Source organism: Bacteroides sp. HF-4919 (assembly GCF_018860125.1).
The window spans coordinates 1-57,671 of record NZ_JAHKNF010000003.1 but is presented as its reverse complement, the minus strand read 5'-3'; the positions used below and the strand labels follow the sequence as shown (position 1 = coordinate 57,671).

Annotated in this window: 46 protein-coding genes, 1 rRNA gene and 1 pseudogene (1 of these 48 running past the window's edge); 15 read left to right on the top strand and 33 right to left on the bottom strand. The window is 46.6% G+C overall.

Annotated features, from left to right (window positions below; translation table 11 throughout):
* From KO473_RS06335 to KO473_RS06325, 3 genes are all read right to left on the bottom strand, one after another.
* On the bottom strand, nucleotides 1–1,426 hold the 5' portion of the coding sequence (locus KO473_RS06335) for an aspartate:alanine exchanger family transporter (RefSeq protein ID WP_005778385.1). 173 nt of this gene lie to the left of the window's left edge; only the first 1,426 of its 1,599 coding nucleotides appear in the window; its start codon is at nucleotides 1,424–1,426; its stop codon lies off the left edge, out of view.
* Between the two features lie 677 nt (nucleotides 1,427–2,103).
* Entirely contained in the window at nucleotides 2,104–3,012 is a 909-nt protein-coding gene (locus KO473_RS06330; protein WP_122130433.1) for a cation diffusion facilitator family transporter, read from the bottom strand.
* A 47-nt stretch (nucleotides 3,013–3,059) separates the two neighbouring features.
* Nucleotides 3,060–3,404: a DUF6686 family protein gene (locus KO473_RS06325; RefSeq protein WP_181996037.1), complete on the bottom strand. Its 345-nt coding sequence runs from the start codon at nucleotides 3,402–3,404 to the stop codon at nucleotides 3,060–3,062.
* Between the two features lie 567 nt (nucleotides 3,405–3,971).
* On the opposite strand from KO473_RS06325, the gene KO473_RS06320 reads away from it, so the two are divergent.
* The 9 genes from KO473_RS06320 (at nucleotide 3,972) to KO473_RS06280 (ending at nucleotide 15,682) form a co-directional block, all read left to right on the top strand.
* The gene (locus tag KO473_RS06320) at nucleotides 3,972–4,814 is read left to right on the top strand and encodes a calycin-like domain-containing protein (RefSeq protein ID WP_233484246.1); all 843 of its coding nucleotides are present in this window, start codon (nucleotides 3,972–3,974) and stop codon (nucleotides 4,812–4,814) included.
* A 4-nt stretch (nucleotides 4,815–4,818) separates the two neighbouring features.
* Nucleotides 4,819–5,490, top strand: a complete 672-nt coding sequence (locus KO473_RS06315) for an HmuY family protein (protein WP_122130430.1) — start codon at nucleotides 4,819–4,821, stop codon at nucleotides 5,488–5,490.
* 37 nt (nucleotides 5,491–5,527) lie between these two features.
* On the top strand, nucleotides 5,528–7,672 hold the full coding sequence (locus KO473_RS06310) for a TonB-dependent receptor (RefSeq protein ID WP_122130429.1): 2,145 nt from the start codon (nucleotides 5,528–5,530) through the stop codon (nucleotides 7,670–7,672).
* 84 nt (nucleotides 7,673–7,756) lie between these two features.
* Nucleotides 7,757–12,022: a cobaltochelatase subunit CobN gene (locus KO473_RS06305; protein WP_122130428.1), complete on the top strand. Its 4,266-nt coding sequence runs from the start codon at nucleotides 7,757–7,759 to the stop codon at nucleotides 12,020–12,022.
* 8 nt (nucleotides 12,023–12,030) lie between these two features.
* Complete coding sequence (locus KO473_RS06300; RefSeq protein WP_005820627.1) at nucleotides 12,031–12,720, top strand: hypothetical protein; 690 nt, start codon at nucleotides 12,031–12,033, stop codon at nucleotides 12,718–12,720.
* Nucleotides 12,721–12,758: 38 nt separating this feature from the next.
* A complete protein-coding gene (locus tag KO473_RS06295; RefSeq protein ID WP_005820629.1) occupies nucleotides 12,759–13,361 on the top strand; it encodes a MotA/TolQ/ExbB proton channel family protein in 603 nt (200 codons plus the stop codon).
* On the top strand, nucleotides 13,358–13,684 hold the full coding sequence (locus KO473_RS06290; RefSeq protein WP_005778408.1) for a DUF2149 domain-containing protein: 327 nt from the start codon (nucleotides 13,358–13,360) through the stop codon (nucleotides 13,682–13,684). The genes KO473_RS06295 and KO473_RS06290 overlap by 4 nt, the downstream gene beginning before the upstream one ends.
* Nucleotides 13,685–14,387: 703 nt before the next feature.
* Nucleotides 14,388–15,161, top strand: coding sequence for a threonine/serine exporter family protein (locus KO473_RS06285; RefSeq protein ID WP_216035092.1), 774 nt, complete (start codon nucleotides 14,388–14,390; stop codon nucleotides 15,159–15,161).
* Nucleotides 15,158–15,682, top strand: coding sequence for a threonine/serine exporter family protein (locus tag KO473_RS06280; protein WP_005806704.1), 525 nt, complete (start codon nucleotides 15,158–15,160; stop codon nucleotides 15,680–15,682). The genes KO473_RS06285 and KO473_RS06280 overlap by 4 nt, the downstream gene beginning before the upstream one ends.
* Nucleotides 15,683–15,807: 125 nt before the next feature.
* On the opposite strand, the gene KO473_RS06275 is transcribed toward KO473_RS06280, so the two are convergent.
* Both KO473_RS06275 and KO473_RS06270 read right to left on the bottom strand, forming a co-directional pair.
* The gene (locus KO473_RS06275) at nucleotides 15,808–16,476 is read right to left on the bottom strand and encodes a bifunctional 4-hydroxy-2-oxoglutarate aldolase/2-dehydro-3-deoxy-phosphogluconate aldolase (protein ID WP_005778416.1); all 669 of its coding nucleotides are present in this window, start codon (nucleotides 16,474–16,476) and stop codon (nucleotides 15,808–15,810) included.
* Nucleotides 16,477–16,498: 22 nt separating this feature from the next.
* Nucleotides 16,499–17,524 (bottom strand): sugar kinase, encoded by a 1,026-nt coding sequence (locus tag KO473_RS06270; RefSeq protein ID WP_005806707.1) that lies wholly within the window; start codon nucleotides 17,522–17,524, stop codon nucleotides 16,499–16,501.
* Between the two features lie 280 nt (nucleotides 17,525–17,804).
* Here KO473_RS06270 and KO473_RS06265 point away from each other — a divergent pair, with 280 nt between their 5' ends.
* Entirely contained in the window at nucleotides 17,805–18,878 is a 1,074-nt protein-coding gene (locus KO473_RS06265) for a substrate-binding domain-containing protein (RefSeq protein ID WP_005820635.1), read from the top strand.
* Here KO473_RS06265 and KO473_RS06260 read toward each other — a convergent pair.
* Together KO473_RS06260 and KO473_RS06255 are read right to left on the bottom strand one after the other, a co-directional pair.
* Nucleotides 18,854–19,303 carry an N-acetyltransferase gene (locus KO473_RS06260; RefSeq protein ID WP_005806711.1) on the bottom strand — a complete coding sequence of 150 codons (450 nt, stop codon included), beginning with the start codon at nucleotides 19,301–19,303 and terminating at the stop codon, nucleotides 18,854–18,856. The two genes, KO473_RS06265 and KO473_RS06260, sit on opposite strands and share 25 nt — an antisense overlap.
* Entirely contained in the window at nucleotides 19,300–19,653 is a 354-nt protein-coding gene (locus KO473_RS06255; RefSeq protein ID WP_005778426.1) for a helix-turn-helix domain-containing protein, read from the bottom strand. The genes KO473_RS06260 and KO473_RS06255 overlap by 4 nt, the downstream gene beginning before the upstream one ends.
* A gap of 166 nt (nucleotides 19,654–19,819) precedes the next feature.
* Here KO473_RS06255 and KO473_RS06250 point away from each other — a divergent pair, with 166 nt between their 5' ends.
* Nucleotides 19,820–20,350, top strand: coding sequence for a DJ-1/PfpI family protein (locus KO473_RS06250; protein WP_005778427.1), 531 nt, complete (start codon nucleotides 19,820–19,822; stop codon nucleotides 20,348–20,350).
* Nucleotides 20,351–20,681: 331 nt separating this feature from the next.
* Entirely contained in the window at nucleotides 20,682–23,726 is a 3,045-nt protein-coding gene (locus KO473_RS06245; protein WP_250716542.1) for an ATP-binding protein, read from the top strand.
* Between the two features lie 37 nt (nucleotides 23,727–23,763).
* Here KO473_RS06245 and mgtA read toward each other — a convergent pair whose 3' ends face one another.
* The 7 genes from mgtA to KO473_RS06205 all read right to left on the bottom strand — a co-directional run bounded on the left by mgtA (nucleotide 23,764) and on the right by KO473_RS06205 (nucleotide 32,868).
* Nucleotides 23,764–26,418 (bottom strand): magnesium-translocating P-type ATPase, encoded by a 2,655-nt coding sequence (gene mgtA, locus KO473_RS06240; RefSeq protein WP_122130455.1) that lies wholly within the window; start codon nucleotides 26,416–26,418, stop codon nucleotides 23,764–23,766.
* Between the two features lie 151 nt (nucleotides 26,419–26,569).
* Nucleotides 26,570–27,937: a HAMP domain-containing sensor histidine kinase gene (locus tag KO473_RS06235; RefSeq protein ID WP_032537024.1), complete on the bottom strand. Its 1,368-nt coding sequence runs from the start codon at nucleotides 27,935–27,937 to the stop codon at nucleotides 26,570–26,572.
* Entirely contained in the window at nucleotides 27,934–28,623 is a 690-nt protein-coding gene (locus KO473_RS06230; RefSeq protein ID WP_122130426.1) for a response regulator transcription factor, read from the bottom strand. The genes KO473_RS06235 and KO473_RS06230 overlap by 4 nt, the downstream gene beginning before the upstream one ends.
* A 371-nt stretch (nucleotides 28,624–28,994) precedes the next feature.
* Nucleotides 28,995–30,110, bottom strand: a complete 1,116-nt coding sequence (locus tag KO473_RS06220; RefSeq protein ID WP_122130425.1) for an AAA family ATPase — start codon at nucleotides 30,108–30,110, stop codon at nucleotides 28,995–28,997.
* A complete protein-coding gene (locus KO473_RS06215; protein WP_122130424.1) occupies nucleotides 30,107–30,820 on the bottom strand; it encodes an RNA ligase family protein in 714 nt (237 codons plus the stop codon). Before KO473_RS06215 ends, KO473_RS06220 begins: the two co-directional genes overlap by 4 nt.
* A gap of 25 nt (nucleotides 30,821–30,845) precedes the next feature.
* Nucleotides 30,846–31,466: a peptide chain release factor H gene (gene prfH, locus KO473_RS06210; protein ID WP_005820657.1), complete on the bottom strand. Its 621-nt coding sequence runs from the start codon at nucleotides 31,464–31,466 to the stop codon at nucleotides 30,846–30,848.
* Between the two features lie 4 nt (nucleotides 31,467–31,470).
* Nucleotides 31,471–32,868, bottom strand: a complete 1,398-nt coding sequence (locus KO473_RS06205; RefSeq protein WP_005820660.1) for an RtcB family protein — start codon at nucleotides 32,866–32,868, stop codon at nucleotides 31,471–31,473.
* Nucleotides 32,869–33,458: 590 nt separating this feature from the next.
* On the opposite strand from KO473_RS06205, the gene KO473_RS06200 reads away from it, so the two are divergent.
* Nucleotides 33,459–34,760 carry a Na+/H+ antiporter NhaC family protein gene (locus tag KO473_RS06200; RefSeq protein WP_005806735.1) on the top strand — a complete coding sequence of 434 codons (1,302 nt, stop codon included), beginning with the start codon at nucleotides 33,459–33,461 and terminating at the stop codon, nucleotides 34,758–34,760.
* A gap of 12 nt (nucleotides 34,761–34,772) precedes the next feature.
* On the opposite strand, the pseudogene KO473_RS06195 reads toward KO473_RS06200, so the two are convergent.
* Nucleotides 34,773–35,012, bottom strand: a pseudogene (locus KO473_RS06195) (helix-turn-helix transcriptional regulator); the annotation flags it as partial.
* A 136-nt stretch (nucleotides 35,013–35,148) separates the two neighbouring features.
* On the opposite strand from KO473_RS06195, the gene KO473_RS06190 reads away from it, so the two are divergent.
* Nucleotides 35,149–35,694 (top strand): 30S ribosomal protein S16, encoded by a 546-nt coding sequence (locus tag KO473_RS06190; protein WP_005778447.1) that lies wholly within the window; start codon nucleotides 35,149–35,151, stop codon nucleotides 35,692–35,694.
* 249 nt (nucleotides 35,695–35,943) lie between these two features.
* Here KO473_RS06190 and KO473_RS06185 read toward each other — a convergent pair whose 3' ends face one another.
* The 7 genes from KO473_RS06185 to potA form a co-directional block, all read right to left on the bottom strand.
* Nucleotides 35,944–36,348: a DUF4891 domain-containing protein gene (locus KO473_RS06185; protein WP_005820664.1), complete on the bottom strand. Its 405-nt coding sequence runs from the start codon at nucleotides 36,346–36,348 to the stop codon at nucleotides 35,944–35,946.
* Nucleotides 36,348–37,574 (bottom strand): 6-bladed beta-propeller, encoded by a 1,227-nt coding sequence (locus tag KO473_RS06180; protein WP_005820665.1) that lies wholly within the window; start codon nucleotides 37,572–37,574, stop codon nucleotides 36,348–36,350. Before KO473_RS06180 ends, KO473_RS06185 begins: the two co-directional genes overlap by 1 nt.
* A gap of 309 nt (nucleotides 37,575–37,883) precedes the next feature.
* Nucleotides 37,884–38,252 carry an RNA-binding protein gene (locus KO473_RS06175; RefSeq protein ID WP_005778451.1) on the bottom strand — a complete coding sequence of 123 codons (369 nt, stop codon included), beginning with the start codon at nucleotides 38,250–38,252 and terminating at the stop codon, nucleotides 37,884–37,886.
* A gap of 216 nt (nucleotides 38,253–38,468) precedes the next feature.
* A complete protein-coding gene (locus KO473_RS06170) occupies nucleotides 38,469–39,803 on the bottom strand; it encodes an ABC transporter substrate-binding protein (protein WP_005820666.1) in 1,335 nt (444 codons plus the stop codon).
* A gap of 67 nt (nucleotides 39,804–39,870) precedes the next feature.
* Complete coding sequence (locus KO473_RS06165; protein WP_005778454.1) at nucleotides 39,871–40,659, bottom strand: ABC transporter permease; 789 nt, start codon at nucleotides 40,657–40,659, stop codon at nucleotides 39,871–39,873.
* Nucleotides 40,653–41,450, bottom strand: a complete 798-nt coding sequence (locus KO473_RS06160) for an ABC transporter permease (protein WP_005778456.1) — start codon at nucleotides 41,448–41,450, stop codon at nucleotides 40,653–40,655. The genes KO473_RS06165 and KO473_RS06160 overlap by 7 nt, the downstream gene beginning before the upstream one ends.
* A gap of 17 nt (nucleotides 41,451–41,467) precedes the next feature.
* Entirely contained in the window at nucleotides 41,468–42,853 is a 1,386-nt protein-coding gene (gene potA / locus KO473_RS06155; RefSeq protein WP_005778457.1) for a polyamine ABC transporter ATP-binding protein, read from the bottom strand.
* Nucleotides 42,854–42,990: 137 nt separating this feature from the next.
* On the opposite strand from potA, the gene KO473_RS06150 reads away from it, so the two are divergent.
* The gene (locus tag KO473_RS06150; protein ID WP_005778459.1) at nucleotides 42,991–44,094 is read left to right on the top strand and encodes a TlpA disulfide reductase family protein; all 1,104 of its coding nucleotides are present in this window, start codon (nucleotides 42,991–42,993) and stop codon (nucleotides 44,092–44,094) included.
* A gap of 171 nt (nucleotides 44,095–44,265) precedes the next feature.
* On the opposite strand, the gene KO473_RS06145 is transcribed toward KO473_RS06150, so the two are convergent.
* The 11 genes from KO473_RS06145 to rrf all read right to left on the bottom strand — a co-directional run bounded on the left by KO473_RS06145 (nucleotide 44,266) and on the right by rrf (nucleotide 57,537).
* A complete protein-coding gene (locus tag KO473_RS06145; RefSeq protein ID WP_022011607.1) occupies nucleotides 44,266–44,916 on the bottom strand; it encodes a hypothetical protein in 651 nt (216 codons plus the stop codon).
* Nucleotides 44,917–45,017: 101 nt separating this feature from the next.
* Nucleotides 45,018–47,582, bottom strand: coding sequence for a glycosyltransferase family 1 protein (locus KO473_RS06140; RefSeq protein WP_005806753.1), 2,565 nt, complete (start codon nucleotides 47,580–47,582; stop codon nucleotides 45,018–45,020).
* Between the two features lie 33 nt (nucleotides 47,583–47,615).
* Complete coding sequence (locus KO473_RS06135) at nucleotides 47,616–49,277, bottom strand: glycosyltransferase (protein WP_005778464.1); 1,662 nt, start codon at nucleotides 49,275–49,277, stop codon at nucleotides 47,616–47,618.
* A gap of 235 nt (nucleotides 49,278–49,512) precedes the next feature.
* Entirely contained in the window at nucleotides 49,513–49,974 is a 462-nt protein-coding gene (locus KO473_RS06130) for a V-type ATP synthase subunit K (RefSeq protein WP_002562679.1), read from the bottom strand.
* A gap of 53 nt (nucleotides 49,975–50,027) precedes the next feature.
* A complete protein-coding gene (locus KO473_RS06125) occupies nucleotides 50,028–51,845 on the bottom strand; it encodes a V-type ATP synthase subunit I (protein WP_122130422.1) in 1,818 nt (605 codons plus the stop codon).
* Entirely contained in the window at nucleotides 51,842–52,447 is a 606-nt protein-coding gene (locus KO473_RS06120; RefSeq protein ID WP_005778470.1) for a V-type ATP synthase subunit D, read from the bottom strand. Before KO473_RS06120 ends, KO473_RS06125 begins: the two co-directional genes overlap by 4 nt.
* Before the next feature lie 12 nt (nucleotides 52,448–52,459).
* Entirely contained in the window at nucleotides 52,460–53,779 is a 1,320-nt protein-coding gene (locus tag KO473_RS06115) for a V-type ATP synthase subunit B (protein ID WP_005778472.1), read from the bottom strand.
* A gap of 29 nt (nucleotides 53,780–53,808) precedes the next feature.
* Nucleotides 53,809–55,566, bottom strand: coding sequence for a V-type ATP synthase subunit A (locus tag KO473_RS06110; RefSeq protein ID WP_005778474.1), 1,758 nt, complete (start codon nucleotides 55,564–55,566; stop codon nucleotides 53,809–53,811).
* A gap of 36 nt (nucleotides 55,567–55,602) precedes the next feature.
* The gene (locus tag KO473_RS06105) at nucleotides 55,603–56,442 is read right to left on the bottom strand and encodes a DUF2764 domain-containing protein (protein WP_005778475.1); all 840 of its coding nucleotides are present in this window, start codon (nucleotides 56,440–56,442) and stop codon (nucleotides 55,603–55,605) included.
* Between the two features lie 11 nt (nucleotides 56,443–56,453).
* Nucleotides 56,454–57,044 (bottom strand): V-type ATP synthase subunit E family protein, encoded by a 591-nt coding sequence (locus tag KO473_RS06100; protein ID WP_005778476.1) that lies wholly within the window; start codon nucleotides 57,042–57,044, stop codon nucleotides 56,454–56,456.
* A 382-nt stretch (nucleotides 57,045–57,426) separates the two neighbouring features.
* Nucleotides 57,427–57,537: ribosomal RNA gene (rrf, locus tag KO473_RS06095) — 5S ribosomal RNA — on the bottom strand.
* Nucleotides 57,538–57,671: the final 134 nt, after the last annotated feature.

The window sequence follows — 57,671 nt, the reverse complement described above, 5'->3', positions numbered from 1 at the left end:
GACTGATTTTAAACACCAGACGCCCAACGAACGCAGCGATCAACATCGGTACGAGGGTGATGGCCGCACCTACTCCGAACAGCAATAAACCGCTCTCCTGGAAAGTAGCAACCAGATTCTTACCGGCCGATGTGCCTACTTCGGCCAGGAAAAGCAACAATCCCAACTGACGGAGCAACTGGTTGGCAGGGCCTGACATAGACCAGAGAATAGGACCTGTTTTACCCACCGCGCTCAGCAGCAAAGCCACCATCAGCACACCACCAGTCAATCCCGGTGAGAAAGATAATCCTCCCGGGAACGAGATATTAAGCTTACCGAAAATAACTCCCAGCACAATACCCATGGCAATAGGGAAGAAATCGGTGTCGGACAGCTTCTTGGCATTGTTTCCCAGTAAACGGGCTACTCCTTTGATACCTTCCTTCTCGCCCACCACCATCAGTTTATCACCAAACTTCAGTGCCAGATCGGGTGACGGTGAAAGGTCGATACCGCTTCGGCGAACACGGGTCACGGTACAGCCGAAATTCTTCATCAGGTTCAAGTCGCCCAGCTGTTTATTTATCATGTCCTTTTTGGTCAACAGCAACGATTCTATCTCCTGCGTGTTTTCCAATGGAAGTTCACCTTCTTCACGTTCACCCACCAGTACGGCCAGTTGGGTCAATGCTTCCTCGCTACCCACTGCCTGGATGTAGTCTCCTTCACGAAGCACTGTATGGGCTGTCGGGATGGATATCTGTTCCTGATGTTTCAGACGTGAAATAACGGCTCCTGTCATGGCACGTGCATTGATCTGCATCAGGCTGCGGCCAAATACGCTCGGATTCGTGATGCGGTAGATACAGGTCCCCAACTCCGGGAATTGTCCCCGGCGTTCTATCTCGAGGCGACGGGCCTCCTTGTCAAGATCAATACGCATAATCTTAGGCAACAGCTTCACGAACAGGATGACGCCAATCACACCGAACGGATAGGCAATACCATAAGCGATAGACGCCAATGGAGAATTGGTGCTGTCGATGGCAACAGCCAGACCCGGCGTACTGGTCAGCGCTCCGGCAACCAGACCTACCACACTGGGAGTATCTATATCGAAAGCATACTTCAGACCGATAGCCGTAAAGCAGGCCGAAGCAATGATAAGAAGTGTAATGATGATCAGCGTCTTCCCTTTACTACGGAAAGAATCGAAAAATCCCGGACCTGCCTGGATACCGATCGTAAAAATGAAAAGTACCAATCCGAAATTACCCAGTTCCTTTGGGATAATTACACCAAAATGCCCAAAAAGAAGGGCAATGAAGATGACCGCCGACACATCGAGCGATAGCCCCTTGATCTTGATTCTTCCCAACATGAAGCCTAACGCTACGATAAGGAAGAGCGAGAAATAAGAGGAGTGCAATAAGTCAGTAAACATAAATAAAAAGGTTAATTTTAGTTGTTAGTGGTGCAAAGGTACGTAAAAAACTGTTTTCGGTTATAGTAAAAGAAGAAGTAATTTCCACTATCCGGTCAGCAGTCCATTACATAATAACAGGGGAAAAGCTATATTACAATCAAAAAGAAAGGAATATGAAGATTTTGCTGATTCATTATCCATTCAGAAATAAGCAAATAGAACTGACGGGAGTTTAAACAAGTGATGCTACCCACTCCAGAAGCATAGAAAACAAGGTACCACTTCCCCTTTTTTACAAGAAACAACAAGGGATGGATAAAAAAGGGAGTAACCATCCGCCTCATATGCCGTAACTCTCCTCCCCCAATGAAGTAACCTTTCGATGAAAAAGATATAGCCTTACCGAAAAGGAGCTTGGAAAGAGACTGATATTCCCTACTTCACACACATTCCGGAAAGGCTATTAACTGTCAGAAAGAAACAATAATAACGAGTAAGACATCCATATCAATCACGTTACACACAGATCACTACCAGATAGCAATCAATAAAGTGCTTTTGACATCCGGATGGAGATTTACCAACGGTATTTCTCTACGTTTTTTCCAATAAGTTCCGACAAGGGAGACAAATACGAGATTCTAAGAAGTTCTAAATATCAATTTGACAAATTGATATTATCTCTAAAATGACTTTTAAGAGATGCAATTTTCCCCATTGCAGCAAGCTCCTTTATATTCAAATTCTAAAGTAGCATGATGTATCCCGACATGCTCCAGTTGATGCTTTACCGCATGCTTCACCTCCTCCATACAACGGAGGTTTTCAATCACAATGTGAGCAGTCAGTGCTGTTTCCGTGGTACTTAACGCCCAGATATGCAAATGATGAAAACTTTCAACCCCGGATTGTGCCAAAATTATCTGCCCGACCTTCTCACTGTCTATTCCTACCGGAACTCCATCAAGCGAAAGGCGAAGGCTATCATGCAGGAGTCCCCAGGTAGAAATTACAATAATTACGGCAATCACTAATCCGATGATCGGATCGACAAGGGTCCATCCGGTATACATAATAATAATACCGGAAATGACTACTCCCACGGAAACCAATGTATCGGCCGCCATATGCAAATAAGCACCTTTCACGTTCAGGTCTTTCTCCTTGTCTTTCATAAAGAGCCAGGCCGTAACTGCATTGACAATCACACCGACCCCTGCAGTCCAGGCAATGGCAGCACCTTCCACAGGAACCGGATGGAGCAATTTATCAATACTTTCAGCAATAATAATACCTACGGCAACCAATAAAATAACTGCATTGAGCAACGAGACAAGTACCGTACTTTTTTTGTATCCATATGTATAGCGACTGTTAGGATGTACTTTGGCTAAGCGAAAAGCAAGCATAGCAAGCACAAGGCTCGCAACATCTCCCAAATTGTGTCCGGCATCGGAGAGCAGACCTAAAGAATCATAATAAAAACCGATGCCGAACTCAACGAGGACAAACAAAATGTTCAGCGTAATGCCAATTATAAAAGATTTGTTGAGTGACGTCAACTCATGGACGTGCTCGTGATGATATTCGTGGGAATGTGCCATTATTTCAATGATGTTTATCTACTTCCAAAAACAACTCCCGGTATAAATTAGTTCAACGAAATATCGTGCATAAACACGACTTCACTATTATCTCCTTCCACTGCAGGTATTTGTAGCAAGACCAATGCTTTCAACTCCTCCAGTTCGGCTCTGTATACACAGAAATAAACATTCTCTGCCGGTAGTTTAAGAAATATCTTCCGGTTAGCAGTCATCTTTCCGTTCGATCTCTCACAATAGGGACCGTTAATGGATACAATGTAATTCCGCAAGCATTCGAAGCCTGCTTCGGAAAGACGAAAAAACAGATTGCCGAATTCAAGATGATATACTCTGCAATGGGCACAATAAGTGATCATTCCATTACGAGTCTTACTGATAAGTTCCATCATAACTTTTAAGTTTTGGTGACGGTACAAAGGTACAGGAATCAATACGAGAGAGCAATACCTATTAATATCTATTATCAAACAATGAATAATCACATTTAGGGAGCAAAGCTCGTATTGCACTACCGCATAATAAGACAATACTCCTAAAGAATCAGCAGTCCAAAACCACTTCGATACCAACAAATCTCAAGCCGTTCAACATCCCGTCAATCTCTGCCGTAACCTCTTCTCACAGAATGGTATCTGAAATACTCCCCTTATTCAAGGCACTTTGACGGTATGGATCAAGTACCTCCTCGACGGTATATTCCCTCTTGAAAGAGATTTCTGCAAATACGACAGTTCCATGAAATCGTCCTGATAGAGCTTACTTATTATGAATATAGATAAAAAGGAATTATTACATTAATCATTTATAGGTATCCGCCAAGTTCTTTTTCATCTTATTTAGGTATTGTAAATCCTTTTTATTGGGCATAGCTTTGCAACCGAATTCAAAAGTAATTCAACGCCATATATTAAAGTATACACATTTATCTAAATACTAATTATTAAATAAGAAAACAAATGAGAATTAAGAATTTACTGACTATGATGTTTGTGTTGTGCGCCTGCGCAGCTTGCAATGACGACAAGAATGAAGAAACACCCCTCAACCAAGTGTTGGCCGGAAAATACGAAGGTTACTCAATAGGTAATTGTGCAATGTTTACTGACTACGTAATGGGAGAAAAGTCAGTAGTAACAATTGCGCCTAATGAGGATGGTACTATTAATGTAAACTATGATTCCGGATCGGGTGAGTTTAAATTGAATAATATCAAAGTTACTTCCAAAACATTCGAGGGATCAGGCCAGGTAGAACTTTCTATGAACGATAAGCCTGCTGGCACAAAGGATTTTACACTCACGGGAAGTGTAGATGATCAGAAAAAGCTAACCCTCAAAGTTAATGTACCAAGTGTGATGGGAGGGCTTGCCATTGAGTTTATCCAGGGAACACTACCTTTGTCATATCATGTTTCGGGCACTTACAGCAAAGAAGCCAATTTATCAGTCAGCGTCGGATCGACTACGTATCCGGATATTACAGACTGTAAAGTCAGCATGAAACGTTCATCTGACAATACTGTAGAGGTCACTCTTAAGGGACTCTCCAATTTGAATAAATCTGAAACAGGCAAAGGTATGAATTTAGGAGACTTCACTGTAACAGATGTTAAAGTTACCAGTGCAGACAATAGCACTTTCAAAATAGAGGGAAGCATTAGCGCTACTGATACCAACAACACCAAAATTACCGGAACTATTTCGGGTACGGTGACCAATAGTGAAGCTAACATTACTTTCACCTTCAAACCAGGTGCCATGCCAATTGATATTACTGCACAATTTAAAGGGAAGAAATAAAAAGATGAAAAAGGCGACTTTGTTTTGTTTAGCCATTACTCTGCTGGGAACGATACTCATATCGTTCTCAGCTTGTAATGGGATATTGAGTAACATCTATGACGAACCGGAAACTGCAAAGGATTTCGGTTTCATTGCAATAGACCGTGCCAATCACAGCGGTACAGTCCGGGTGGACGCAACCCAATATACAAAGTGGAACTATATCAACCTGCACAGCCTGCAGATTGACTCGGCCAAGGTTACCATAGAAGGTGCGGATGATCCGGTCGCATGGGATCTTGCCATTCATCGATATGATGTAAAGACCAATGGCGGTGAAGTGCTTGAAACCGAATACCAAAGCCTGAATGCACTGAAAAACGCAGGCAGCATGCCTCAAGGTGCCTTTGTCGCCGACGAATGGACAACGAACAAAATAGCTGTCGATGTTTCACACATGATGGAAGATGACGGATACCTGATCTACGCCCCGTCGGACTACAATCCGGAGCTCTCAAAATGGCTCGATGTAGACACCCGAGAGATGCCTCCCATTTACACTCCGTCCAATAAGGTATATCTGCTCAGGATGGAGGACGGCACCATGGCTGCCATTCGTCTGACGAGTTATATGAACGCCAAAGGAGCCAAAGGGTACACGACTTTTGATTACCTGTATCCATACGAACCGTAATCCCCCTCTGATAAAGATAAAAACAAATAAAATAAATATGCAAAGACTACTTAAACAGGCATGTTGCCTCTTCGCAAGCCTCTTGCTGACAAGTGTAGCTGCCGCACAACATAAAATATCCGGTAAAGTGATCGATACCGACAAAGAAGCACTGGTCGGCGCTACCATCACTTTGAAAGAAAAGCCATCCGTCGGTACCACCACCGACACGGAAGGGCACTACACCCTGACACTTCCGGACCAGAAGGAGTACACCATTCAGGTCTCATTCGTCGGCTATGTAACGACCTCAAAGAAAACAACGGCTGCTCGGCAAGGCCGTCTCAATTTCGTCCTGAAAGAAGACCTGATGGATCTGGGTACAATAGTCGTCACCGGAACACGTACCCCGAAGCTGCTGAAAGATGCTCCCATCATCACCCGGGTAATCACAGCGGGCGATCTGAAAAAGGTGGATGCCACGAATATCGGACAATTGCTTCAGGTAGAACTACCAGGCATCGAATTCTCTTACTCGATGGACCAACAGGTGCAACTCAACATGCAAGGATTCGGCGGTAACGCCGTCCTCTTCCTGGTAGACGGCGAACGCCTGGCGGGAGAGACACTGAACAATGTAGATTATAACCGCCTCAACCTGGACAACGTGGAGCGGGTGGAGATCGTGAAAGGGGCAGCTTCTACACTGTATGGCTCGAATGCCATCGGCGGCGTAATCAATATTATCACCAAGGCTTCGGATGATCCGTGGAACCTGAACCTCAATACCCGTTTTGGAGTACACAACGACCAGCGACATGGCGGTACGGTGGGGTTCAATGCCGGTAAGTTCTACAGCCAAACCAACGTGCAATATACCAACATAGACTCCTACGACGTGAAACAGGGAGACTATACAACCATCAATGGCAACAAGACCTGGAATGTGAAGGAACGACTGATGTTCACCCCGAACGAACAGCTACGGCTGACGGCACGTGCCGGTTATTATTTCCGTGAACGGGATGCATCACCGGAGACCAAGAACCGCTATCGCGGATTCAGCGGCGGACTGAAAGGGAACTATGACTTAAATACCCAAAGCAACCTGGAAGTTGCCTATACATTCGACCAGTACGACAAGAGTGACTATCTGGTATCGTACAAGAATGACATCCGCGACTACAGCAACGTGCAACACAGCGTACGCGCCCTTTACAACTACACGTTCGACGATAAAAACACGTTGACCGTCGGAGCGGATTACTTGAGAGATTACCTGATGTCGTACCAATTTAAAGATAACGGTGATTACACGATGCACTCTGCCGACGCTTTCGGACAATTCGACTGGAACCCAACGGAACACTTCAACGTGATTGCCGGATTGCGGTTCGATTACTTCTCCGAATCGAACGTGCGCCACTTCTCACCCCATCTGGGATTGATGTACAAGATAGGAAACTGCTCCCTGAGAGGATCATATGCGCAAGGATTCCGTTCGCCCACCCTGAAGGAGATGCACATGGACTTCTACATGGCAAGCACCATGATGATTTACGGTAACCCGGATCTCGCCCCGGAAACCAGCCATAACTTCTCGCTCTCGGGAGAATACACCAAAAACCGTTACAACTTCACGCTGACGGGTTATTATAACCTGGTGCACGACCGCATTGATTATAGCTCTTTCAGAGATACCGACGGAACAATTGCTCAAATATATACCAATACTCCACGGGTGGACATCGCCGGAATCGATGCCAATGTTTCTGCCAAATATCCCTGCGGCATAGGCGCACGCATCTCGTACACGTACATCCATGAGTTTATGCGCGAGGGACAGGCGAAGACCACTTCTACCCGCCCCCACTCGGCTACGGTACGGCTGGAATACGGCAAGACGTGGGATCATTATGACTTCAATCTGTCACTGGACGGACGGGCTTTGTCACAGGTGAAAACCAACCAATACACCTCCAATGATCCGAATGCAGGGACGGAAAAAGTAACTTATCCGGGATATACCATGTGGAACCTGATCCTCACACAAAGAGTATGGAAGGGAATCAATGTGAATATGGCTGTCAACAACCTGTTCAACTATCGCCCCGATTATTATTACGCCAATTCGCCCTATACAACGGGAACCAACTTTTCCGTAGGGTTATCACTGGACATCGATCAGATGTTCAGAAAATAGCGGAAGAGGCTAAGTCAGCCGGTATTTCCGATCGTACGATCGGCATTTAGTAAGAACGAAATAAACCAAAGAACAAGAAGCAATATGAAAAAGAAACAAATCATCACAGCCTGTTGCGTGGCCGCTGCAATACTCGTCGGAGTATTTGTCTGGCGGACCTGTTTCAGTGCCACGAAGATTGCCTTTGTCAATTTCCAGACCATCAATCTGGGAAATATTTCAAAGGCGAACGACAACTCGTTTGTCAAACTAAGAGAAGTCTCTACGGATCACCTGGACGAACTGACGAACTACGATATGGTGTTCGTCAACGGTATGGGATTGCGCATCGTCGAAGAGCAGCGCCAACTGATACAACGGGCAGCCGACAAAGGCGTACCGGTGTACACCTCCATGGCAACCAACCCCGCAAACAATATCTGCAACCTCGATTCGGTACAGATGAAACAGATACGCCAATATCTTACCCATGCCGGAAAGGTAAACTACCGGAATCTGCTTTCGTATGTTCGCAAAGAGATTGACGGCAAGCTGATCTCGGCACCTGCACCGGAAGCACCGGTAGAGAAACCGACCGATCTTCTCTACCACGCCGGAGTGAAAAATCCGGATGACGAAATGGAATTCCTAAACGTGTCCGATTATGAAAAGTTTCTCCGCGAAAACGGACTCTATAAAGAGGGGGCACGCAAGATTGTGATCACCGGACAGATGGCGGATGCCACGGAACTGATTAAAGCACTCGAAGAGGCGGGACACAACGTGTATCCGGTTTCTTCTTTCACCCGGTTCATGGAGTTCGTCCGTGAAATCGGACCGGATGCCGTTATCAACATGGCACACGGACGCATGGGCGACGCCATGGTGGAATATCTGAAAGAGCACAACATTCCTCTCTTCGCCCCGCTCACCATCAACAGTCTGGTGGAAGACTGGGAAAACGACCCGATGGGTATGTCCGGCGGGTTTCTTTCGCAAAGCGTAGTGACACCGGAAATTGACGGTGCCATCCGCCCGTTCGCCCTCTTTGCCCAATACAAAGATGACGAAGGATTGCAACATTCATTTGCTGTTCCCGAACGGTTGGAAACGTTCGTAAGCACAGTGAACAACTACCTCTCCCTGAAAACAAAACCCAACAGCGAGAAGCACATAGTCATCGTCTACTATAAAGGTCCCGGACAGAATGCGCTGACAGCAAGCGGAATGGAAGTAGGCCCCTCGCTCTACAACCTGCTGTTGAGGATGAAGAAAGAAGGTTACCGGGTGGAAAACCTCCCTGCCAATGCCAAGGACCTGGAGAAAATGATCCAGGCACAGGGAGCCGTATTCGGCATGTATGCAGAGGGAGCTTTTGATGAATTTATGAAAACAGGGAATCCCGAACTGGTGACCAAAGAACAATACGAGAGCTGGGTAAAAGCATCGCTCCGTCCCGAAAAATACGCTGAAGTGGTAGCTGCCAACGGTGAGTTCCCCGGCCAATACATGACTACGTCCGACGGACGCTTAGGCATCGCACGGTTGCAGTTCGGCAACGTAGTACTGATGCCGCAGGTGGCAGCCGGCAGCGGAGACAATGCCTTCCAGGTGGTGCATGGCACCAATGCCGCACCTCCCCACACTTACATCGCTTCGTACCTCTGGATGCAGCATGGGTTCAAGGCAGATGCGATGATTCACTTCGGTACACACGGAAGCCTTGAGTTCACTCCACGGAAACAGGTAGCGCTGTGTAGCAACGACTGGCCCGACCGCCTTGTAGGAGCTCTTCCGCACCTTTATATATATTCTATCGGCAACGTGGGAGAAGGCATGATAGCCAAACGCCGTTCGTATGCTACCTTGCAATCTTACCTCACGCCTCCTTTCCTCGAAAGCAGTGTACGGGGCATCTACCGTGACCTGATGGAGAAAATCAAGATTTACAATAATGCCACCGGATCGAAAGAGAAGCAGTCGCTTGCCGTCAAAGCACTCACCGTGAAACTGGGCATTCACCGTGAACTGGGACTGGACAGCTTGCCGAACCGCCCATACAGCGAGGACGAAGTGGCACGTGTGGAGAACTTCGCCGAAGAACTGGCCACAGAAAAAATCACCGGACAGCTTTATACCATGGGGATTCCCTATGAACCGGAGCGTATCACCTCTTCCGTACTTGCCATGGCAACCGAGCCGATAGCTTACAGCCTCCTGTCACTCGACAAACAACGTGGCAAAGCGACAGCCGATGTAGAGAAGCACCGCTCCCTCTTTACGCAGCGTTACCTGAATCCGGCCCGTGCTTTGGTAGAAAAACTGATAAGCAACCCTGCACTGGCAACAGACGAACTGATCTGCCGTACAGCCGGTGTCAGCCCCGAAGAACTGGTGAAAGCACACGAAATAGAAGCTTCACGCAATGCTCCGAAAGGAATGATGGCGATGATGATGGCTGCCGCTACCAAAAACAAGGCAGAGGACAAGACCGGAAAGGCAACCCACAAGATGCCGGAAGCCATGAAGGAGAAAATGAAAGAGATGGGTGCTCACATGGATTCGTCCAAGGCCATGGAAATGGCAAAGAAAATGGGTGCCAGTCCGGAAGCCCTGAAGAAGATGGAAGCAAAGATGAATCCTCAAAAAGTGGGAAAGAAACCTGCCCCAAAAGAATACAGCAAAGAGGAAATCAACTTCTCCCTTGCCCTGACGGAGGTGGAACGCACCATCCGAAACGTGGGTAACTATAAGACAGAGTTGGCCGACAGCCCCGAGAAAGAGCTCGCCAGCCTGGTCAATGCCCTGAATGGCGGATACACTGCGCCTTCACCCGGTGGTGATCCGATTGCGAACCCCAACACTCTGCCTACAGGACGCAATATGTACGCCATCAACGCAGAAGCCACTCCTTCGGAGTCGGCTTGGGAAAAGGGAGTGGCACTGGCCAAACAGACCATCGAAACTTACCAACGCCGTCATAACGACAGCATTCCCCGTAAAGTCAGCTACACACTCTGGTCTGCCGAATTCATTGAAACGGGAGGAGCTACCATCGCACAGGTATTGTATATGCTCGGTGTAGAGCCGGTTCGTGACGCCTTCGGGCGTGTCAGTGACTTGAAACTGATTCCATCGGCCGAATTGGGACGTCCCCGTATCGACGTAGTGGTACAGACATCGGGACAGCTCCGTGATATTGCAGCATCCCGCCTTTTCCTGATCAACCGTGCGGTAGAGATGGCCGCAGCTGCCAAAGACGACAAATATGAAAACCAGGTAGCGGCAAGCGTGGTAGAAGCCGAACGGGCACTGACCGAGAAAGGGGTAAGCCCGAAGGATGCCCGTGAGATGGCTGCTTTCCGTGTGTTCGGCGGTGCCAACGGAATGTACGGCACAGGTATCCAGGAGATGGTCGAATCCGGTGACCGCTGGGAAAATGAATCAGAGATAGCCGCCACTTACCTTAATAATATGGGTGCTTACTACGGTAGCGAAAAGAACTGGGAGGCCTTCCGGAAATATGCTTTTGAAGCCGCACTGACCCGTACGGATGTAGTGGTTCAGCCTCGTCAGAGCAATACATGGGGGGCACTGAGTCTCGACCACGTATACGAGTTTATGGGAGGCATGAACCTTGCCGTACGCAACGTGACCGGCAAGGACCCCGACGCTTACCTGAGCGATTATCGCAACCGTAACCACATGCGCATGCAAGAAGTCAAAGAGGCTGTCGGTGTAGAAAGCCGCACCACCATCCTCAACCCCGCTTACATTAAAGAGAAGATGAAAGGCGGTTCTTCCTCTGCCGCCGAGTTTGCCGAAACTGTAACCAATACATATGGCTGGAACGTGATGAAACCTGCCGCCATCGACAAAGAACTTTGGGACAACATTTACAATGTATACGTAAAAGACGAATACAATCTGAACGTGAAAGAGTTCTTCGAAACACAAAGTCCCGCCGCCCTTGAAGAGATGACTGCCGTCATGCTCGAAAGTGCCCGCAAAGGTCTGTGGAAAGCAAGCGCCGAGCAGGTTGCCGAACTGGCAAAACTCCATACCGAAACGGTAAACAAGTATCGTCCGTCGTGCTCGGGTTTTGTATGCGACAATGCCAAACTGCGCGAATACATCGCTTCCAAGTCGGATGCTCCGGCTGCCGCACAGTACAAGGAAAACATCACCAGGATACGTGAAGCAAAAGCTTCGGGCGATGCCAAAGGAATGGTGATGAAGAAAGAAGAGATAAACCGGACACCGGAAGAACAAAAGACAACCCTGAGCAACATTGCCGTGGGTGCAGCCGTAGTAGTGGTGATACTGGCACTCGTACTCTTTGTCCGCAAACGTCGTAAAACATCAGAATAATCAGGAGTATGGATACAGTCGTACTTGTATTAATGCTGTTAATAGCATTCAACTTTCTGCTGAAACAGACCTTCTGGAAAGCAGTGGCGGTAGGCATCATCGCTGCCGTTGCCGCCCTGTTTGCGGGACTGATGTGGCCGTATGCCATCGAGCAGTCGAAAACACAGATTGCCGACTGGCTGGGCAACACCGCCCTGATGCTGGACACTTCCGTTTTACTGACTATCGAGGTCAGCCTCCAGATGGCCTATGCCATGCTGGCGGTACACGTTGCCAGCGCCTATCCGGTAAAGCCCCGCACGCTGCTCACCTACCGATTCCTGAGATGGTTTCCGGGACTGCTTATCTTCCCGGTATTATTCAGCGGGCTGGTCTATCTTATCTTTGCTTTCCCGGGGACACCATTCACCACCGTGGCGTGGGGGTATGCCGCTTGTGTGTTAATAGCCATCCCCGTGGGACGCCGGATGCTGCTCTATCTCCTTCCGGAGAAAGAACTGCGGTTGGAACTCTTTTTCCTCACTAACGCATTGGTAGCCATCCTGGGGATTGTCGCTACCGTGAACGGACGGACTTCCGTAGCCGGAGTCAGTGAAGTAAATTGGGGAGCACTGGCCGGTGTCGGAGGAATAACCGTCATCGGCAGCGCCATCGGACTCGGATGGTGGAGACTGAAGAAAAAAAGTAATCAATCATAAAAACAACAGGTAAATCAACTTTTTAAAACTGATCGACAATGAATATCATATCAGACATTTTATATTGGATTTCTACAGGACTGCTCGTTCCTGTCATCGTATTGCTTATCGTATTATTCGGCCGTGCTCTTCTGCTGGTCGGCAGTTTCTACGGACAGTATCTCTCGATACGCAAGACGGAGACACTGCTCCGCAACGAACTGAACGCTCTCACCCCTGCCACTGTTACTGAACTGGCAGCCAAATTGCCGGAGAAGTCATCGTCGCTCGTCATATCCTATATCCACCAGGTGCTCGAAGCACACGATAGTCCGGCACAGGTACAACGCCTGCTCGCCAACTTCGAGATTGCAGCCGACAAAGATCTCGCCATTTCTAAAACACTGACCAAGCTCGGCCCTATCCTCGGACTGATGGGCACACTTATTCCGATGGGTCCCGCCCTTGCCGGACTGGCAAGCGGTGACATCGCTTCGATGGCCTATAACATGCAGATCGCTTTTGCCACTACCGTTGTCGGACTGGTAGCTGGAGCCGTAGGGTTCCTCACTCAACAGGTGAAACAGCGCTGGTATCTTCAGGATATGACCAATCTGGAGTTTCTTTCCGAATTGTTGAACGAAAAACGTGCGGCCCGATGAAACGAAACCTGCTCAGAAAAGAAGAAGATGCCGACCCGATCAGCGTCGTATCGAACCTGTTCGATGTAGCCATGGTATTTGCCGTAGCCTTGATGGTAGCTCTTGTCAGCCGCTACAACATGACCGAAGTGTTCTCTCAGGAAGACTACACCATGGTGAAAAACCCCGGAAAAGAGAATATGGAAATCATCACCAAAGAAGGACAGAAGATCAACCGTTATACTCCTTCGGAAGACCAGCAGAAAAGCGGCAAGAAGGGAAAGAAGGTAGGTATTGCCTATGAATTGGATAACGGGGAAATCATCTACGTCCCGGAAGAATAAGTACTCTCGACAGGACTGTCCCCCGAAAGTTGGCAAACAGCGTATAAAAGGGCATGTCAAGAGTCTGTTTCACCACAGATCAGCAAATCACCCAGAGATGCAGTTTACAGATAATCCAAGCAATAATCTTCTCTGTGTAGCCTGCTATTCTGTGGTGCACTGCTGATATACCCATCCGGCACTCTGCAGACGGGAATTTCAGTATCCGGTTGTCGGCCGGCAAACAAAAGACCTGAACCTTTTTGCCCTCAAACATTTAAGTCTTTTCAGTGAAACACTTAAGCATTCTCAGCGAAACGTTTAAGTCTTTTCAGAAAACGTTTAAGTCTTTTTCGGAAACTCTTAAATCTTTTTCTCCCCCCACGAATCAAAAGCCCAATGCTGTCTCACGGCTCTGAATAACAACCGGAAACAAACTTTCCGGGAATTCCGCCTTTATGCAAATATCATTTCCTTTCAATTGAAACAGATCAACAACTCTCCAAAAAGAAACCGGCTTCTCCTTTTGCCTGCAATTTTTTTGATTACCTTTGTCCCCCGAAAAGACGCAATTCACCCGTTAAAAAGGGTATCCCCCATCTAAGACCTAAACCGGAATCGAAGCACTATACAGACACATCAACCGCATTCCCTTCACCGGAAATGTAGAAAAGCAACATGTATGTATCACTGATTTAAGAAAGAGTAAAAAGATCAAAACCTTATGGACATCCACCAAGAATTAAAAGAACTATCTAAATTCCTGTCTGAATATTCCACCAGCCTGATGGCCGTAGGTGTACAGACATCACGCATCGTACGAAACACATCGCGAATTGCCGAGTCTTTCGGCTTTTTCTGTGACATGACCATCTTTCAGAAAACCATCATCATGACGTTACGCGACGCCGATAACTCACACTCGTACAGCACAGTAAACAAAATCAAACCCATGGGGCCGAATTTCGCCATCAACTCCGCCCTCAGCACCCTGAGCTGGGAAGCGTATGACGAGCATCTGTCTCTCACTGAACTCCAGCGACGTTATCACGAAATAGTCAGCAAGCCGCGCGAAAGCAAATGGCTCGTACTGATCCTCGTTGCTTTTGCCAATGCGTCATTCTGCCGCCTGTTCCAAGGCGACTTTATTTCTATGGGGATCGTATTCGCCGCCACCCTGGCAGGTTTCTTCGTCCGTACCGAACTAATGGGACGTCACTGGAATCATCTGGCAGTATTCATCATCTCTTCGTTCATCGCCTCGATGATCGGCAGCACAGGCTACCTGATGCACTGGGGAACCACTCCGGATATGGCTTTGGGTACCAGCGTCCTCTACCTGATCCCGGGTGTACCACTGATCAACTCCATCATGGACATCATCGACGGACATGTACTGGCGGGAACATCGAGATTTATTAATGCCTGTCTGCTTATCATTTGTATAGCAATCGGCCTTTCAATGACCCTTTTAATCACCGGAATCAGCACTTTATGATGAATATAGAATTTATAACCGCCATTATACTCGACGGCGCATTCGCCGCCATTGCCGCCATCGGATTTGCCATCATCTCCAATCCACCCCGAAAAGCCATATTGATCTCTGCTTTTCTGGCGGCCGTTGGGCACGGGTTACGCTACTTCCTGATGCATACGCATCTGTTCACGATGGACATCGCCACAGCCTCTTTCTTTGCTGCCGTCTCCATCGGTTTGTTAGCCATCCCCTTTGCCAAGGCAATCCATTGTCCGGCGGAGGTATTCTCGTTCCCGTCTCTCCTGCCGATGATTCCGGGAATGTTCGCTTATAAAAGTATCCTGGCACTGACAAAGTTTATGCAGACCAAGGATGAAACTGCCTCCTTGCAATATCTGGTAGATTTCTTCCACAATGGCAGTACCACTATCTTTGTGTTGTTTGCACTGGTTGTAGGAGCTGCCGTACCGGTATTTATCTTCCACCGCCAGTCATTCACAGCTACACGTTTACTGAAGAAGCTGGTGAAAAAGGGCTGACAGAAAGGCTCACCACAGATTACACGGATTCCCACAGATTAATGATTTATCTTATAGATAAGAACAATCAAAAATCTGTGGGAATCCGTGTAATCTGTGGTGAAAAAAACACCGGAAAACTTCACCTATTTCCTTGCTTCGGCAATGTAAGCCAAGGCTTCGGCACATTTCCCGGTGACATATCCCCAGTCTCCGGCCGTTACTTTATCTTTCGGGAACAATTTGGACCCCATGCCTACGCAGAACGCACCTGCCTTGAACCAAGACGTCAGATTCTCCCTCGTAGGTTCCACCCCACCGGTCACCATCAACTTGGACCATGGCATCGGAGCCATCAGGCCTTTTACAAAATTCGGACCATATACATCTCCCGGAAATATCTTACAAAGATCACAGCCGGCCTCCTGCGCAAAGCCCACTTCCGAAACCGAACCGCATCCCGGTGTATATGCAATCAGCCGGCGATTGCATATCTTAGCAATCTCCGGATTGAATAGCGGCCCTACCACGAAGTCAGCCCCCAACTGTATATATAAAGCCGCAGTAGCCGGATCGACTACAGAACCGACACCCATAGCCATTTCCGGACACTCACGGGCTGCAAACTTCACGATTCCGGCAAATACTTCCTGGGCAAAATCCCCCCGGTTTGTAAATTCAAAAGCACGGACGCCACCTTCATAACAGGCCTTTAGCACTTTCTTCGCCACTTCCACATCTTCGTGATAGAATACAGGAATCATGCCCGTTGTCCCCATCTTAGTCAGGACAGCCATTTTATCAAATTTAGCCATATCTATTTATTTACAATTGAATTTATCTTTGTACACGCCCACTCGCATCGCCTCCGGCCAGCGCCTCGACTTCTGCCACAGAAACCAGATTGAAGTCTCCGCTGACGGTATGCTTCAATGCCGATGCCGCCACGGCAAATTCAAGCGCTTCACCCTGTGTAGGCTTCGTAAGCAGACCATGGATAATGCCTCCGGAGAACGAATCCCCACCACCTACCCGGTCGACAATCGGATCGATGTCATAGTGCTTGGAAACGTAGAATTCCTTACCATTATAAATCATGGCCTTCCAGCCATTGTGTGATGCGGAGAAAGATTCACGCAGTGTCGAGATAACATAGCTGAATTCAAACTCTTCCGACATACGCCGGAAAATCTCCTTATACCCCTCGGCATCCGTATGTCCGCTTTCCACATCCGCGTCGGGCTTGAATCCCAGACAAAGCTCCGCATCTTCTTCATTACCGATGCAGACATCTACATACTTCATCAAAGGTTTCATCACGGATTGTGCCTTCTCCTTTGTCCACAGCTTCTTACGGAAATTCAGATCGACCGACACGGTCACCCCGTGACGCTTGGCAGCCTCACATGCCAAACGGGTCAATTCGGCTGCTTTGTCCGAAATGGCGGGAGTAATACCCGACCAATGAAACCAGTCGGCTCCCTCCATAATCCTGTCAAAATCGAAATCCGCCGCATCGGCTTCGGCAATGGCGGAATGCGCACGATCGTAAATCACCTTACTGGGACGCATGGCAACACCGGTTTCCAAATAATAGATGCCGACACGGTCGCCTCCCCTGGCAATATAATCTGTCATCACCCCATATTTGCGGAGTGCATTTACAGCCGACTGCCCTATTTCATGTTCAGGCAGCTTGGTTACAAAATAAGCATCATGGCCATAATTAGCGCAGCTCACAGCTACGTTAGCCTCACCCCCACCGTACACCACATCGAAAGAGTCCGATTGAACAAAACGAGTATTTCCCGGAGGAGATAACCTGAGCATGATTTCGCCTAACGTAACGACTTTCTTTCTCATAATTCTATATTTAGTTAGTTTTGAGTTTAATTTGTTTCTATTCTAAAACGATCGATCTTAATTGTTCAGTTACAATTTATTATTCGCCCCCCAATCTTCTCAATAACATACTGGATATATGAACAATAGCAATGTATAAAATAGACACCGGCAAAGTCCGTGTGCGGACACAAAGATACACAGATTTTCATGATTACAAAAATTATTATATATTTGTGTCCATAGAAATAAAACTATTATTGTGTCCGGGCACAAAACCCCGCATAAATAAAGAAGACGCATGAATAAATTGCCAGAAAGAATCAGAATCAAGGATATTGCCCGTTTGGCAAACGTATCTGTAGGAACTGTCGACCGCGTGCTCCACGGCCGTAGCGGAGTATCGGAAGCAAGCCGGAAACGGGTGGAAGAAATCCTGAAGCAACTGGACTACCAGCCCAATATGTATGCCAGTGCACTGGCCTCCAACAAGAAATACACTTTTGCCTGCCTGTTACCCAAGCATCTGGAAGGTGAATACTGGACAGACGTGCAGAAAGGTATCCGTGAAGCGGTTAGCACATATTCCGATTTCAATATCTCAGTGGACATCACTCACTACGATCCTTATGATTACAATTCGTTTGCAGCAACCAGCCGGGCTGTCATTGAAGAACGCCCGGACGGAGTGATGTTTGCTCCTACCATACCGCAATACACAAAAGAATTCACCGATGCACTGAACGGGTTGGGTATACCTTATATATATATCGATTCACAAATAAAAGATGTCCCTCCCCTCGCCTTCTTCGGTCAGAACTCCCACCAAAGCGGATACTTTGCGGCACGTATGCTGATGCTGCTTGCCGGAAACGACCGGGAGATCGTGATTTTCCGTAAGATACACGAAGGGGTGATCGGATCGAACCAGCAGGAAAACCGTGAAATCGGTTTCCGCCAATATATGCGGGAGCATCATCCCGACTGCAATATCCTTGAACTCGACCTGCACGCCGACCCGAACATTGAAGACAACCGTATGCTGGACGACTTCTTCAGCGAACATCCGAAAGTAAAGAACGGGATCACGTTCAATTCGAAAGTATACATCATCGGTGAATACTTGAAAATGCGTCGGAAAAACAATATCAACCTGATCGGTTACGACCTGCTCGAACGGAACGTGGCTTGCCTGAAGGAGGGCACCGTCTCTTTCCTGATTGCCCAGCAACCGGAATTGCAAGGATTCAACAGTATCAGGACTCTATGTGACCACCTGATATTCAAAAAGGAAGTGACATGCACCAACTACATGCCAATTGACCTTCTGACCAAAGAAAATATCGACTATTATAACTTTTCCCTCTTCAGATAAACCATATCCCGGAGCAAAATTCCATCTTCACAGATGGGATGATCATAATGGTCGGTAAAGAAATTCTCAACGCGGTGGGAAGGGACAAATCCGCAAGACTGATAGAACGAAAGTGAGTGTGGAGTATCGCCCGTCCCCACAAACATAACCGAGCATCTGTCCGAATAGTGACGGAACAAGAATTCAACCAGATATCTGCCGTAGCCCTTGCGCTGGCTCTCCGGATAAGTCGCGATATTCTTCAGTTCGTAAATACCTTCCCCCTCGTTGGTCACCACACAAGCCGCTCTGAGCTCTCCCCCGTCGTACAAGGTAAACATCTCCCCACGTTCCAGATAGCGGTCCACCATATCCTCCTGTTCGTCTGCCAGCAGGAGCAAATCGAGGAAACGCTTCTTGTCAGAAAACACTTGCTCTACCTTCATTTCCTTTCTCCTTCCCTGTGTTCAAGAATCACTGTCATGTGATCCAGTGCCCAGCCTACCAACGCCTCTACATGCGGAATCAGACTGCGTCCCGTCTCTGTCAGGCAATACTCCACTCGTGGGGGCACCTCCGCATACACCTTTCGTTGTACCAATCCGTCGGTTTCCAGTGTTCGAAGCGTGACAGTCAGCATCCGTTGCGAAATGTCATCAATCGTTTTATGAATGTCACTGAAGCGCATCGTTCCGTTCGCGTTCAGCGTTACCAATACCAGCATCGACCACTTGTCGCCCAGCCGGCACAGTACGTCCCTGATAGGACATGTCCCTGTAGGATGAAAATTTTTCATTTTTTAATCTTTTCTATTCCATTGAGTTCCAGCAATAGTTATCTCTATGTAAGTTCCTTATTCTGAAGTTCGTTCTTGTTTATCCGCACAGAGAAACATACATTTGCAAGCACAAAAGTAATAAACTTACGAAAGATAACTATTGTTTCACTTAATAATTTATGTTATGGCAAAGAAAGTTGCAGTATTAGCAGTCAATCCGGTCAACGGATTCGGTTTGTTCCAGTATCTGGAAAGTTTTTTCGAGAATGGTATTCCGTACAAAGTATTCGCGGTGTCAGATACCCGGGAGATCAAGACCAATTCCGGCATCACCCTGTTTGCCGATGACGTGATAGCCAATCTCAAAGGGCATGAAGACGAATTTGACGCACTTGTATTCGCTTGTGGCGACGCAGTGCCGGTATTCAAAGACAATGCAGGAAAGGCCTACAATGTAGACCTGATGGAAGTAATCAAAGCATTTGGCGAAAAAGGCAAACTTATGATCGGCCATTGTGCCGCCGCCATGATGTTCAATTTCACCGGAATCACCGCCGGAAAGAGGCTGGCCGTCCACCCGCTTGCCAAACCCGCTATACAGACGGGACAGGCGACTGACGGGAAATCGGAAATTGACGGTAACTTCTATACCGCACAAGATGAAAACACCCTTTGGACAATGATGCCTCAGCTGATTGAGGCTCTAAAGAAGTAACGCTGAACACCTCCGTTACAGCACTTATCACGACAGTGTGCCGGAAGCTATTCATAACGCCCCGTCTGCTTCCCGGCACACTTTGTGTTTTCCACCCTCACTCGATCTTCTGCCTCAACCTTTTCATATAATCAAGTAAAAACAGGTCATAATTCATTTATTATTAATACTTTTACAGTCGAATAAACAAAACATCGCCATCATTCAATAGAATTTTATGACTACTTCCTTTGGAGTAACATCCATTTTCTGTACCCCATTACTGAGAAAACTGTTGGTTCTTTTCACATGTTTCCTATCAGTAAGCCCTGTATCCGCCCAAAAAGAGGCAATGAATACCAAAGACTATATTCTGGTCATTAACACTTATACGGAAGCCTTCGCATGGAGCAACCGCCTGATCTTTACAGCAACCGAATTTGTCAAGGATGATCCTCACTTAGCCATTTATGCCGAACACATGAATCTCTTGATGATGGATAATGACAGTACACTGTGTGAATTCAAGACCAACCTGTTCGAGAAGTATGGTTCCCATTCCCCGCGCGCGCTATTATTGCTGGGTAATTCCACCTTGATGTTGCGGGACGACTTCAGAAAGGTATGGGGTGATGTCCCGATCATACTCTGCTCCGAAAAAGACTACATCGGTCCCAGAGAATATTATTTGAAGAAACACCCCGTCCCTCCGTCCGAACGAATCCCACTGACCGAACTGGCCCAACCCTATAACCTCGTCCTTCTTTACTCCAACCAATACATACGTGAAAACCTGGAGTTAATGTTTCATATCCTTCCCGATATGAAAAAGCTGATTTATGTAGGCGATCAGAGATTCGTCAATCAAACGAACAGTATAGAAATACAGGAAGTATTACAATCCAGCCATCCCGGGGTCCAATATACTTTTTTATCTCCTGAGAATATTCTGGAGACCAACCAACTGATCGACTCTCTCAACTTTGTCAATCCCCGGACCACCGGCATCCTGTTTTCTTCCTGGTTCTATAAGCGGAAGTTTGCGGGCAACACTTCACTGTCTATCGTATCACCCAAAATTGTTTCTACTGTTTCACCTCCCCTGTTTGCCCTCAGCACCATTGACGTAAAAGACAAAAGCAGCGGGATGACCGGAGGATATTCTTACAATCAGACAGAATTCGACAAGCGGCTTCTCGGTATATTTTCCGATGTACTGAATGGCAGGCAACCCCGCACCCTCCCTTACTATTATCCTCTGGACGGTATGCCCATCATCAATTATGAGACACTGATCCATAAAGGATTTTCTCCCGACTTATGTCCGGCCAACACGTATTTCATCAACAAACCGCGCACCTTCTGGGAACAATACAGCTACTTCCTTATAGGTACATGCATCTCCATCGTCCTGCTCGTCCTGTTTTTCCAGTACCGCATCCGCACACTGAACAGACTTAAGAAAACACAGTTGAAAGAGATAGAGACCATGACCAGCTATAAAAATCTGATCAACAACATGCCCATCCTCTATATGCAGGAGAAGCTGATAACAAACGAACAAGGCATAGGCACAGATTTGATCTACCTGAACGTAAACCCCCATTTCGAACAGAACTTTTTCCGCAGAGAAGATGCAGTAGGCAAGAAAGCAAGTGAGATGTTTCCCGAATCCCTCCCCGAGTTCCTGCACTTCATCCAGATGTCACTCAAGGAAAACCGGGTTGTTACTTTCCCATACTATTTCAGGAAAATCAATAAATTCTATGATATCGTCCTCAAAGGTACCCATCAGAATAACGTGGTTGATATTTTTTGTCTGGACAGTACCGAATTACACCTGGCACAACAAAAACTGACCGCCACCAACCACAAGCTGTCGATGGCATTGGATGTGGCAAATATCATTCCATGGAAATGGGATCTGCTCAGCAAAACCATCCTGTGTGACATCAACAAACCCATCGAACTCAGTTCACCCGGCAACAGCGTGAACGACGAGCAACTGGCCGTGCCGGACACGCAATACTTCTCAAAGATATTCAAAGAAGACCGCAAACGGGTGGAACAGGCATACAAAGACCTGATTGAAGGTCGCACGGACAAGGTAAAGGAGGAATACCGGGTTATCAACGTACAGAACCACACCCACAAAGTGGAATGGGTAGAAGCTCAGGCCGCCGTAGAATCCCGCGACGAAAACGGAAATCCTACCACGCTGGTAGGCTCTTCACTGGTCATTACCAAACGAAAAAAGATGGAGATGGAACTTACCACGGCCAAAGACCGCGCCGAAGAATCCAACCGCCTGAAATCGGCTTTCCTTGCCAACATGAGCCATGAAATCCGTACTCCGCTGAATGCCATCGTAGGCTTTTCGGGTATCTTGGCATCTACCGATGAGGAAGAAGAAAAACGGGAATACGTCAACATCATCGAAAATAACAACACCCTGCTCTTACAACTGATCAGCGACATCCTCGACCTGTCGAAAATAGAAGCCGGCACCCTTGAGTTCCAATACTCCAACGTCGAGCTGAATGCCGTAATGAAAGAGCTGGAAAGCACGTTGCAGCTCAAGATGAAATCCGAAGCTGTGAAATTGGAATTCGTACCTCCGGCAGACTGCTGCCTGGTTCATCTGGAAAAGAACCGTGTTTCCCAGCTGATCATCAATCTGGTGACCAATGCCATCAAGTTCACCGAGAAAGGGAGTATCCGCTTTGGTTACGAGCTTCGCGGAAAAGAGCTTTATTTCTACGTTGCCGACACCGGTTGCGGCATTGCCAAGGACGAGCAGGAAAGCATATTCGGCCGATTCGTCAAACTGAACAGTTTCGCACAAGGCACAGGGCTCGGACTATCCATCTGCCAGACACTGGTCAACCACATGGGCGGACACATCGGTGTGGAGTCTGAAAAAGGTAAAGGTTCCACATTCTGGTTTACCCTCCCTTACGAAGCCGCATCGACAGCTGAACCTGTCCGGAAAACAGTTATACAGCCCATTGCGGTAGAGAAAGACAAACTGACCATCCTGATTGCCGAAGACAACGAAAGCAACTTCAGGTTATTTGAGTCCATCCTCCGCCAGGATTACCGCCTGCTTCATGCCTGGGACGGCCGAGAAGCCATAGAAATATTCCGCAAAGAAGATCCGCAGATTATCCTGATGGATATCAACATGCCGGTCATGGACGGATATGAAGCCACTAAAGAGATCCGTAAATATTCGGCCAAAGTCCCTATCATCGCAGTTACGGCCTTTGCCTACGCTTCGGACGAACAGCGGGTGATGGAAAGCGGATTCGACGGATACATGCCCAAACCCATCAATGCGCGCCAGTTACAGGCACAGCTCAAAGAGATTATGCAGAAACGGATCATCCTGCTATAACAACAGGATGACCCGTTTTTAAGGTCTTTATTCGTGTTTACAGCCACTTCGTAAACCGCTTCACATACCATTGTTTAATAAGCTGCGTCAACACACAATAACTCAGCAGGATACCTGCCAACCAGGGGAAATAACTGAGCGGCAACGGCATCAACCCGATGGAAGCCCCAAACTGCGTGAAGGGAATGACGATTCCCAGAACCATGATGACGGACGTTAGTCCTAATACCGGCCAGGATGCCGTACTCTGAATAAACGGGATCTTGCGGGTACGGATCATATGTACAATCAACGTTTGCGACAGCAAGCCCTCTACAAACCAACCGGACTGAAAGAGAGTCTGATGTTCGGGAGAGTTGCAACCGAACACATACCACATGACCAGAAATAAGGCTATGTCGAAAATAGAACTGACCGGACCGATAAAAATCATAAAACGGCTCAGGTCGGATGCATCCCATTTGCGCGGCTTCATCAGGTACTCCGGGTCCATCCGGTCGAACGGAATGGTGGACTGCGACGTATCGTACAGCAGATTCTGAACAAGCAGATGGACAGGCAGCATAGGCAGGAAAGGCAGAAAGGCACTGGCAGCCAGCACGCTGAACATATTGCCAAAGTTAGAACTGGCAGTCATCTTGATGTACTTCATAATGTTGCCAAACGTTCTGCGGCCCTCTATCACTCCATCTTCAAGTACCATCAGATCCTTCTCCAGCAGAATGATGTCGGCACTCTCCTTGGCGATGTCCACAGCCGTATCCACAGATATACCCACATCGGACTGGCGCAGGGCGGAAGCATCATTGATGCCGTCACCCAGGAAGCCCACCGTATGTCCCAATTCCTGCAGCAAGGTGATGATACGGGTCTTCTGCATGGGAGCCAGCTTCGCAAACACGGTAGTCTGCCGTATTCTCAACTTCAGTTCTTCATCCGTCAGCCGCTCTATCTCCGTACCGTTCAGCGTACAGGCCGTATCGACTCCCACCTGACGGCAGATGGTACGTACAACCGCTTCGTTATCACCGGACAGCACTTTCACATCGACTCCATGGCTATGGAGCTGCCGGATGGCATTGGCTGCCGAAGGTTTGGGAGGGTCGAGAAAAGCGAGATAACCGATCAGCACCATTCCGGATTCGTCTTCGACAGAAAAATCATGTTCTTTTTCTACCCAACTCTTCTGTGCCACCGCCAGCACACGCATACCTTCTTTGTTCATCTGCTCACTGATGACAAAGGCTTTTCGCCGCAGCTCATCGGTCAACTCGTGAACGGTTTTGCCGAACTCTGCATGAGTGCAGATTGCAAGCATCTCCTCTACCGCTCCCTTGGTGATGATCTGACGCTTCCTCTGTTCGTCTTCCACCACCACGGACATACGTCGGCGGGTAAAGTCGAATGGGATTTCGTCTACCTTGGTATAAGCATCCCTGAGATAATCCAACTGTAACTCACGAACATGTGAAAGGATGGCACGATCCATCAGATTCTTCAGCCCCGTCTGGAAATAACTGTTGAAATAGGCATGACGGAGTACGCGGCACTCGTGATCCTCGCTCCCGTCAGCATTGATAAACTTTTCCAGCACAATGTGGTCGCGGGTCAGTGTCCCGGTCTTATCGGTGCAAAGAATGTCCATCGCCCCGAAATTCTGGATGGCGTTGAGGTTCTTGACAATGGTCTTTTTCTTAGCCATAGAGACAGCTCCTTTGCTCAGGTTAGCGGTGACAATCATCGGAAGCATCTCAGGAGTCAGTCCCACGGCTACGGAAATGGCAAAAATAAAGGCTTCGAACCAGTCGCCTTTCGTCACTCCGTTGATGAGAAACACCAGAGGCACCATCACCAGCATGAAACGGATCAGCAAAAGACTGACATTGCTGATTCCTTTATCGAATGCCGTCTGCGCACGTACGCCGACGATACTCCGGGCGATGGTGCCCAGATAGGTATCTCGCCCTGTACCGAAAACAATAGCACGTGCCGAACCGCTCACTACATTGGAGCCCATGAAGCAAATATCATCAAGCTCGACCACACTGCCGGAACGGTGACGATCCTCCGCCAATACGGCACACTTCTCTATGGCATCGGATTCTCCGGTCAACGAGGACTGGCTGACAAACAGGTCTTTCGACTCGATGACGCGGACATCGGCCGGAATCATATCTCCGGCAGCCAGACAGATGATGTCTCCCGGCACCAAATCTGTAATGTTGATCTCGTACGACTCCGGGGCACCGCTACGAATGACGGATGCGGTATTTTTCACCATCTTTTGCAAAGCATCCGAAGCCTTGCCGGAGCGCCACTCCTGCGAGAAGCGCAACACGACACTCAGCATCACCATACTTCCGATGACAAGGATACTGGTCCACTCCCGCTCTTCGGGCCGGGCCATCCAGACGTCGAGCACCAACGACACAAGCACAAGTGCCATCAGTACACCGATAAAGGGGTTGATAAAGGTTTTGCAAAACATCAGAAGCGGATTGGGGTGCGTCTCTTGCACAATTTTATTCTCACCGCAGCTTTTAAGCCGCTCTTCCGCATCCTCCTCCGAGAGTCCGTGGGGGGTAGTACAAAAATAGCCATACACCAACTTCAGCGGTTGGGTTGCTGCCAGAAATACCTTCTCGGTATTGAACTGCACAGTCTTGTCTGTTTGTTTCTTTCTAAAAATCATCATAGTACATTTTTTTTAGAGATACGGGGCCGCTCCCTATTGGAAGAATCCCATTCATTCATTTGCCTTTACAGTACAAAGGTAGGGAGCTCCCCGCAAAAGGGGCGTTAGAGAACGATTAGAGTACTATTAGAGTTTTATTAGAGTTTCTTCAGATATGAGGAATTTCCACCGTATAGACCGTACCTTCACCCGGCTGGCTATTGACGGTGATTTCACCCTTATGGGTATGTATGATCTTTTGAGTCAGCATCATCCCGATGCCGTTTCCACGGGCATAGTCTTTATTGCTTCCCCGATAGAAAGGAGAAAACAGGTGTTGCATGTCATCGGCATTCATACCGATACCCGTGTCCGAAAAGCGGATAACAGACTTTTGCTCCCAAAAGCTGATCTGAACGAAAGAAGTGTGATTGGCGGAGAACTTGCAATTGTTCTCCATCAGATTGACAAAAGCTGTTTTCAACAGGTAGCCGTTGCCCAACACCGTGAGGACGGAGTCGTCATCGGCTTCTTCGCCGAATATCAATTCGATGGTATAGTCGGGATTGGCTTTCATCACCATCTCACGGGCATCGAGCAGAAGCTCGTCCAGACGGATCTCTTCCAATTTGATCTGCTCGGGCAGATAATCGGCCTTGGCCAGATTGAGCAACCCTTCGGAAAGTTTCACCAACTTACGCGAATCGTCGAGCGCATTACCGATGGCACGGCGATATTCTTCGGAAGAACGCTCTTTCAGCAGAGCCAGTTCAAGTTCGGCAATCAGGGCAGCCATGGGAGTACGCAGTTCATGGGACACATTGCTGACGAACATTTTCTGAGAATCGAAAGACTGTTCCAGCCTTTCCAGCATCCGATTGAAGGTGGTGGCAAGTTCGCCCAATTCATCTTTTTCGTCCTTCACCGGCACACGCAGGTCGAGACGGGAAGCAGAAATAGCTTCCACCTCCCCGAGAATATCGGACACAGGAGCCAGGGCACTCCGCGAAAGCAGGTAACCGACTCCCGCCAAAAGAGCGATACCTAAAAAGAAAAGAACAATCAGCATGGTCTGCAAAGAGTGTTGCTTGGCATATCCGTAACCATCGAAAGCAGCCGCTGTGATGACATAAGGTTTACCATGGAACGTGTAAAGGAGCCCGATGACCTGATAGCCGTCCTGATAAAACTCGATAGATTTATTTTGCAAAATTCGGTCGATCATCTCAGGGGTCTCTTTCACCAGGTCGATCTGCTTGGCATCATGATAAAGCAAATGGAAAGTAGTATCGTAGATGGCTACCTCCACTTCATTGATAAATTCGCGGTTGTTGAGGTAAATGGACTGCATGGTCTTGGCATCCACCCGGTTGTCGAGGAAAAGGTTGGCTTTGGTGATGCCTTCCTTTTTCAGGTCACGGAAGAATTCATTGCTCCGGTTCCGCTCCGAAAACAGATAGATAGCAGCTACCAGCAACAGAAAAACGGCTGCCGTGAAACCGGTATAGCGGAGAGTGAGCCGGGTACCTATCTTCATAACTCCTGCCTGAATATAAAGCCCATACCGGGTTTGGTATGGATCAGTTTCACATCATAGTCCCGGTCTATCTTTTTGCGGAGATAGTTGATGTACACATCGATAAAGTTGGTGCCCGTATCGAAATGGGTATTCCACACCTTGTCGGCTATTTCAACACGGGTAAGTAACCGTTCGGGGTTCTCGGCCATATAAAGCAACAGGTTGTACTCTTTGGGAGAGAGTTTGATCTCCCTCTCCTGCCGATAGACGGTTTTTGTCTGCCGGTCGATGCGCAAGTCCGCATAGACGAGTTCCGTAAGTTGTGTTTCGGGTATACCGGGAAGTCGTCGTTTCAGCAATACCTTGATACGGGCATCGAGTTCGCGGAAATCGAAAGGTTTCACCATATAGTCGTCAGCCCCGGCATCGAAACCGTCGAGCTTATCATCCGTTGTGCCCAACGCTGTCAGCATCAGTACCGGAACCCGGTTATTGATGTTCCGTATCTCTTTACAGAGTTCGAAACCACTCATCTTCGGCAAGATTACATCGGAAATGACCATCTGAAACTCTCCGGCACGGAACAGGCGCAACCCCCAAGCTCCGTCGTAGGCAAGTTCCACCTGATAGCCGGACTCTTCGAGACCGCGCTTCAGCAGTTCCACCACACGCTGTTCATCTTCCACAACCAGTATCTTTATCATGATGCAATCCCTCCTTACCGTTAGTTATCAATTCACCGGGCACAAAGATAAACACATAATGATAAATCCTCAACAGTATCGGTGTTTATTTGCCTCTTCTCGTTCCGGCCGCATCCGATGCTTGGTTCATGCCTACAGTGAACTACCGGCTAACGGGGAGAATGACTTAACGGGTATTGCTGTCGATAATGGGTATTGTGACCTAAATCATTTCATCAAGAGTTTCAAACGCTTTACCGGAAAAACGCCGTTACAATATTACAAACAAAATACAGACACCGCCGGAAAATAAACAGGGTGTAGCCATCCGGTCCGGATAGCTACACCCCAAGGTACCTAAGGCTACACCCTCCCCCCGGTTGGGTGTAGCCCTATTGTTCCTGCACGGCATAAACCACTTCGTGCGCTTCTGTCAACCGGGGAACCTCCAGTTTATCCAACATCACATCCAGAACCGGCTCCGGCACTTTATATTCGCGTATGCCGTTTTGCCGCCGCCAGACGGAGTAAGGTTTCTCTATATAGACTATTTTCACCCGTGCCCCATAGGTGATGAACAAATCGACCAACTGGGCACGTCTTTGGCGGGTCACGTTGGTGGCATTCCAAATAAAGTCCTGTCCCTTCCGGAGGTAGCCCCGTGCCTGCTCTTTGGCCGTTTGTGCCACCCAGCCGTTAGCCGCTTTATCCGTGGGGCTGAGTTTATGTTCGCGTCGGATAGCATCCAGACTGACAACCGGCATATCGGCACATCGAGACTCTATATAATAGTCTTTCCCCATACCGGGCAGACCTGCAAGCAAAGTAACCTCACATCTGAAATCATCGTGGGGGACATAATCGATATAAGCCTGATTCGTATGAAAATAATGGAAGCGGGCCGTATCACCGGCAAATGCCCGGGCTTTCCCCCAGCATTGTTGTTCACGGCAAAACATTTCAAAGAATTCGGTAGCTTCCAGCAGTATTTCCCTGTCCGTGCAGATACGCCCGCAAATATCGGCCACAGCCAACTGTTTCAGTAACGAAGTGTTCAGCCTCAGCGAAGCTTCACAAGTACGTTTCAAGGGATCTTCCCGTTCCATCAGCCAGATAGGCAAACCATGATGGCGTACCAGAGAGGCAATATGCTCGCGGATACCGAAAGGCGTAGAAATATCCCTGTAAAGGATGGTGCGTACAGTAGCCTCCCCCCGCTTCGCATGATTTTTGGAGGTGATCTGCCCATTGCCTTCATCGACCGAAGTCGAACGCTTTTCTACATCGTGAAGCAAAGCGGCTGCCCAAAGGATCTCCCGGTCCTGCTCCGCAAGCCTCAGATAGGAAGGCTGTTGCTGCAATGCCTCGAGTACCATGCGGGTATGTACGGCTACACTTCCCTCGGCATGATGCAAAGCGTGCTGGGGAACCAGATCCATATCCCGCACCCAACTGAACTGCTGTACCAGTGAATCCCAATCTTTCCGTTCTGTCAATCTCCAAATCATTCGTTACCTCCTTTCTCTTGTTTCGACTCCCACACCAGGCGGGCACGCTTCCAATGCCGTGTCCAATGCTCGTCTGTCTGCACATGCCCCTGACGGACATACTTAAACACATTACGGGCAAAGTCTGCGGTAAGATACTCGCCGGCATTGCGGGTTACTACCCCTTCACGGGTACAGTCCATCCCTGTCAGCACATCACGCGATCCGAAGACACTTGGTTCCCCGGCCAGGCAGATGACATGTTGTTTCAGGGTTTCGGCTGTTAGTCCGTTTACCCGCTCCGTACACAATTCGGGTACAGTAGGCAAATCGAACAAAGCAGCATAAAACTTCACCTCTTCCCACGACAGCCATTTGTCGAGACAGCGGACTGCGAACACATAAAAATGTGTCTCCAGCCGCTTGTACTCGATGGAATGAACAGCATACAGATTCTCGCCGAAGAGTTCAATATCTCCCAGGTCATTCTTCAACAACTCCCAACGCTGACGCAACTGGCTCGTCCATGGTGAAGTGGTAGGAGCAGCATGCGAACGGGCAAAAACCCCGTATCTGCTTAAACAATTGTTCTCCCCATCCAGTTTTTCGGTATGGACCAGCGTGTTTATCTCCCGGATATCCTCCCAATAGGTATGATTGATTCGGTCGTCACTCGTCGTCCCGGGAGAGAACGGATAGTGGTAGGTACGACCATATTTTTCTGATAACATAGCTTTTTCTTTTAATCGTTAATACTCAAAACCGGAGCTCTTCTTGAATGACCTTCACCGGGTTTCCCCTTTGAAGGCTGTTGTGGTTACTCCAGTTAGCCTGTGCCTGAATCATTGCCTGCTCTACATTCCAAGCAGTCAGCTTGACCAGCAATCGTTCGGTGGCCAGTTTCTTATTCTGCCATTGTGAACGTTGGTCGGATGCCACTACACTGATTCCGCTGGGAATATGGACAGCTCTTACAGCAGATTCCGTCTTATTGACATGCTGTCCGCCGGGTCCGGAAGCCCGCAAAGTTTCATAACGGATTTCATTTTCGGTTGCCTCACGGCTTTCGGACAGCAAGAAGGTCTGCACACCGACAAACCAATTTTTGCGTCTGTGATGAATCCGGTACGGGCTACGGGCAATCCACAACACGGTTCCCTCCCACTCTTCCACCAGTGTATCGCAACCTGCACCTTCAAGTGCAATGACTGCCGACAACAATGTACGGTTGGCAGGACCGGCTTCTTTTTCCACTATTTCCACTTTCAGTTTCCGGGTCTGGGCTTGTTTTAATATTCTCTCAAGCACTAATGCCACTACACGGCAACACTCCACGGGACCACGTCCCGAAGTGATTTGTAAATACGTCTTTTCCATCATTCTACTCTTTATTCATTCGTACGATACAGGGCATAAAGGTACCTTGAATTTCCACCAATGCCTCCTGAGTCTGCATCACCCGGTCAATGTCTTTGTAAGCCAACGGCATTTCTTCGACACTACCGCCAATCAGTGTCACGCCGGCCTGCGAAAGATACTTCTTCAGTGCTGACTGAGTAAAACTGTCTTTCGCCTTTTGGCGGGACATGGCACGTCCTGCTCCATGAGAAGCGGAACAAAGGGCTTCACCCACTCCTTTTCCACATACCAGATAACCGGGGGTGGCCATACTTCCGGGAATCAGTCCCGGAAGGCCCTTCTGAGCCGGAGTTGCTCCTTTACGGTGTACAATGGCAGTTTGTCCGGAAGCAAGTTCCTCCTTCCATGCAAAGTTATGATGGTTGTTCACATTGGCCAGAGGTTTCAGTCCCAGAGCTTTGGCCAGATTCAGATGAATCCGTTCATGGCAGGCACGGGCATAATCGCCTGCCAGATTCATACTAAGCCAGTATTCCTGCCCCTCTTCCGTATCCAATCCCAACCAAGCAAAGTGCTGAGCCTCGCGGGGCAAGCAACAGATGTCACGGGCCAGCAGACTGTAATGTTTGGCAATGGCAGCACCCAGCCCCCGTGAACCGGAATGGGAAAGCAAAGCCGCATAACTACCCTCCGGAACTCCTAAGACATTGTCCGCCTGCAAGCTGATCCTGCCAAACTCCACAAAATGATTTCCACCACCGGAACTTCCCAGTTGTCGCACCGCTTTGCCATGCAGCCCTCTCAGCAATTCAGTCATTCGGAACTCTTCCCGGTCAAGTACCTCGTGTTCCTGAACAAAAGGCAACCCGCCATCCATGCCGAAATGAGTGAATTCTTTCAGCGCTTCTTTCATCTGATGCGAATAACGACTTAGAAAGTCTTCCCCGGCATCAAACAGGGTAAGATTCATCCGGCAACCTATATCAACTCCCACCGCATACGGAATGACTGCATTATCCGTAGCCAATACTCCTCCTATGGGTAATCCGTAACCGGCATGTGCATCGGGCATCAACGCTCCGGCAAGAGTGACCGGAAGGCGCATAGCCAGATTCATCTGTTGTTTGGCCAATGTTTCAATATGCTTGCTTCCGTATGTTTTATAAGCCAAAGGCTCGTCGAGTAAATCATACGACGTAAAACTTTTTTCGACTAAAGTAGGAGAAAGTTGTTCGGCCAGTTTACTCCATACTTCGTTGTTTTTATATATTTCGGGATTTCCGAGTACATCGCCCAGAATAGCTAATATCCGCTCTTTTGTCTCGTGTTTACAATACTTGTTGACGAGGGCAACGGCCAGACTACGGGCCACGTTGTCTCTATATCCCAGTTTGCTTAAATCTTTCAAACGTATTCCCATACTGTTTTTCTTTCGCATACAATACCGGCTACCTGCCATGGGCAGGCAACAGGCAATATGCGGGATACCAATACTTTAGAAAAGGATATAACACATCCTGTTCACAGCATTGAAGTGAATAATAAATAAATTAAACGTGATTGTGGAACTAATCAACCTGCATCGCCAGCAGCAGAATTGCGATGCGTATAAAAAAACAAAGTTGCAAAGCCCCATCCTCCCGACGGGTCAACTCAGTTCCAAGTTTGAAGATATTATTTCTCTGACATAATTAAAACCCTTTCCGATTATTTAAAGGGTGAATACTCTGTTTATCGGCGGCAAAAGTAATAGTTCTTTTTATTCCCGCAAAACAAAAAGACATTTTTTTTCAGAAACAGTACCCATATTCATGAAAAAGCGGCACGAATCACTTCGCACCGCCCCTGTTGCTAACTCGCACCAAAGCTTCCCGCCTCACAGCGTTCTTCTCCGGAAATTTTTAAATGCATGAAGCGGTTAGCGTTAATCTTTATATTGTCGGTGCAAAATTACCGTTTTTCTCCCTATCATTCACTATCTTTGCACCTCAAAATTTTAAGAATCATTCAATGATAAACGAAGAAAAGATACATAAAAGCACTTCAGGCTGGTGGGCACTCAGCCCTTTATTCGTGTTCTTGTGCCTCTATCTGGTCACCTCCATCCTGGTGAACGATTTCTACAAAGTTCCTATAACGGTGGCCTTCCTCATCTCGTCGTGCTATGCCATCGCCATCACACGGGGACTGAATCTGGAACAACGCGTCTATCAGTTCTCGGTAGGAGCTTCCAATAAAAATATCATGCTGATGGTGTGGATATTCATTCTGGCAGGAGCCTTTGCGCAGAGTGCCAAGCAGATGGGAGCCATCGATGCCACTGTAAACCTCACACTCCATATTCTGCCGGATAACCTTTTATTGGCAGGCATTTTTCTGGCTTCCTGCTTCATCTCCTTATCTATCGGTACCAGCGTGGGAACTATCGTGGCACTGACTCCCGTTGCCATCGGACTGGCGGAAAAAACCGGCATAGACCTGCCGTTTATGGTAGCGGTGGTAGTGGGCGGATCATTCTTCGGAGATAATCTTTCGTTCATCTCCGACACAACCATTGCCTCGACCAAGACACAGGAATGCGTGATGCGTGATAAGTTCCGGGTAAACTCCATGATCGTAGTGCCTGCCGCACTGGTGGTATTAGGTATCTATATCTTTCAGGGACTTTCGGTAGCTGCTCCGCCACAGGTACAGGAGATCGAATGGGTGAAAGTGATTCCTTACCTTATCGTATTGGGAACGGCCATAGCCGGAATGAACGTAATGTTGGTCTTGATAATAGGTATCTTCACCAGTGGTGTAATCGGCATCGCTACAGGCAGCCTCGGATTCTTCGATTGGTTCGGAGCTATGGGAACGGGCATTACCGGAATGGGTGAACTGATCATCATCACTCTGCTGGCGGGCGGAATGCTTGAAACCATCCGCTACAACGGAGGAATAGATTTCATTATTAATAAACTGACCCGGCATGTAAACGGAAAACGGGGAGCAGAACTCAGCATTGCCGCACTGGTGAGCATTGCCAACCTCTGCACGGCTAACAATACGATCGCTATCATCACTACCGGACCGATTGCTAAAGATATCGCGAAGAAGTTTCATCTGGACCGAAGAAAGACAGCGAGTATCCTCGATACTTTCTCGTGCCTGATACAGGGGATCATCCCTTACGGAGCACAAATGCTGATTGCTGCCGGACTGGCACAGATCTCTCCGCTCAGTATCATCGGAAACCTGTATTATCCGTTTACAATGGGTATCTGTGCGCTGCTGGCCATTCTATTCCGTTATCCGAGGAGGTATTCCTGAATAGCGGACGGCTTACTTCCGGATATTCTGTAAATAGGCCTCGAGCGATTCATCTTTGCCCAATCCTAACTTCTTGCGGATACGGCTTCGTCCGGAATTGACACTGGCACGCGAAATGCCTAAAGCAAGGGCTATCTCGTCGGTGCTCTGATTCAGCAAAATCAGCATACAAAGCAGTTCGTCGTTACGGGTCAGTTCGGGGCATTGGCAGCGCAAAGCGGGCAAATAATGGGGATAGAGTGCGGCAAACGAAAAGCTCAGAATGGGGTTATTATTATAAAAAAGAACAGGAAGTCTTTGTCAATCAAAACAAAACCCCTATCTTTGCACCCGCTATTACGAGTTAATAGCATTAATTCAAATCATTCATTAAAAACATTTATTTAAAATGGCAACAAGAATTAGATTGCAAAGACATGGACGTAAAAGCTACGCTTTCTACTCTATCGTTATTGCAGACAGCAGAGCACCACGTGATGGTAAATTTACAGAGAAGATTGGTACTTACAACCCTAACACCAATCCTGCTACAGTAGATTTGAATTTCGAACGTGCTTTGCACTGGGTACTGGTAGGTGCACAACCTTCAGACACAGTTCGCAACATCCTTTCTCGTGAAGGCGTTTACATGAAGAAACACCTCCTTGGCGGTGTAGCTAAAGGTGCTTTCGGTGAAGCTGAAGCTGAAGCTAAATTCGAAGCTTGGAAGAACAACAAACAGTCTGGTCTGGCTGCTTTGAAAGCTAAAGAAGATGAAGCTAAAAAGGCTGACGAAAAAGCACGTCTGGAAGCTGAAAAGAAAGTAAACGAAGCAAAAGCAAAAGCATTGGCTGAAAAGAAAGCTGCTGAAGAAGCTGCTAAGGCTGCTGCTGAAGCTCCCGCAGAAGAAGCTGCTCCGGCAGAAGAAGCTGCAACTGAAGCTGCTGCTGAATAATAATCGGCAGTATCTATCATTAGTAAATAGGATTAAAACGATAAAATCCTCTCCGGTCCTGCCGGGGAGGATTTTTTATTAAGGTCATTCGGCACCGGATTCACCACAGAAGACACAGAGGGTTGCCTCAAAAGTTCTTTTCACTACAGATTATCAATAGTGATAATCAATGACTTAAAATTCAATGTGTGTTACTCTGTATCTCCTTTGGTGAATTTCAGCACATCCTCGCATTAAAAACACTGCCTTTTATTTCAGCACAACATAACGCAAAAAAACCACCTGATCTCCCGTTTTAACCGTTCCTTCTTTCAAAGCTTTCTCGTCTACACGGAAGGTTTTGAGGTATTTCTTCAGACTTTTGGTCACCGTGTAGGGTTGTTCTTTTTCATATCCCAGAATCGTTATACTACCGTCTTCGTTGATCGTGACTTTACATTTAATATTAAAAGTCAACCCGCGCAATTTCTTGGCTTCCGCTTTGTTTATCCAGAAAATATAGGTTGCCTTTCCGATATCATTCTTCTTTTCGACCTTCTTCTCTTTAGAGTACTCATCGTATACTTTAAACGAAGGTTCACTTTTGCTGGCACCATCTCCACACGAAGTGCAGGCCAACAGAACCGACAACAAGATTCCAAATACTTTTTTCATTATTGAGCTCCTTTCTGCTTAGCGTATATTACATAACTATTATCTTCTTCTCCTATCGACTGACCAAACTCCCGCAGGGCATTCGCACTCTCCCCGGCCATACCGCTCAGATAGGCTTCGATCTCTGCTTTCAGCGATCCAGGCTCCACGAGCCGTATATACTGCCTGTCGTAAAAAGCCCAGGGTGTCCATAACCGATCCGGCATACCTCCCATAAAATCATTCACTATACGGAAAAAGGTTCCGCGCAACGATTTCTTATCTACTACAAAGTACGAAGTATCCTGAGATTCCCACAGTCCGTCACCTACCTGCTTATCTACCGCTAACTTTCCGATATAAACCCGGGGTAACTCGTAATACATCGTCATCGAACGTTTCCGATTTCCGATATCGAGCGTAAAGTGGGGCTTCAGCCTGCTCTCCGAACGTATATAATGATAAAGTGTATCAGGGCGTAACTCCCAGAAGGTCGATATATAGAGATCGACTGCTTCCGTATTGGCCCCATACGCGATATCATTACTATAATCGGGAACAACAAACAGATGCTTAGGTGTGGGAACAGAGTCCAACAGATTTCCTTCAAAATCCTGTGTCCATGCAACCAAAGGGTATCCGGTAAAAGGAAGTGCCCCCACTGTAATCTCTCGTTTGTCCGTATCGATCCGGAACATGGCTTTGGAGACAAGCCGATACAACGGAATGGATGGCAGCGGTTTCCCTTTCAAGTCGTAAACATAGATAACATTACTGTTAGCAAAAGGGATCAGATAAATGCAATTATGTTTTTCATCAATCCGGGCTTTATATATAGAACGATACTCTCCCGGTCCCTGCCCGATAGCGCCTATATCGGTAATGAACTTTCCCTTTTTATTAAACAACCGGCAGGGATGAAGTGTATAAACAGAACCGTAAACGAGAATGTAGTTTTCGGAGACACATAGATTGCTTACCCCTACCATCGCTTCATCGCGGTTATCCAACTTGATGATCCGAAAGTCCTCTACAAAGAAGCTGAGCGGTAAGTCAATCGTATCTTTCAGTGCATTTAGATCACATACCACAACAGAATCCTGACCGGTCCACTGACGGGAAGCCACAACCGGCCATTGCTCCGATAAGTCCTTCTCTTCTATCTTCGGAACAGCCGAACAAGAAGAGACTAAAAAGACTCCCCCCAGAATTGAACTCAAGAAAAGTAATTTCCCGGAATTTTTCATATACCCTCCTTTTCTATAAATACAAAGATAAAAATAAAAACGAATATCTTACGAATACTCCGTAGTTTTTTTTATTCATTCCGGAGTTTGTCTATATAAATAGGGCACGCTACAGAAGGCACAGAGTTTTAATCCTTTGCTTATAAGTACGCCTGAAAGAAATATTTTTCATTGTACCCTCCGCACACTCTGTGGCGAAAGTACACAAAATTATACACCCGCCGGACACCACATAAAAAAAGATGCCCGGGATAAATCCCGGACATCTCTCCTTCAAGTCTGTTTGGACAGACTGGTAATCTCTTTTGATTAATATCTGTCACGACCGCCGCCATAGCCGCCGCCACGATTACCACCACCGTAACCGCCACCACGGTTGTTACCGTAGCCACCACGACTACCACCACCGTAATTGTTATTACGACGCGGTCCTTCTTCTCTCGGACGTGCAACTGATACAGAAAGTGTTTTTCCGTCTATTTCTTTTTCGTTCAGTGCTGCGATGGCAGCATTTCCCTCTTCGTCATTCGGCATTTCTACGAAACCGAATCCTTTAGAACGGCCAGTCTCTCTGTCCATGACAATTTTGGCTGAAATAACTTCTCCAAACTCTTCGAATAATTCTCCTAAATCGGCGTTGCTAAGATTATAGCTGATGCCTGCAATAAAAATGTTCATTGAAAAAAAATAATTAATACAATTAATAAAATTTGTTATGTTAGAGAAGTCTTAATAAGGAGATAAATTACTCTACAAGTACCTTGGAAATAAAACACATCCTATCAGAAATCTTTAATACGCGGTAAATATAGACATTTACAATAGATTGAGAAACAAAATCATCATTTTCTTTTATTTTTTTATCAAAATTCAGATTTCAACGTTACTTTAATCTCATCTTTGCTTCCTCCGTCTGCGGCTCCGGCGTCTCTGCATCTTCTCACGTTTATAGCGCTGTACCCGTTTATAAATCATCCAGCCACTCATTAGTCCCACTACCACAAAAATCAGAATAGTAATGCCCACTCCGAGATTGTCGCCTTTTATGCGTGACCAAATTTCAAGAACTTCTTTCGTCTTATCACCAAAATCACGAATCATGGCACAACGCTCCACCACTTCACGATCCGGATACTGAATCTTGTCAATCTGCAGGCTGTCGGCACCCGGTCCGAAGAAATAGCTCAGATCGGAATAATATGTAAGAGTTGTGTCCACTTTCGCTTCCATAATCTCGGGCGAAGCCACAGCACTTACGTAACCGCTCGCTTCCATATTCCGCAAGGCAATATCGGGGCGGCACATGAAGTTGATGAAGTAGCTGGCAGCTTTCGGGTTACCGGCATACTTAGGAATCACCCACCCGTCATACCAGATGTTGCTTCCTTCACGGGGTACGGCATAATCCAGCTCCACTCCTACCGCATCCGCTTCCTCGATGGCCCACTTGGCATCTCCGCTCCAGGTCATGTTGAGCCATGCTTTATTTTTAGTCATCATCTCTTTGCCAAAGTCTGCCTCCCAACCGGCTATATTGGGCTTCATTGCTTTGAGATATTTCTCGGCAATCTCCATCGCACGGGGAGAATAGTCGTTCATCAGATCTTCGACCGTCACCTTACCATCGGCGAGTTCACGGGCATGGGCGTAAATGATGGCAGTTCCGTATGCATCCCGGTAACTGTCTTTCATCAGTATCTTACCGGCATATTTCCGGTCCCAAAGACAATTCCAGCTTTCGGCATCGGCTTCGGGCACAAAAGCTTTATTATACAATATCCCGGCGGTTCCCCACATATAGCATACCGCATAATGACTGGCGATCCGCCCCGGCTGACTCAGTTTATCAATCTGTTCACGGATATAAGGCGATATGTCATTCATGTAATCGGGCGAATGGGGAAAAACAGTGTCGATGGGCAACAGCAGGTTTTTCTTTAACATCCGCTCGATGATGTATTCCGAAGGACATACCACATCGAAATCTTCGTGTCCCTTCTCAATCTTGGTGAGCATGATTTCGTTAATATCAAAGGTTTGATAAACGATGCGGATATCCTCACCCGTCTGCTCCTTATAATATGCCTGAAAGTCTTCGAGCACCCCATCACCGATATAATCGGCCCAATTATAGATTTTCAATACCTTCTCGCGAGGTTCACCGGAGTTGTAACAACCGGAAAACAAAAGTGACATCGCCAGGGAAAGGGTTATTAATAGTTTGTTCATTAGCACTTTATACAGTTTCTTGATTCTCGTAAATTCTCTTCTTTTTCGATTTAAAACAAAAAGGCCATCACTTTTTCTCCTTACCCGCACGCCGGTTAATGACAATCAGCAATGCCAGCACCACCACGAAGATAATCGTCGAAAGGGGACGCAGCTCCGGAGTAAGCCCTCCCTTGCGGGCATCGGCATAAATATAGGTGGAAAGTGTCTCAAGTCCTTCGTTACCGATCGTAAATACCGTTACCGCAAAATCATCGATAGAAAGTGTCAGCGCAAGCATGAAGCCGCTAATCATTCCCGGACGAATCTCCGGGATAATCACTTTGCGAAGTGCCTGCATCGGGGTTGCTCCCAGATCGAGGGCAGCTTCGTAAATATTAGGATTCATCTGCTTGAGGCGGGGCAACACGCTGAGCACCACATATGGAGTACAGAATGTGATGTGCGCCAATACCACGGTCGTATATCCCTGAGATATACCGAGCGAAACAAACAGCAGGAACAGGGAAATACCGGTAATAATATCACCATTCAGAATAGGGATACTGTTCACAAAACTGATGGCCTTCCGCGAACGTGCCTTCAGGTTGAAGATGCCGATAGCCGTGATGCTGCCCAACAAAGTGGAAGCCGTAGCCGCTATCAAAGCAATGGTCACGGTATTGATCAACGCATTCATCAGCGAATGGTGCGTGCCGGTAGTAAACAGTGACGAATACAGTTTCGTGGAGAATCCGGTCCAGTTGCCCAACACCTTTGCTTCGGTGAAAGAGTAGATCATAATAATCACGATAGGCGAATAGAGCAGCAAAAGGAGTATCCACAAATAGGTCTGGGCAAAAATCTTCTTTACCATAGCCCACCTCCTTCGTTCGTATTATCTTTGTCGTCGGTGCTGAACAGAGAAGTCGCCGCAATCAGCAACAACATGATCAGTGACAGGGCCGCTCCATAATTCCACATACTATTATTGATATTCTCCTGGATAGTGGTACCAAACAGTTTGATGTTGTTCATCGTCAACAACTCTGCAATGGCAAAAGTTGAGATAGTGGGCATAAAAACCATCATGATGCCACTCATCACTCCCGGCATGGAAAGCGGAAGCACCGCCTTGAAAAACACCTGGACGGGATTGGCACCCAAGTCCTGCGCAGCCTCGATGTAACTGTGATCCATCTTTTGCAGGGTGTTGTAGATAGGGTAAATCATGAAAGGTATAAAGTTATAGACCATACCGAATATCAAAGCTCCCTCACCCAACGGGACACTGAAGAAGTCGAACAGGGCTACTGTTGCCAACGTACGCACCAAGATGTTGACCCACATGGGAAGAATAAACAATACGACCATCGTTTTCGAGCGGTTCAGCTTTGCGTTGCTTAGTATCCAGGCTGCCGGGTAGCCCAGCAGGATACAGACGATAGTGGTAATGATGGCAATACCGATGGAATAAACAAAGGTATTGATAGCCTCGTGATGCTGAAAAAACTTCGCAAAGTTTTCCAATGTCAGATGTCCGCTGTCATCGGTGAAAGCATAGACCACAATAAGGAGTAGCGGAATAACGACGAAGATCGCCGAAAAGATAATGTAAGGGAGCGTCCAACTCTTACGTGATGAAAAAAAGACCGATAATCTTTTCACTCTTAACTCTTATTTTATTAGTTCTTAATTACTCTGATACCGTCCGGGGGGATGGTGATACCTACACGGTCTCCATCGTCCCATACGTCGTTCGTATCTACAAATACATTCTCGTCCCAATCCGAAAGCACAGTCAGATGATAGTGGTCGCCTTTATAAAGGATGAACTTCACCTCTCCGGTCAGCGTACCGTCTTCTTCGTTATCCTGAAGAATCACTTTGTCGAAACCGACTTTCACTTTCACTTCGCTGCCGGCATCAATTCCGGTAACAGGAGCACACTCGAAGTTACAACCCAGAAACTCCACATGGGTTTCGTCAATCAGCTTGCCTTCGAAGGTATTGCACACGCGCTCTTTCTTCATTATATGAATATCAAACGGTTTCACCAACAGCCCAACGAGGGCACCGACCTCAAAATGATGATAGTCCTGTACCAGAAATTCATAGCCGTTGCAAAGGACGGTCATTTCATAATGTACCCCCTTGAAGACGGACGACTGCACCACGCCGGCCAGTTGTGCCGCTTCCGAAACCGGAAATATATAAAGATCCTCCGGACGGATCACTACGTCTACGGGCATGTTTTCGCCGAACCCTTCGTCCACACATTCGAACTCGGTATTGCAGAAACGTACCAGTTTGTCGTGTATCATCACACCGTTCAGGATATTACTTTCCCCGATAAAATCGGCCACAAACGAATTGGTAGGTTCATTGTAAATATCAATGGGAGTGCCGATCTGCTGGATTCGTCCTTCGCTCATGACGACAATCGTATCGCTCAGCGTCAATGCTTCCTCCTGATCGTGGGTGACATATACAAAAGTGATCCCTAATGATTTGTGCATCTCCTTCAGTTCCATCTGCATGTCTTTGCGCATCTTCAGGTCGAGAGCTGCCAACGGTTCGTCGAGCAGCAGCACTTCCGGTTCGTTGACTATGGCACGGGCGATAGCCACACGTTGCTGTTGTCCGCCGGACAGCGAATCTACGTCACGGTATTCATAGTCCGTCATCCCCACCATCTTCAAAGCGGCCTTTACCTTCTTCTCAATGGTCTGCTTCGGCATCTTTTTCAGCTTCAGCCCGAAAGCAATATTATCATATACATTCAGATGCGGAAACAAAGCGTACTTCTGAAACACCGTGTTTACCGGACGTTTGTGCGGAGGAGTCTGCGTGATTTCCTTCCCCGATATTTTAATTTCGCCTTCCGAAGCAGTCTGGAAGCCGGCAATAAGGCGTAACAAAGTAGTCTTACCACAACCCGAAGGACCCAGGATAGTGACGAACTCACCTTTTTTTACATTCAGGGTCACATGATCCAGGGCAGTCTTCTCTCCGAAGAATTTAGACACACCGTTCACCTCAATAATGGATTTGCTTTCTTGCATATTCATACTAATTTGGGGTGCAAAGGTACACATTTATCCGATTCGTACATACATGTTAATCTAATATAACAGAGAAATTCTATTCCGAATAAAAAAAACGGCTATCTTTGCATAAATATTTATTCATAAAACATACTAAAGCAATGAAAAAGTTAACTTATCTGGCTGTTGCAGCGGTTGCTCTGGGAGTAGCATCTTGTAATAACAGCAAACCCGGTTATGTGATAACAGGTACTGTGGAAGGCGCTTCCGACGGCGATACCGTATTTATTCAGGAACGTGTAAGCAGACAGTTCAACAAACTGGATACAGCCATCATCGCTAACGGAACATTTACATTCGAAGGCGTACAGGATTCCGCAGTGAACCGTTACATCACTTACTCTAAAAACGGTGACGGAGCATATGTAGATTTCTTCCTCGAAAACGGTAAAATCAACGTAAATCTGTCTAAAGATAATAAGTCGGCAACCGGTACTCCGAACAATGACGCTTATCAGGAGATACGGAACAAGACCAATGTGATCGATCAGAAACAGGCAGCCATCTACCAGGCTATGGGCGACAGCACACTGACCGATGATCAGAAGTTGGCAAAACAAAAAGAATACTCACAGCTGGAAGAGGCATACAGCCAGGCTATCAAAGAAGGTGTACAGAAAAACATCACCAACCCGGTGGGTATCATGTTGTTCAAACAAAGTTTCTATGAAAACTCTACCGAAGAGAATGATGCTTTGCTGAAACAAATACCTGCCAACTATCAGAATGACGAACTGATTATGAAAATCAAAGAAGTTACCGAAAAGCAGAAAGCGACTGCTGCCGGTCAGAAATTTATCGACTTCGAGATGCTGACACCCGACGGAAAACCGGTAAAACTGTCCGACTATGTAGGAAAAGGCAAAGTGGTATTGGTTGACTTCTGGGCAAGTTGGTGTGGTCCTTGCCGCCGCGAAATGCCGAACATCGTAGAGGCTTACGCTAAGTACAAAGGCAAGAACTTCGAAATTGTAGGCGTGTCTCTCGATCAGGATGCCGATAAATGGAAAGATGCCATCAAGAAGCTAAACATCACCTGGCCTCAGATGTCCGACCTGAAAGGCTGGCAGAACGAAGGTGCACAGTTGTATGCCGTAAACAGTATTCCCCACACCATGCTGGTTGATGCTGACGGAACAATTCTTGCACGTGGCCTGCACGGAGAAGCGCTCCAAGCCAAACTGGAAGAAGTATTGAACAAATAGGCTGTATCAGAACTCACCACAGAGGACACAGAGTAACACAGAGGCGATTTTAAGTTATTGATTATTAACAAAAAGGCTCTATACTACTCTGTGTTACTCCGCGGTAAAAAGAGTTTCGACACAGCCTCTTCATTTCACAAATGTCCCGGACAGGGGCTTTCAAAACCAAACCTATTTCAGTGAATCGGCATAGGAACAGAGCTTGACAATCTGATCCACATTCTCAAAATTCACTTTATTCTCTCCAATGTATTTCTCAATTTCCGCACGATGCTTTGAGTAGATTTTGGCAAATTGCTTAAAATTGCGGAACTGTTTCATTTTATCATCTTTCTCCACCCAATAGATATGATGCCGGTTGCCGACAATCATCTTCTCACCTTGCAACTGGTATGATTGTCCATTGCTCATGACAGAACCGTAACTCTGAACTGCCGTTGTTTCCGAACGGGTGCCATAGGCTCCCACAGGGGCTTCCTTACGTGCAGATGCTTTATACTGGACATACACTACCGGTTTTGTCGGCAACATTTCTATTCCGGCTCCGTTGGATTCCGGATAAAACGTACGCTCTCCTATCTTGATCAGCAAAATATCTCCCGGATTGGCAAGTTCCTTCACCTGCTTATCCTGCGGATCTACAAAATAGAACTTGTTGGCTACTATATTGTAGTTCATTTTTGACTTCAATTCACCACCGGCTCTGAGAACCACCTGGGCATCTTCATACTTATCAAACAGGAACGAAGCCGTATCGGCCTGGGCTCTCAACTGCCAGAAACTGCACAGTGCAAAAACAATGAAAATAAAAAACCTTCTCATAATACATCGATATTAAACAATAAAAGGCTGTTTTGACAGTATACACTTCAAAACAGCCTTTCAAATAGTTATGGTAAATCTCTCTTTACTTTACATACCAATCAGACAAACCAACGCACATAACAGAAGTCCTGACGGTGAGGCAGATCCGGATTTTTCGGGAACATACGGTATGATACTTTGAAGCTTCCTGCATTCGACAAGCTGTGTTTAGCCTGGAATGTATACAGATCGCCTTCTTTCTTAACCACGCTGAATGGTTCTACCGAATAAACATGCTGTTTTCCTTCCGGAGTCGTATAAGTTGTAACCAACTCCAGTCCCACTGCATCGTTCAATCCTTTTTCATCAACGACAATGGTAATCGTATACTCCTTGCCGCTTTCGATATCGCCTTGTGCAATGTCTGCTTCTCTATCTCTTGAAACGATCTCGATGGAATCCCACTTGGCGACCACTTCTTCTTTCCATGCTGCAATTTCTTTTGCCTTCGCATTATCATTGGCAGACAATTCTTTGAAGCGCTTGGCTTCCTTGCAGTAGAATTTGCTATAGTAATCGTCGAGTTGACGCTTCATTGTATAGTGAGGAGCAATCTGAGCGATTGAGTTTTTCACACTTCTAATCCAGCCTTCTGAATATCCCTTCTTGTTGCGGGCATAATATAACGGCAGAATTTCTGTTTCAAGAATACTGTAGATGGTAGCCGCATCGAGCTGATCCTGATGTTCCTGATTCTGGTAAGTACGTTTCTCGGTCAATGCCCAACCTGCACCTTCGCGGTAACCTTCAAGCCACCATCCATCGAGCACGGAGAAGTTCAATACACCGTTCATCAAAGCCTTCTCACCCGATGTACCGGATGCTTCAAGCGGACGGGTCGGCGTGTTCAGCCAGATATCAACCCCACTCACCAGACGGCGGGCCAACTGCATATCGTAGTTTTCGAGGAAGATAATCTTGCCCAGGAATTCCGGACGCTGAGAGATCTCAACAATTCTCTTAATCAGCCCCTGACCTGCACCATCGTGCGGGTGGGCTTTACCTGTGAAGAGGAACTGTACCGGATAATCGGGGTTATTAACAATCTTCGACAGACGTTCCAAATCGGTGAACAGCAGGTGAGCACGTTTGTAAGTGGCAAAACGGCGGCCGAAACCAATCAGCAACGCATTCGGATTGATCTTATCCAACAGAGATACAATGCGTGACGGATCTCCCTGGTTCTTCAACCACGTTTCACGGAACTGCTTGCGGATATAATCCACCAGCTTGTTCTTCATAGTTACACGGGTCTTCCAGATTTCTTCATCGGGCACATTATAGATAGCTTCCCAAATCTTCGGATTTGACTGATCATACAGGAAGCTTTCGTTGAAATATTTAGCATAAAGCTGTTTCCATTCGGTAGCACTCCAAGTAGGAAAGTGTACACCGTTGGTCACATAGCCCACATGGCTTTCCTCCGGGAAGTATCCTTTCCAGATAGAAGAGAACATCTCCTGAGAAACCTTTCCATGCAGCCAGCTCACACCGTTCACTTCCTGAGAAGTGTTGCAGGCAAATACCGACATACAGAAACGTTCTCCTTTGTCACCCGGATTGTTACGTCCGAGATCCATCAGATCGTCCCAGCTGATACCCATCTTTGAGGGATAGCCACCCATATACTTGCCAAACAAACCTTCGTCAAAGTAATCGTGACCGGCAGGAACCGGAGTATGAACCGTATATAAAGAAGATGCACGAACCAACTCGATAGCCTGGTCGAAAGTAAGACCGGTAGCTACATAGTCGCAGATACGCTGTACGTTGATCAGGGCAGCGTGTCCTTCGTTACAATGATAAATATCTTTCTTGATGCCCAGTGCTTTCAGTGTCAGCATACCGCCGATACCTAACAGGATCTCCTGTTTCAGACGGTTTTCCCAGTCACCTCCGTAGAGTTGGTGAGTGATAGGACGGTCAAATTCACTGTTCATTTCGTTGTCTGTATCGAGCAGATACAAAGAAATACGTCCTACGTTTACTCTCCATACATTTGCATGTACGTAGTAATCCATATAAGGCACATCCACCACCAACGGTTTTCCGTCTGCATCCGTCACACGGTCGATAGGAAGCTGACCGAAGTTCTGTGCTTCGTAATTGGCAATCTGCTGCCCGTCCATAGACAGCGTTTGTGTAAAGTAACCGTAGCGATACAGGAAACCTACCGCGCAAAGATCTACATTGCTGTCAGAAGCTTCTTTCAGATAGTCGCCGGCCAGTACACCTAAACCGCCGGAATATATTTTAAGAACGTGATTCAAACCATACTCCATGCTAAAGTAGGCTACAGAAGGACGTTTATCGTCTGGCTTCACATCCATGTAGTCTCTGAATTTAGCATATACGTCATTCATACGTTTCAGGATAACCTTATCTTTTGATAAAGCTTCCAATTTTTCGTAACTCATACGTTCAAGCAAAAGTACCGGATTTTGACCAGCTTCTTTCCAAAGGGTCGGATCCAAATCTCTGAACAGTTCAGTAGCTTCATAATTCCATGCCCACCAAATGTTGCGTGCAAGTTCAGATAATTTCTCTAATTCCGCAGGAACACGTGACTTTACAGTTACCTCCTTCCAATTCGGAGTATTCACATTACTTACTTTAATTTTCATAATGTTATTGTTTACTTGTTGATGAATAAATACTTAGTTTAGTTGACGTTTCATTGCATTGCGCAAAGCAATATCATAAGCCTCGTAATAATACTTGATGAAATGCTTCCATAAAGCCTGTTCGGCCACAGCCGCCGCATGCTTGCGGATTTCTTTCACCTCAATTTCCGTTTTACCCGAGAACAGCGCGATCGTATCCTTGATACCGTCGGCAACTTCTGAGTAATTATAGTCCGAACGATGCAGCACCTCTACTCCATTATCAAGGCCGTGCTGATTCTTCAGGCTGTTCACCCAAAGACCGAAGCCTGCCAGGTCAGTCGTAATGGTAGGTACGCGGAAGGCTACACTCTCAAGCGGAGTATATCCCCAAGGTTCGTAATAAGAAGGATAGACACTCAAGTCTTCTCCCAATATCAAGTCATAATATTCTTTATTCAGGATTCCATCCTTTCCATCCAGATAACACGGGACGAAAATCACTTTCACCTTATCTTCCGGACGGTTTCCCATACCCAGATACTTCAACATGTCCAACACCTGATCGTGGGTCATATTATGCAGCCAATGGGTAATGAAAGGCACTTCAAGCGGAGTATCGAACTTCTCTTTGCTCTTCAGGCGGGTCTGCAAGTCCTCGCGGGGCTCTCCTACCCAACCCGGCACATTGACAAATGCCAGTACGTTCTTCTGCAAATCTTTGTCCCGGTTCAAGCGGTTCAGCGATTCCAGAAACACGTCGATTCCTTTGTTCTTAAATTCATAGCGTCCGCTGGTACCGATAATCAACGTATCATCGCCCATATTGGTTCCAAGAAGTTTATTGGCCACGTTCAACATCAGCGAACGGGCACGTTTGCGTTTACCGGTGAAGGCCGTTCCCTGAGGTACGAAATCGTCCTCGAAGCCATTCATCAGCACTACGTCTGCTGCCTTATCCAGTAACTCTTTACACTCGTTATTAGTGATTTCGCTTACTGTCGTAAAGCAGTCGACATGATGTGCGGTCTGCTTCTCAATAGAGTGCTTCGACTGCATATTCAGTTCCTGGGCCATCTGGTCACCATTATAGGCAAACAGATAATCATATAAGGGTTTATCGTTTCCGGCAATGCTCCGGCCGATAGAGGTAGCGTGGGTAGTGAAAATAGTCCCTATTTCGGGTACGGCCAACTGCACATATAGTGCTCCCAAGCCGGTCATCCATTCATGTGCCTGATAAACAACCTTATCATTTTCAGTCAGATTATAACGATAGAAGCTCTCTACCACTTTTCCAGCAGCATACGAGAACATGGATGCTTCGTCATAATCGCCGTAAGCATGCAACGAATCTACCTGAAAATGATTCCACATTTCAGTATAAATTTCATTCTTTTTCTCAAAGAAAGGCTGAAAATCAACCAGGATAACAATGGGTTCACCCGGAATATTCCAACGTCCGACACGGACAGAAAGGTTATCTTTATTGAGGGCATGTTCTTTCCATGCCGCACAGAGGTTGTCAGATTCTATAAACAAAGGGTTTTCTTTTCCTTGCCACACATCCGGCCCTATGAAGAATAATTTGTCACGGAAGTTAGTTTGCAACGTATTTGCCCTTGTGGACAAAACAGTATAAATTCCTCCTACCTTGTTGCACACTTCCCAACTGGCTTCGAAGATATAATCGGGGGTTAATAAATCTTTTACCATATAAATGTTTAAAACTCTTTTTATTACGCAGGTGCAAAAGTACGCATTATTTATTGAAAAATAATACTTTATACAAAAAATATAAGCAAAATAGCACAAACAAGCGTTTACAACGAGGTTTCAGAGCATAAAAAAAGACTTAAGTGTTTTTGGAAAACGCTTAAGTCTTTTCAGAAAACACTTAGACGTTTTGCTGAAAACGCTTAAGTGTTTTTATAAATCATTAGCTTATCATTTATGCCAGCGCACTACCGATAAGGAAGGTAGCTGCCAATGCCACGATAGCATAAAGTTCGGGGAATACAGCAAGAATCAATGTGTTGCTGAATACATTATGGCCTTGTCCGATGGCTGCAATACCATTGGCGCAAACCTGTCCCTGGCGAATAGCGGAAAACAGGGCAACCAGTCCGAGGGCAATACCTGCACCCAATACGGCAGAAGCCTGAATGGCAGTTATCTGCGGAGTAAGGATGCCGAAGATAGTCTGGAACATAAAGTAGCCTGCGAAACCATACAATCCCTGTGTACCCGGAAGAGCTGTCAATACAAGGAAGTTACCGAATGCACTATCGTTCTTCTTCAATGCGCCGATAGCAGCGTTACCTGCGATAGTCACTCCGTAAGCACTTCCGATGCCCGACAAACCAACCATAACCGCGATGCCAATGTAAGCAATAAACAAATTCATTTCCATAATCTTAATTTTATTTTTTAATTTATTATTCTACTATTTTTCTTTTTATTTCTCTATTTTCTGAATGGTTTGTACTCCTTGCCGCCGCCTTCGTAACCGGAATTCTTGAAAAACTCCACGAAAGTCAGACGCATGGGGTGAACCATGGCTCCGAGCACATTCATAAAGATATTGATGGCATGTCCGATAACGAATATCAGCACCATCACAATGGGACCGGCAATCACATTGTCCGGACTCATGCCCACTGCCAGACTGTTGAATACTCCGGCAAGAATTCCTCCTGACAATCCCAGAGCGAATAAACGCACGTATGAAAGAACGTCACCCAACAGCCCCGTTGCCATGTTATAAGAATCCCATAAACCCAGTCCGATATTAAGAAAGATATTCTTTCCGGGACTGTTGAACAGGAAAATCATAATACCGGCAATGCCCATAATGATCAAATGTACGGTACTTCCCATCGGCATCACTTTCGGCAACAGTGCCGAAAAAGCCAACGATAACAGGAGAATGATCCACCCGATCGTCGCAATGGCGTATTTGAAGCCAAACTGGATGGTCTGATTGACAGCCTTCAATACCATACCGAACAGAATCTGCACCGCACCCAAAATCAGTGAGAGCTGGAACATGTCATTATTATCCATAAAGACTGCACTCTTCAGGCGCTGGATGAACGGCCAGGGCAGGTCGTAAATATTGGCACCGAAGAAGGTTCCGGTCAGCAATCCGCAGAAGAAAGTGGAAGTAGCCAGTATCTGAATCAGAGAGATGATCGATTTGGCCGACGGACTCAGTTTCTTTGCCAGCAAACGGTAAGCGGTAGCCCCCACAAACAGAAACAAGCCATATCCGGAATCTCCCAGGCAAAGTCCGAAAAAGATCATAAAGAACGGAGCAAAGAACGGCGTCAAGTCCAGTTCGTTATATTTCGGCAACATGTACAATTTGCAAATCGGCTCAAACCAGGCAAAGAAGCCTTTGTTGTTCAGTTCAATCGGAACATTGTCTTCCGGTGTCGGGTCTGTGATCTCGTAATAAACATGTGCGTCATTCAGATAGGCTTCGATTTCAACCTTACTGACAGCAGGAGCCCATCCTTCAAGCAACATCAATTTATCACCGGCAGTCTGCTCCGTACTTAAAACGACCTTTGAGAATTCTATTTCAGTCTGCACCTGTCTCAAAGCCTCCTTCAGCGAAGGTATGTCGGTTTCAGACAAAGCAACCAACTTCTTTTCATTCTCTTCAAGTGCAATCCCGGTATTGGTGTACTGCATTTCAAGTTGCGCCAATGACTGCGACGGCAGTTTAGCTTGCTCTACATCCAGATCGACTTCTTCTCCGTCTTTGGTCACGGTGACGAAAAAGACCTTTGAAGAAATACGGCAAATAACCATTGCATTATATTCCGCTTCCCATTCTTCTTTGTAGTTACCTTCGGGACAAGTATAGAATCCGACCACATAACCGGCATCTTTCAACCGCTGTATGCCTCCCGGTTCAAAATCTCCCCAGGCTTCCAAGGCATCTTTTTCCTTTCCGCAGATTTGCTGCTGTTGCAACAGTTTACTATGTTCGGTTTGCAGAGCATCTATTTCGTCAAGCACCTGTAGGCCACGTTCAGCACTGCCTCCATGGGTTGCAATGACCGCATCTTTCCCATGTTTCTGGTTCTGTAACAATTTCAATGCGGCGGCAAGACGGGCAGAAAGACGGATGTTATCCTGTAACTCGGCATTCTCAGCCGCTCCCTGCTGTTTCTCCACAATATGAACGACTCCGAGTTCCCGAAGACTGTTCAGAAAAGCTTCGTACTCCTTATGATAAACCAGGAATGTGAGTTTCTTCATTTTTGTAATCATGCCTCTGCCTCCTTCCTTTTTTCTTGCTGTGATTTCAGAATCTTTTGCGACGACTTAGACAAATTCTCCTCATCTTCCATGAAGCGTTTTATCTTACGCAAAGCATCCTGATAACCAGGTATCTGTACCTTCTCAAAAAGATTAACTTTCTGAGTGGTCTTTTTCCTCGCATGTTCTAACAAGCCCAGCTTGGCCAGCGTAAACTCACGCTCTATAGCGGTATGCGCCAACTCCTTAAGCAAATGTATACCATCGGCATACCATTTGGGAGCATTAAACAGGCTGTACGGACGAATCTCGAAATCTACATTCTCGAGTAAAGGCACCCTTACACCGGCTATTTTTTTGATACCAAGATGAACATCATTTACTTTTATCAATGAGGTGTCAAACTCATTCCAAAGTGCGAACATGGCTTCATAAGCCTGGATTTGTTTTTCCAGCCTTTCCTCCAGATCGGCAGCTTCGCTTTTACAGCGCTTCACTTCCATGCGAAGGGCACTCTCCTTATTTTTAATAATCGGGAGGGTACGCACCCGCACTTTCAGTTGCTTCTCGAGCTGCTGAAGGGAGGTTTTGTTATATTGAAACTTTATAGCCATCTCGTTTATTTACTATTTTTTCCAATACTGATCTACCAGTTCCTTCTTGATATTCACTTCTTCCGGACGGAAATATTTGCCGAACAATCCCCATGCCACATCCAGCATTTCTGTCGTATCCAGATTGACGTCGATGGCAAGCAACTGATTGGAGTAGTCCTTGGCAAAAGCTAAAGTACGTTCGTCATAATTGGTCAGGTCAAAACCATTCTCCAACTTCGTCTTGGCGTTAGCGGCATCGGCATACAGACGTACCGCAGCATTCATCACCTGTGGATGGTCCTTACGGGTCTTCTTACCGGTTACCAACTGTTTCAGACGGGACAATGAACGGAACGGATCGACAATAACCTTACCAATATCGCTATCACGACGCAGGAACAACTGTCCTTCGGTGATATAACCGGTGTTATCGGGTACGGCATGCGTGATATCACCGCCGGACAACGTAGTCACGGCAATAATTGTGATGGAACCACCATCGGGAAATTGTACCGCTTTTTCGTAGATTTTAGCGAGGTCCGAATAAAGAGAACCCGGCATAGAGTCTTTCGAAGGAATCTGATCCATACGGTTCGACACGATAGCCAAAGCATCGGCATACGAAGTCATATCGGTCAGCAGAACCAATACTTTCTGATTGTGCTGTACTGCGAAATATTCAGCCGCAGTCAAAGCCATATCCGGTACCAGCAGACGTTCTACCGGAGGGTTCTCCGTGGTATTCACGAAACTGACGATACGGTCGAGCGCACCGGCATTGGAGAATACATTCTTAAAATACAGGTAGTCATCGTTTGTCATACCCATACCTCCCAGAATGATTTTATCTGTTTCGGCACGCAATGCTACGTTCGCCATCACTTGGTTAAACGGTTGGTCCGGATCGGCGAAGAAAGGAATCTTCTGACCGGAAACCAGGGTATTATTCAAGTCGATACCGGCAATACCGGTTGCAATCAGTTCTGAAGGTTGTTTACGGCGTACCGGATTCACAGAAGGACCTCCGATCTCGACTTCCTGTCCTTCAATCTCCGGTCCTCCGTCGATAGGATCACCAAAGGCGTTGAAAAAACGTCCGGCCAGTTGCTCGCTTACCTTCAGCGTAGGCGATTTACCCAGAAATACCACTTCGGCATTGGTCGGGATACCTTCCGTACCCTCAAACACCTGCAAAGTCACTTCGTCACCGGCTATCTTTACAACCTGAGCCAGTTTACCATTCACAGTGGCCAACTCATCATAACCTACCCCTGTAGCTTTCAGCGAGCAGGTAGCTTTGGTAATCTGAGTAATCTTAGTATATATTTTTTGAAATGCTTTTGTAGCCATGTTATTATTTACAATTTAGTTACAATCCACTATTTGACACTTCTCTCGGCAACCAACTCCTTCAATTGCTTCTGGAAACCTTCATATTGTTCCGATTTGAACTTTGAATAGTTCATTTGCTTGCAGATGTTAATCATCTTCTTGAAGTAGTCCATAACCTCATTAAAGTTGTCAAACTCAAATTCCGTATGACAGATGTCTATCACCATGTTCAAGATAGCTTCCTGGCGCTCCATCGGAGTAACGGCGTCAATTTCATCGAATGCATCCTGTTGCAATATAACGAAATCAATCAACTCCGACTTCCAGAAAATGACATGATATTCTACCGGCACACCGTCATCACCCAAGATGTTGATCTGCTCGGCAATTTCCTTACCACGCTGCAAACGCGTTTTGATCTCATTCACTTTACCGATCCATTCGTCATTGATGTGTTCGGCAATGTATGCCTCAAATTCAGGATATTCGATATATTTAGAATAAGAATCGATCGGATTCACAGCCGGATAGCGCTTCTTATCGGCACGATCCTGCTCCAGCGCATAGAAACAACGGGCTACCTTTTTAGTATTTTCAGTCACAGGTTCCTTCAGGTTACCTCCGGCCGGAGATACCGTACCGATAAAGGTAATAGAACCACTCTCACCGTTATTCAGTTTTACATAACCTGCACGACCGTAGAAGTTAGAAATGATTGAGGACAAGTCCATCGGGAATGCATCCGGTCCGGGCAACTCTTCCATACGGTTCGACATCTCACGCAATGCCTGTGCCCAACGGGAAGTAGAGTCTGCCATCAACAGGATCTTCAATCCCATCGCACGATAATATTCGGCAATCGTCATAGCCGTATACACAGAAGCTTCACGGGCCGCTACCGGCATGTTCGAAGTATTGGCAATAATAATGGTACGCTCCATCAGTTTACGTCCCGTATGTGGGTCCACCAGTTCTGGGAACTCAGTAAATATTTCCACAACCTCGTTCGCACGTTCACCGCAGGCGGCAATGATCACAATATCGGCCTCTGCCTGTTTAGAGATAGCATGCTGAAGTACGGTTTTACCTGTACCGAACGGACCGGGAATAAATCCTGTCCCCCCCTCTACTATCGGATTGACAGTGTCAATCACACGTACACCGGTTTCAAGCAATTTAAACGGACGCGGTTTTTCTTTATAATTCGTCATAGCCCTTTTTACCGGCCACTTTTGAATCATATTCACTTCAACGTTGTTTCCCTCTTCGTCTACCAAAACAGCAATTACGTCTTCAATCTTATAATCGCCTTCAGGTACAATCGATTTCACCGTGCAAACACCTTTCTGCGTGAAAGGTACCATGATCTTCAATGGCTGGAAGTTTTCATCCACCTGTCCTAACCAGGCAGATGCTTCCACTTTATCCCCTACATTGACAAGGGGAACAAAATGCCATACACTTTCTTTATCCAACGGATAGGTATATTGTCCTCTCTTCAGGAATACGCCATCCATCTTATCAAGGTCGTTTTGCAGACCATCGTAATTCTTCGATAACATACCGGGACCTAAGGTCACCTCAAGCATGTGTCCGGTAAATTCGGCTTCGGCTCCCACTTTCAATCCACGAGTGCTTTCGAACACCTGAACATATACATGTGTACCTACGACCTTAATCACCTCCGCCATTAATTTATCGCCACCGGTTGAGATATAACAAATCTCATTTTGAGCTACCGGTCCATCAACGACGAGGGTCACCATGTTGGCAATAACGCCACTAACAGTTCCTTTTGTTGCCATATATTTTTTTAATTTATTTATCCGAGTTTGGCAGGATTACCTGAATTCTGCGGGAATCTGCACTTCATTCTTCAGTGACTCTATGATACTGCGGAACAGTTGATTTCCTCTTTCCTTATCCAAAGAGATCCAACGTTCAATCATTTCCAGTTCCAATAAGAAAGCAAAAATACGTTCGATGGTAAAATAGTTAAAGAAAATAGCTTCCTCCATCCAGTTCCACCGTAAAGCATCCAACTTCTTCTCGCGTTCTACCAGTTCTGTTATTTCACTGATTTTCACTAACTGATCCAGAAAATCCACTTCACCGGAAAGTCCGAAATCACGGGCTCCGGAAGTTCGCAAAGCCTCACATATTTCCGTATCACCCACTATATTGCGGGCAACATCCCACTTATACTTCCGAGCGGTCAATGCCACAAGGATATTGTTAATTGTAAGATTGAATTCGAACCAGGAAGCCACAAACTTATTTCCGCATTTCATTGCATAATCATAATAAAGTGCAGCCAGATGATCTTCCAGTAAAACAGCATTGTCTGCCGGAGTATTGAAATAGTCGGAAATGAAAGTAGCAAGATATGCAGGAAATTCTTTAGTACTGATTTCTCCTCCTTCTTTAAGAACAGAGATATATTCAGCAAGTTCCTCCGCGGAGAAATTTCCCCGGGTATCAATGGCGGCTTCCTTATCTTTCAGAAGCTTCAGTACATTGGCATTATCAAACTTCAAATAAAACAGATCAATTAATTTTTGATCTGAAGCTGACAAGCCCGTGTAAATTTCCGTTTTAAAATCAGCTACTGTATAGCTCAGCTTACTGTCCTCAAGTGTGAGTTCCGGCAAACCGGCTACCAAGTAATAATATTTACTCATAACGCATCCCTTTAGAATAACATTTCTACCAACTGAGGACGCAGGAATGCTTTAAAGTAATTCATAAATTCCTCTTCTCCGAAATTCACTTTATATGAACCGTCTGCAGGAGATACAGAAAACAATGCCTTAATACCATTCACTTGTTCTATGGTAACACCTTTGTCTAACAATGCTTTAGCATTGGCCGCAAAATACTTTCTCAAAGATTCCGCATCAGAAGTTGAGATGATAATCGGCTCGTCTACGCTCCATTTGGAAGCCAGAGCTACGATAAAAGCACTCAGAAAATCTTTATTCTGTGCAAACTCCTTTACCGGTGCGGTCACAATTTTATCAGTTACCATAGTGGCTATTTCTGATTTCAACGCATTTACTGCCTGACCGGCAAACAGTTTCAACTCTGATTTGGTATTCTCTGTCAGTTCATCGGCAGATTTACGAGAGGTGGCAATAATTGATTCAGCTTCTTTATGGGCATCTTCAACGATTTTTTTAGCTTCTTCCTGAGCATTCGCAATAAGACGGCGGGCTTCTTCATTACCTTTTTCGACGCCTTCGCGATAAATCTTATCGGTCAACTCTTGAATTTTGTTTTCCATATTCACGGACTATTTAGAAGTTTATATTATAATATCTAAGTGTTTCTCATCAGATTCTCGCCAAAAGTACAAAATTCAATCTGATAAAAAAAGAGAAAAGAGGAAGAAAACTGTTCGTAATCGCGAAAAGAAGCGTCCAAAAGTAAAGGTTATGACGATCCCGACACATTTATCTTCCCGTTTCATCTTTTCAGATGATGGCAAAGATAAACAGTCTGATAATACATCAAACATTGAATTATGATAAAACCGGAAAAATGAAGATTGAGTCAGGAGTATATGGGATGAAGCCGATAAAAAGATTATCAGGGGATATTGCTTATACCCAAAAACAAGTCATCCCCTCGTGTCTTCTGACCCGAGGGGATGAACTCTCTGAAAAAAACGGCGACTACCTACTCTCCCACTGTTACGCAGTACCATCGGCGTGATCAGGCTTAACTTCTCTGTTCGGAATGGGAAGAGGTGGAACCCTGATGCTATAGTCACCTGAATAAGGTAGACATAATGTACAAAAGTAAACTTAGCTGTCTATTATCTAAATAGTAAAGCTAAACGGATATATAAACCATAAAGGACAATAAAAGAAAGTCATCGGGCAATTAGTAACGCTCGGCTGTGATGTTA

Coding starts and splice junctions, on each gene's coding strand:
- KO473_RS06330 (WP_122130433.1), bottom strand. CDS start 3,012: ATGGCACATTCCCACGAATATCATCACGAGCACGTCCATGAGTTGACG.
- KO473_RS06325 (WP_181996037.1), bottom strand. CDS start 3,404: ATGATGGAACTTATCAGTAAGACTCGTAATGGAATGATCACTTATTGT.
- KO473_RS06320 (WP_233484246.1), top strand. CDS start 3,972: ATGAGAATTAAGAATTTACTGACTATGATGTTTGTGTTGTGCGCCTGC.
- KO473_RS06315 (WP_122130430.1), top strand. CDS start 4,819: ATGAAAAAGGCGACTTTGTTTTGTTTAGCCATTACTCTGCTGGGAACG.
- KO473_RS06310 (WP_122130429.1), top strand. CDS start 5,528: ATGCAAAGACTACTTAAACAGGCATGTTGCCTCTTCGCAAGCCTCTTG.
- KO473_RS06305 (WP_122130428.1), top strand. CDS start 7,757: ATGAAAAAGAAACAAATCATCACAGCCTGTTGCGTGGCCGCTGCAATA.
- KO473_RS06300 (WP_005820627.1), top strand. CDS start 12,031: ATGGATACAGTCGTACTTGTATTAATGCTGTTAATAGCATTCAACTTT.
- KO473_RS06295 (WP_005820629.1), top strand. CDS start 12,759: ATGAATATCATATCAGACATTTTATATTGGATTTCTACAGGACTGCTC.
- KO473_RS06290 (WP_005778408.1), top strand. CDS start 13,358: ATGAAACGAAACCTGCTCAGAAAAGAAGAAGATGCCGACCCGATCAGC.
- KO473_RS06285 (WP_216035092.1), top strand. CDS start 14,388: ATGGACATCCACCAAGAATTAAAAGAACTATCTAAATTCCTGTCTGAA.
- KO473_RS06280 (WP_005806704.1), top strand. CDS start 15,158: ATGATGAATATAGAATTTATAACCGCCATTATACTCGACGGCGCATTC.
- KO473_RS06275 (WP_005778416.1), bottom strand. CDS start 16,476: ATGGCTAAATTTGATAAAATGGCTGTCCTGACTAAGATGGGGACAACG.
- KO473_RS06270 (WP_005806707.1), bottom strand. CDS start 17,524: ATGAGAAAGAAAGTCGTTACGTTAGGCGAAATCATGCTCAGGTTATCT.
- KO473_RS06265 (WP_005820635.1), top strand. CDS start 17,805: ATGAATAAATTGCCAGAAAGAATCAGAATCAAGGATATTGCCCGTTTG.
- KO473_RS06260 (WP_005806711.1), bottom strand. CDS start 19,303: ATGAAGGTAGAGCAAGTGTTTTCTGACAAGAAGCGTTTCCTCGATTTG.
- KO473_RS06255 (WP_005778426.1), bottom strand. CDS start 19,653: ATGAAAAATTTTCATCCTACAGGGACATGTCCTATCAGGGACGTACTG.
- KO473_RS06250 (WP_005778427.1), top strand. CDS start 19,820: ATGGCAAAGAAAGTTGCAGTATTAGCAGTCAATCCGGTCAACGGATTC.
- KO473_RS06245 (WP_250716542.1), top strand. CDS start 20,682: ATGAATACCAAAGACTATATTCTGGTCATTAACACTTATACGGAAGCC.
- mgtA (WP_122130455.1), bottom strand. CDS start 26,418: ATGATTTTTAGAAAGAAACAAACAGACAAGACTGTGCAGTTCAATACC.
- KO473_RS06235 (WP_032537024.1), bottom strand. CDS start 27,937: ATGAAGATAGGTACCCGGCTCACTCTCCGCTATACCGGTTTCACGGCA.
- KO473_RS06230 (WP_122130426.1), bottom strand. CDS start 28,623: ATGATAAAGATACTGGTTGTGGAAGATGAACAGCGTGTGGTGGAACTG.
- KO473_RS06220 (WP_122130425.1), bottom strand. CDS start 30,110: ATGATTTGGAGATTGACAGAACGGAAAGATTGGGATTCACTGGTACAG.
- KO473_RS06215 (WP_122130424.1), bottom strand. CDS start 30,820: ATGTTATCAGAAAAATATGGTCGTACCTACCACTATCCGTTCTCTCCC.
- prfH (WP_005820657.1), bottom strand. CDS start 31,466: ATGGAAAAGACGTATTTACAAATCACTTCGGGACGTGGTCCCGTGGAG.
- KO473_RS06205 (WP_005820660.1), bottom strand. CDS start 32,868: ATGGGAATACGTTTGAAAGATTTAAGCAAACTGGGATATAGAGACAAC.
- KO473_RS06200 (WP_005806735.1), top strand. CDS start 33,459: ATGATAAACGAAGAAAAGATACATAAAAGCACTTCAGGCTGGTGGGCA.
- KO473_RS06190 (WP_005778447.1), top strand. CDS start 35,149: ATGGCAACAAGAATTAGATTGCAAAGACATGGACGTAAAAGCTACGCT.
- KO473_RS06185 (WP_005820664.1), bottom strand. CDS start 36,348: ATGAAAAAAGTATTTGGAATCTTGTTGTCGGTTCTGTTGGCCTGCACT.
- KO473_RS06180 (WP_005820665.1), bottom strand. CDS start 37,574: ATGAAAAATTCCGGGAAATTACTTTTCTTGAGTTCAATTCTGGGGGGA.
- KO473_RS06175 (WP_005778451.1), bottom strand. CDS start 38,252: ATGAACATTTTTATTGCAGGCATCAGCTATAATCTTAGCAACGCCGAT.
- KO473_RS06170 (WP_005820666.1), bottom strand. CDS start 39,803: ATGAACAAACTATTAATAACCCTTTCCCTGGCGATGTCACTTTTGTTT.
- KO473_RS06165 (WP_005778454.1), bottom strand. CDS start 40,659: ATGGTAAAGAAGATTTTTGCCCAGACCTATTTGTGGATACTCCTTTTG.
- potA (WP_005778457.1), bottom strand. CDS start 42,853: ATGAATATGCAAGAAAGCAAATCCATTATTGAGGTGAACGGTGTGTCT.
- KO473_RS06150 (WP_005778459.1), top strand. CDS start 42,991: ATGAAAAAGTTAACTTATCTGGCTGTTGCAGCGGTTGCTCTGGGAGTA.
- KO473_RS06145 (WP_022011607.1), bottom strand. CDS start 44,916: ATGAGAAGGTTTTTTATTTTCATTGTTTTTGCACTGTGCAGTTTCTGG.
- KO473_RS06140 (WP_005806753.1), bottom strand. CDS start 47,582: ATGAAAATTAAAGTAAGTAATGTGAATACTCCGAATTGGAAGGAGGTA.
- KO473_RS06135 (WP_005778464.1), bottom strand. CDS start 49,277: ATGGTAAAAGATTTATTAACCCCCGATTATATCTTCGAAGCCAGTTGG.
- KO473_RS06130 (WP_002562679.1), bottom strand. CDS start 49,974: ATGGAAATGAATTTGTTTATTGCTTACATTGGCATCGCGGTTATGGTT.
- KO473_RS06125 (WP_122130422.1), bottom strand. CDS start 51,845: ATGATTACAAAAATGAAGAAACTCACATTCCTGGTTTATCATAAGGAG.
- KO473_RS06120 (WP_005778470.1), bottom strand. CDS start 52,447: ATGGCTATAAAGTTTCAATATAACAAAACCTCCCTTCAGCAGCTCGAG.
- KO473_RS06115 (WP_005778472.1), bottom strand. CDS start 53,779: ATGGCTACAAAAGCATTTCAAAAAATATATACTAAGATTACTCAGATT.
- KO473_RS06110 (WP_005778474.1), bottom strand. CDS start 55,566: ATGGCAACAAAAGGAACTGTTAGTGGCGTTATTGCCAACATGGTGACC.
- KO473_RS06105 (WP_005778475.1), bottom strand. CDS start 56,442: ATGAGTAAATATTATTACTTGGTAGCCGGTTTGCCGGAACTCACACTT.
- KO473_RS06100 (WP_005778476.1), bottom strand. CDS start 57,044: ATGGAAAACAAAATTCAAGAGTTGACCGATAAGATTTATCGCGAAGGC.